This is a genomic window from Lancefieldella parvula, assembly GCF_963547875.1.
Lineage (GTDB): Bacteria > Actinomycetota > Coriobacteriia > Coriobacteriales > Atopobiaceae > Lancefieldella > Lancefieldella parvula_D.
Genome location: NZ_CAUUSI010000007.1, coordinates 1 through 57,671 on the forward strand (window position 1 = coordinate 1; position 57,671 = coordinate 57,671).

General features: G+C 46.8%; 48 protein-coding genes, 6 tRNA genes and 1 pseudogene (1 of these 55 running past the window's edge). 34 read left to right on the top strand and 21 right to left on the bottom strand.

The window, feature by feature from the left end:
* The 6 genes and pseudogenes from RWJ96_RS03915 to RWJ96_RS03940 all read right to left on the bottom strand — a co-directional run.
* Positions 1 to 478 (bottom strand): annotated as a pseudogene (locus tag RWJ96_RS03915) (Tat pathway signal protein); the annotation flags it as partial.
* A 3-nt stretch (positions 479 to 481) separates the two neighbouring features.
* Positions 482 to 1,828 (bottom strand): adenylosuccinate lyase, encoded by a 1,347-nt coding sequence (purB, locus tag RWJ96_RS03920; protein ID WP_314006687.1) that lies wholly within the window; start codon positions 1,826 to 1,828, stop codon positions 482 to 484.
* 68 nt (positions 1,829 to 1,896) lie between these two features.
* A tRNA-Lys gene (locus tag RWJ96_RS03925) sits at positions 1,897 to 1,972 on the bottom strand.
* 48 nt (positions 1,973 to 2,020) lie between these two features.
* Positions 2,021 to 3,298 carry an aminopeptidase gene (locus RWJ96_RS03930; protein ID WP_314019063.1) on the bottom strand — a complete coding sequence of 426 codons (1,278 nt, stop codon included), beginning with the start codon at positions 3,296 to 3,298 and terminating at the stop codon, positions 2,021 to 2,023.
* Positions 3,299 to 3,464: 166 nt separating this feature from the next.
* Positions 3,465 to 3,539 (bottom strand) — tRNA-Gly (locus RWJ96_RS03935).
* Between the two features lie 471 nt (positions 3,540 to 4,010).
* Positions 4,011 to 4,412 carry a transcriptional repressor gene (locus RWJ96_RS03940; RefSeq protein WP_314019064.1) on the bottom strand — a complete coding sequence of 134 codons (402 nt, stop codon included), beginning with the start codon at positions 4,410 to 4,412 and terminating at the stop codon, positions 4,011 to 4,013.
* Positions 4,413 to 4,559: 147 nt separating this feature from the next.
* Here RWJ96_RS03940 and RWJ96_RS03945 point away from each other — a divergent pair, with 147 nt between their 5' ends.
* On the top strand, positions 4,560 to 6,815 hold the full coding sequence (locus RWJ96_RS03945) for a SpaA isopeptide-forming pilin-related protein (protein WP_314019065.1): 2,256 nt from the start codon (positions 4,560 to 4,562) through the stop codon (positions 6,813 to 6,815).
* Between the two features lie 86 nt (positions 6,816 to 6,901).
* Here the strand turns inward: RWJ96_RS03945 and RWJ96_RS03950 are convergent, their stop codons facing one another.
* Positions 6,902 to 8,827, bottom strand: a complete 1,926-nt coding sequence (locus tag RWJ96_RS03950; protein WP_314019066.1) for a M28 family peptidase — start codon at positions 8,825 to 8,827, stop codon at positions 6,902 to 6,904.
* Between the two features lie 189 nt (positions 8,828 to 9,016).
* Between RWJ96_RS03950 and RWJ96_RS03955 the strand changes: the two genes are divergently transcribed.
* Both RWJ96_RS03955 and RWJ96_RS03960 read left to right on the top strand, forming a co-directional pair.
* Positions 9,017 to 9,997 (top strand): WYL domain-containing protein, encoded by a 981-nt coding sequence (locus tag RWJ96_RS03955; protein ID WP_314019067.1) that lies wholly within the window; start codon positions 9,017 to 9,019, stop codon positions 9,995 to 9,997.
* Positions 9,987 to 10,973, top strand: a complete 987-nt coding sequence (locus RWJ96_RS03960; protein ID WP_314019068.1) for a WYL domain-containing protein — start codon at positions 9,987 to 9,989, stop codon at positions 10,971 to 10,973. The genes RWJ96_RS03955 and RWJ96_RS03960 overlap by 11 nt, the downstream gene beginning before the upstream one ends.
* A 24-nt stretch (positions 10,974 to 10,997) precedes the next feature.
* Here the strand turns inward: RWJ96_RS03960 and RWJ96_RS03965 are convergent, their stop codons facing one another.
* Together RWJ96_RS03965 and RWJ96_RS03970 are read right to left on the bottom strand one after the other, a co-directional pair.
* On the bottom strand, positions 10,998 to 14,015 hold the full coding sequence (locus RWJ96_RS03965; protein ID WP_314019069.1) for a helicase C-terminal domain-containing protein: 3,018 nt from the start codon (positions 14,013 to 14,015) through the stop codon (positions 10,998 to 11,000).
* 11 nt (positions 14,016 to 14,026) lie between these two features.
* Positions 14,027 to 14,986: a D-alanine--D-alanine ligase gene (locus tag RWJ96_RS03970; protein WP_314019070.1), complete on the bottom strand. Its 960-nt coding sequence runs from the start codon at positions 14,984 to 14,986 to the stop codon at positions 14,027 to 14,029.
* Between the two features lie 99 nt (positions 14,987 to 15,085).
* Between RWJ96_RS03970 and rlmN the strand changes: the two genes are divergently transcribed.
* Positions 15,086 to 16,204, top strand: coding sequence for a 23S rRNA (adenine(2503)-C(2))-methyltransferase RlmN (rlmN, locus tag RWJ96_RS03975; protein ID WP_314019071.1), 1,119 nt, complete (start codon positions 15,086 to 15,088; stop codon positions 16,202 to 16,204).
* Positions 16,205 to 16,287: 83 nt separating this feature from the next.
* Here rlmN and RWJ96_RS03980 read toward each other — a convergent pair whose 3' ends face one another.
* The 9 genes from RWJ96_RS03980 to rpmH all read right to left on the bottom strand — a co-directional run bounded on the left by RWJ96_RS03980 (position 16,288) and on the right by rpmH (position 21,260).
* The gene (locus tag RWJ96_RS03980) at positions 16,288 to 16,527 is read right to left on the bottom strand and encodes a hypothetical protein (protein ID WP_314019072.1); all 240 of its coding nucleotides are present in this window, start codon (positions 16,525 to 16,527) and stop codon (positions 16,288 to 16,290) included.
* Positions 16,527 to 17,387 (bottom strand): ParB/RepB/Spo0J family partition protein, encoded by an 861-nt coding sequence (locus RWJ96_RS03985; protein WP_314019073.1) that lies wholly within the window; start codon positions 17,385 to 17,387, stop codon positions 16,527 to 16,529. Before RWJ96_RS03985 ends, RWJ96_RS03980 begins: the two co-directional genes overlap by 1 nt.
* Positions 17,380 to 18,180 carry an AAA family ATPase gene (locus tag RWJ96_RS03990; RefSeq protein WP_314006696.1) on the bottom strand — a complete coding sequence of 267 codons (801 nt, stop codon included), beginning with the start codon at positions 18,178 to 18,180 and terminating at the stop codon, positions 17,380 to 17,382. The genes RWJ96_RS03985 and RWJ96_RS03990 overlap by 8 nt, the downstream gene beginning before the upstream one ends.
* Before the next feature lie 63 nt (positions 18,181 to 18,243).
* Positions 18,244 to 19,002 carry a 16S rRNA (guanine(527)-N(7))-methyltransferase RsmG gene (rsmG, locus tag RWJ96_RS03995; RefSeq protein ID WP_314019074.1) on the bottom strand — a complete coding sequence of 253 codons (759 nt, stop codon included), beginning with the start codon at positions 19,000 to 19,002 and terminating at the stop codon, positions 18,244 to 18,246.
* Between the two features lie 103 nt (positions 19,003 to 19,105).
* Positions 19,106 to 19,690: a R3H domain-containing nucleic acid-binding protein gene (locus RWJ96_RS04000; protein WP_314019075.1), complete on the bottom strand. Its 585-nt coding sequence runs from the start codon at positions 19,688 to 19,690 to the stop codon at positions 19,106 to 19,108.
* Positions 19,691 to 19,778: 88 nt separating this feature from the next.
* Entirely contained in the window at positions 19,779 to 20,537 is a 759-nt protein-coding gene (locus RWJ96_RS04005) for a YidC/Oxa1 family membrane protein insertase (RefSeq protein WP_035427133.1), read from the bottom strand.
* A 20-nt stretch (positions 20,538 to 20,557) separates the two neighbouring features.
* Positions 20,558 to 20,794, bottom strand: a complete 237-nt coding sequence (gene yidD / locus RWJ96_RS04010; protein WP_314019077.1) for a membrane protein insertion efficiency factor YidD — start codon at positions 20,792 to 20,794, stop codon at positions 20,558 to 20,560.
* Positions 20,791 to 21,114 carry a ribonuclease P protein component gene (rnpA, locus tag RWJ96_RS04015; RefSeq protein ID WP_035431391.1) on the bottom strand — a complete coding sequence of 108 codons (324 nt, stop codon included), beginning with the start codon at positions 21,112 to 21,114 and terminating at the stop codon, positions 20,791 to 20,793. The genes yidD and rnpA overlap by 4 nt, the downstream gene beginning before the upstream one ends.
* A gap of 11 nt (positions 21,115 to 21,125) precedes the next feature.
* A complete protein-coding gene (gene rpmH / locus RWJ96_RS04020; protein WP_003148884.1) occupies positions 21,126 to 21,260 on the bottom strand; it encodes a 50S ribosomal protein L34 in 135 nt (44 codons plus the stop codon).
* Between the two features lie 363 nt (positions 21,261 to 21,623).
* On the opposite strand from rpmH, the gene RWJ96_RS04025 reads away from it, so the two are divergent.
* The 7 genes from RWJ96_RS04025 (at position 21,624) to gyrA (ending at position 32,011) form a co-directional block, all read left to right on the top strand.
* Positions 21,624 to 22,502 carry an ATP-binding protein gene (locus RWJ96_RS04025; RefSeq protein ID WP_314019079.1) on the top strand — a complete coding sequence of 293 codons (879 nt, stop codon included), beginning with the start codon at positions 21,624 to 21,626 and terminating at the stop codon, positions 22,500 to 22,502.
* 83 nt (positions 22,503 to 22,585) lie between these two features.
* On the top strand, positions 22,586 to 24,115 hold the full coding sequence (dnaA, locus tag RWJ96_RS04030) for a chromosomal replication initiator protein DnaA (RefSeq protein ID WP_314019080.1): 1,530 nt from the start codon (positions 22,586 to 22,588) through the stop codon (positions 24,113 to 24,115).
* A gap of 233 nt (positions 24,116 to 24,348) precedes the next feature.
* On the top strand, positions 24,349 to 25,449 hold the full coding sequence (gene dnaN, locus RWJ96_RS04035; protein ID WP_314019082.1) for a DNA polymerase III subunit beta: 1,101 nt from the start codon (positions 24,349 to 24,351) through the stop codon (positions 25,447 to 25,449).
* Between the two features lie 15 nt (positions 25,450 to 25,464).
* Positions 25,465 to 26,556, top strand: a complete 1,092-nt coding sequence (gene recF / locus RWJ96_RS04040; RefSeq protein WP_314019083.1) for a DNA replication/repair protein RecF — start codon at positions 25,465 to 25,467, stop codon at positions 26,554 to 26,556.
* Complete coding sequence (locus tag RWJ96_RS04045) at positions 26,549 to 27,082, top strand: hypothetical protein (RefSeq protein ID WP_314019084.1); 534 nt, start codon at positions 26,549 to 26,551, stop codon at positions 27,080 to 27,082. Before recF ends, RWJ96_RS04045 begins: the two co-directional genes overlap by 8 nt.
* 160 nt (positions 27,083 to 27,242) lie before the next feature.
* On the top strand, positions 27,243 to 29,186 hold the full coding sequence (gene gyrB, locus RWJ96_RS04050; protein WP_313994662.1) for a DNA topoisomerase (ATP-hydrolyzing) subunit B: 1,944 nt from the start codon (positions 27,243 to 27,245) through the stop codon (positions 29,184 to 29,186).
* A gap of 62 nt (positions 29,187 to 29,248) precedes the next feature.
* Positions 29,249 to 32,011: a DNA gyrase subunit A gene (gene gyrA / locus RWJ96_RS04055; protein WP_314019127.1), complete on the top strand. Its 2,763-nt coding sequence runs from the start codon at positions 29,249 to 29,251 to the stop codon at positions 32,009 to 32,011.
* A 145-nt stretch (positions 32,012 to 32,156) separates the two neighbouring features.
* On the opposite strand, the gene RWJ96_RS04060 is transcribed toward gyrA, so the two are convergent.
* The gene (locus RWJ96_RS04060) at positions 32,157 to 32,663 is read right to left on the bottom strand and encodes a bifunctional nuclease family protein (protein WP_314019085.1); all 507 of its coding nucleotides are present in this window, start codon (positions 32,661 to 32,663) and stop codon (positions 32,157 to 32,159) included.
* 153 nt (positions 32,664 to 32,816) lie between these two features.
* Here RWJ96_RS04060 and RWJ96_RS04065 point away from each other — a divergent pair.
* From RWJ96_RS04065 to RWJ96_RS04085, 5 genes are all read left to right on the top strand, one after another.
* Positions 32,817 to 32,893, top strand: a tRNA-Ile gene (locus RWJ96_RS04065).
* 88 nt (positions 32,894 to 32,981) lie between these two features.
* Positions 32,982 to 33,057: transfer RNA gene (locus tag RWJ96_RS04070), tRNA-Ala, on the top strand.
* 233 nt (positions 33,058 to 33,290) lie between these two features.
* The gene (locus tag RWJ96_RS04075; protein WP_314019086.1) at positions 33,291 to 34,430 is read left to right on the top strand and encodes an ABC transporter substrate-binding protein; all 1,140 of its coding nucleotides are present in this window, start codon (positions 33,291 to 33,293) and stop codon (positions 34,428 to 34,430) included.
* A gap of 139 nt (positions 34,431 to 34,569) precedes the next feature.
* On the top strand, positions 34,570 to 36,279 hold the full coding sequence (locus RWJ96_RS04080) for an iron ABC transporter permease (protein WP_314019088.1): 1,710 nt from the start codon (positions 34,570 to 34,572) through the stop codon (positions 36,277 to 36,279).
* A gap of 3 nt (positions 36,280 to 36,282) precedes the next feature.
* Entirely contained in the window at positions 36,283 to 37,362 is a 1,080-nt protein-coding gene (locus RWJ96_RS04085) for an ABC transporter ATP-binding protein (RefSeq protein ID WP_314019090.1), read from the top strand.
* Positions 37,363 to 37,423: 61 nt separating this feature from the next.
* Here RWJ96_RS04085 and RWJ96_RS04090 read toward each other — a convergent pair whose 3' ends face one another.
* A complete protein-coding gene (locus RWJ96_RS04090) occupies positions 37,424 to 38,422 on the bottom strand; it encodes a LacI family DNA-binding transcriptional regulator (protein WP_314019091.1) in 999 nt (332 codons plus the stop codon).
* Between the two features lie 252 nt (positions 38,423 to 38,674).
* Here RWJ96_RS04090 and RWJ96_RS04095 point away from each other — a divergent pair, with 252 nt between their 5' ends.
* The 5 genes from RWJ96_RS04095 to typA all read left to right on the top strand — a co-directional run bounded on the left by RWJ96_RS04095 (position 38,675) and on the right by typA (position 44,114).
* Positions 38,675 to 38,995 carry a PTS fructose transporter subunit IIB gene (locus tag RWJ96_RS04095; RefSeq protein ID WP_035427112.1) on the top strand — a complete coding sequence of 107 codons (321 nt, stop codon included), beginning with the start codon at positions 38,675 to 38,677 and terminating at the stop codon, positions 38,993 to 38,995.
* Positions 38,996 to 39,039: 44 nt separating this feature from the next.
* On the top strand, positions 39,040 to 40,110 hold the full coding sequence (locus RWJ96_RS04100; RefSeq protein WP_314019094.1) for a PTS fructose transporter subunit IIC: 1,071 nt from the start codon (positions 39,040 to 39,042) through the stop codon (positions 40,108 to 40,110).
* 129 nt (positions 40,111 to 40,239) lie between these two features.
* On the top strand, positions 40,240 to 41,520 hold the full coding sequence (locus RWJ96_RS04105) for a class II D-tagatose-bisphosphate aldolase non-catalytic subunit (RefSeq protein WP_314019096.1): 1,281 nt from the start codon (positions 40,240 to 40,242) through the stop codon (positions 41,518 to 41,520).
* 169 nt (positions 41,521 to 41,689) lie between these two features.
* Complete coding sequence (locus RWJ96_RS04110; RefSeq protein WP_314019098.1) at positions 41,690 to 42,148, top strand: hypothetical protein; 459 nt, start codon at positions 41,690 to 41,692, stop codon at positions 42,146 to 42,148.
* Between the two features lie 127 nt (positions 42,149 to 42,275).
* A complete protein-coding gene (typA, locus tag RWJ96_RS04115) occupies positions 42,276 to 44,114 on the top strand; it encodes a translational GTPase TypA (protein WP_035436650.1) in 1,839 nt (612 codons plus the stop codon).
* A 504-nt stretch (positions 44,115 to 44,618) separates the two neighbouring features.
* On the opposite strand, the gene RWJ96_RS04120 is transcribed toward typA, so the two are convergent.
* Positions 44,619 to 45,362: a TRIC cation channel family protein gene (locus RWJ96_RS04120; RefSeq protein ID WP_314019100.1), complete on the bottom strand. Its 744-nt coding sequence runs from the start codon at positions 45,360 to 45,362 to the stop codon at positions 44,619 to 44,621.
* Positions 45,363 to 45,488: 126 nt separating this feature from the next.
* Here RWJ96_RS04120 and RWJ96_RS04125 point away from each other — a divergent pair.
* The 13 genes from RWJ96_RS04125 to RWJ96_RS04185 form a co-directional block, all read left to right on the top strand.
* Positions 45,489 to 45,579 (top strand) — tRNA-Ser (locus RWJ96_RS04125).
* A gap of 38 nt (positions 45,580 to 45,617) precedes the next feature.
* A tRNA-Ser gene (locus RWJ96_RS04130) sits at positions 45,618 to 45,708 on the top strand.
* A 119-nt stretch (positions 45,709 to 45,827) separates the two neighbouring features.
* On the top strand, positions 45,828 to 47,213 hold the full coding sequence (locus RWJ96_RS04135) for a DUF4013 domain-containing protein (protein ID WP_314019102.1): 1,386 nt from the start codon (positions 45,828 to 45,830) through the stop codon (positions 47,211 to 47,213).
* 307 nt (positions 47,214 to 47,520) lie between these two features.
* On the top strand, positions 47,521 to 47,814 hold the full coding sequence (rpsF, locus tag RWJ96_RS04140; RefSeq protein ID WP_035427103.1) for a 30S ribosomal protein S6: 294 nt from the start codon (positions 47,521 to 47,523) through the stop codon (positions 47,812 to 47,814).
* Between the two features lie 52 nt (positions 47,815 to 47,866).
* The gene (locus RWJ96_RS04145) at positions 47,867 to 48,319 is read left to right on the top strand and encodes a single-stranded DNA-binding protein (protein ID WP_035427101.1); all 453 of its coding nucleotides are present in this window, start codon (positions 47,867 to 47,869) and stop codon (positions 48,317 to 48,319) included.
* Between the two features lie 48 nt (positions 48,320 to 48,367).
* A complete protein-coding gene (rpsR, locus tag RWJ96_RS04150) occupies positions 48,368 to 48,640 on the top strand; it encodes a 30S ribosomal protein S18 (protein ID WP_012808120.1) in 273 nt (90 codons plus the stop codon).
* A gap of 32 nt (positions 48,641 to 48,672) precedes the next feature.
* The gene (locus RWJ96_RS04155) at positions 48,673 to 49,731 is read left to right on the top strand and encodes a DUF2232 domain-containing protein (protein WP_314019104.1); all 1,059 of its coding nucleotides are present in this window, start codon (positions 48,673 to 48,675) and stop codon (positions 49,729 to 49,731) included.
* 32 nt (positions 49,732 to 49,763) lie between these two features.
* The gene (rplI, locus tag RWJ96_RS04160; RefSeq protein ID WP_035427096.1) at positions 49,764 to 50,288 is read left to right on the top strand and encodes a 50S ribosomal protein L9; all 525 of its coding nucleotides are present in this window, start codon (positions 49,764 to 49,766) and stop codon (positions 50,286 to 50,288) included.
* 500 nt (positions 50,289 to 50,788) lie between these two features.
* Entirely contained in the window at positions 50,789 to 52,228 is a 1,440-nt protein-coding gene (dnaB, locus tag RWJ96_RS04165; protein WP_314019107.1) for a replicative DNA helicase, read from the top strand.
* Positions 52,229 to 52,369: 141 nt separating this feature from the next.
* On the top strand, positions 52,370 to 53,650 hold the full coding sequence (locus RWJ96_RS04170) for an adenylosuccinate synthase (protein WP_035427091.1): 1,281 nt from the start codon (positions 52,370 to 52,372) through the stop codon (positions 53,648 to 53,650).
* A gap of 3 nt (positions 53,651 to 53,653) precedes the next feature.
* Positions 53,654 to 55,768, top strand: a complete 2,115-nt coding sequence (gene purD, locus RWJ96_RS04175; RefSeq protein ID WP_314019108.1) for a phosphoribosylamine--glycine ligase — start codon at positions 53,654 to 53,656, stop codon at positions 55,766 to 55,768.
* A gap of 14 nt (positions 55,769 to 55,782) precedes the next feature.
* A complete protein-coding gene (locus RWJ96_RS04180) occupies positions 55,783 to 56,628 on the top strand; it encodes an NUDIX domain-containing protein (RefSeq protein ID WP_035427089.1) in 846 nt (281 codons plus the stop codon).
* Between the two features lie 6 nt (positions 56,629 to 56,634).
* Positions 56,635 to 57,671: the 5' portion of an ABC transporter ATP-binding protein gene (locus tag RWJ96_RS04185; protein WP_314019109.1), read on the top strand. 826 nt of this gene lie beyond the right edge of the window; 1,037 of the gene's 1,863 nt are visible here — the first part of the coding sequence; its start codon is at positions 56,635 to 56,637; its stop codon lies off the right edge, out of view.

Consider the following 57,671-nt stretch of genomic DNA (forward strand, 5'->3'; position numbering starts at 1 on the left):
CAGAAAATGGTGCGGCGAGAAGTTCCCAATCAAAGGTTGTGGTATCCACCTCGACCCATGCGTACACAGAGTCAGAGCAGCGGACGTCGTAAATAACGGCGGTAGTATTGTTCATCTGAGCTGTAGGAACAACGTCAACTACCTGGCCAGACGTCAGCGAGAGAGCAGAGCCCTTTACCATAGGCGTAGCAGATGCGCCAGCCGTGGTGACGGGAATCCAATTTCCATCGGCTGGATGCAGCACGCTTCCCAGAGGGAGCGTCCAGGTCTGGCTTGGCTGAGCAGCATATTCCGTAGAGCTATAGGAGTCCAGCACATTTGTGCCAGAGGACTCGTCAAGTACCAGCGGTTTTCCTGCATCTCCCGAGCCTTCTTGATGAGAGCAGCCTGCCGCGATGCTAATTGCACCCGCAACTACGACACCAGCCGCTCCCGTCTTAAAGAAGTTTCGGCGAGAAATGTTCCCAAACAGTGACACGATTTAGTCCAATTCAAGATGCTCAAGACGGTCAAACAAAACGTTTGAACGGGTAAGGAATGCGCGAGGATCAAAGATTTTCTCAAGCTCCTCATGGCTCAGCGTACAGGCTGGATCTGCCTCAAGAAGCTCCTGGTAGGATGGTCCTTCCTTGCACTGCTGAATATCTGCCCAGACCTTCATAGCGTTAGACTGGACAATCTTGTATGCTTCTTCACGAGTAATACCAGTATTGACCAGGGCAAGAAGAACCTTTGACGAGAAAAGCATGCCACGGGTCTTATTGAGGTTGGCCATCATCTGCTCTGGATACAGGACCATGCCATCAAGCAGGAACTCAAGCTTTGACAGCATGTGGTCAAGAGCAATAAAGCTGTCTGCCTGGGCAACGCGCTCAGCGGAAGAGTGGCTGATATCGCGCTCGTGCCAAAGAGCAACGTTATCAAAAGCAACCTGTGCGTTTGCCTTAACTACGCGGGACAAACCACAGATCTTCTCGGCAGTAATGGGGTTGCGCTTGTGAGGCATAGCGGAAGAGCCCTTCTGGCCCTTGCGGAATGGCTCCTCAGCCTCGAGGGTATCGGTCTTCTGCAGCGCACGCATCTCAGTTGCAATACGCTCGCAGGTAGCAGCAACGGTTGCCAGAACGCCAGCAAGGTACGCGTGGTGGTCGCGAGAAATTACCTGGGTTGAAAGTGGATCGTGGACAAGACCGAGTTTCTCGCAAACATACTCCTCTACAAAAGGATCAATGGAAGAGTAAGTTCCAACAGCACCAGAAATAGCACCATAGGCAACGTTTTTACGAGCATCCTTCAAGCGGTCAAGGTCGCGCTTAAACTCCCAAGCCCAGCTACCAAATTTCATGCCAAAAGTCATAGGCTCAGCATGAATGCCATGAGTACGACCAACGCACAGAGTATCGCGCTCCTCAAACGCGCGACGCTTGCAGATAGCAGCGCAGCGACGAACCGCAGCAATAAGCAGGTCACATGCCTGAGTGAGCTGATAGCAAAGGGCGGTATCGCCCAGGTCTGTTGAGGTCATACCGTAGTGGACCCAACGACTAGGCTTGAGCTCACCCTCTGGAACCTTAGCGTCAATGTAGGAGCCCATGTTGGTCAGGAAGGCAATGACATCGTGGTTGGTAACGGCCTCAATCTCGTCTACCTCAGCGCGGTTAAACGCAGCGTGCTCTCGAATCCAAGCTGCCTCTTCGCGAGAAATGCCAATAACACCAAGCTCAGCCTGTGCTTCGCACGCAAGGACTTCAATTTCCTGCCAAACGGCGTACTTGTTCTCCAAAGAAAAGATGTGGCCCATTTCTTTGCCGGTGTAGCGATCTACCACGATGAGACTCCTTCTGCTCGTAAAAGAAAAGGTCGAGTACCACTATGGTACCCGACCTTTGAATTACCTGGTGGGCCGTTAGGGGTTCGAACCCTAGACCTTGGGATTAAAAGTCCCCTGCTCTACCAACTGAGCTAACGGCCCATTATCGGGCGTGGCAATTTTACCACGCAACTAGGATAGTGTAGCAGTTTACTCCCATGCCCATTGTCCATTTACGAAAATTGGTGTTTCTTTTCCATCGGCAGAAATTCCCCAAATGTTCAAATCGTCTGCACCAATCATAAAATCAACGTGTGTAGTGCTCTGATTAACGCCGTGGGCCAAAAGCTCTTCTGGACTCATTTCAAGGCCGCCCTTCAGGCACTCTGGGAAGCCCATTCCAAGTGCTAAATGGCAGCTAGCATTCTCGTCATACAGGGTATCGTAGAACAGAATGCCGCTCTGGCGAATAGGCGTGTTCTTAGAGATAAGAGCACATTCTCCCAGGTACTTACCGCCCTTTTGAGAAACAATAGAAGTCAGAACGTCTTTGCCCTGCTCAGCGCCGTAGTCAACAACCTCGCCGTCTTTGAAGGTAAACCAGAAATTTTTAACAATCTGGCCGGCATGAATCAGAGGCAACGCAGAGTGAACAGTGCCGTTTACCTTGCGATAGTTTGGCGTGGTAAAGACTTCCTCAGTAGGAATGTTAGGGAAGAACAACGTTCCATCCTGAGTCTTTCCAGCGCCGCCCTCCCAAAGATGCCCTGGGTTCATACCAATAGTCAGATCAGTTCCATTTGAAGACTCATAACGAAGCTCTTCAAACTGGTGAGAATTCATGAAGCGCTTGGTCTTCTCAAATGTTGCATTGTGGGTCTCCCAAGCACTCTGAGGATCTTCTCCACTTGCATGAGCAACGTCCAAAATTGCAATCCAAAGCCTGTAGATTGCCTCAGCTTCAGAGAGCTCTGGGAAAATTACCTTTGCCCATTCAGCTGCAGGAACACCAGCGATACACCAAACGTTTTTACCAAAGTCCATACCGTTTCTAAAGACGTCGCACTCTAAGTTTCTTGCGCGAGAAACAGCAGCTGGCTTTTCTGGATCAATTCCCTTTAGACCATTTGGATCATCAGACGAGAGGAACAAAAATGCTGCACCCTGCTCTGCAAGGGAGTTAAGCTGCTCAATCTTCCAGCTTGGAGTTTTAGAAAGACGAGCTAGATCTACGTTTTCGTACATGATTCTTGAGGACTCTTGATCGCCCCAAATAACCGTGACAAATTCTGCGCCAGCCGCATAAGCTGCTCGCTGAACCCTACGGGCAAAATCAGCAATCTCAATCGAAGCATTAATTACCAGCTGACTTCCCTCAGAAATTGCGCATCCCTTCTTTACAAGAAGCTCTGCGTATTTATCAATCTGATCAGACAGCGCATCAAGGGCAATCTTTACCTCTTGATCTGTCATAGGAATTTGTGCCATGTTGTTCCCTTCAACCATCAGTCCGCGTAATTCGAGTACTTAAGCACGCTCTATCAAAGATATATCCAAAATATTTCCGCTCAACTTCTACCCGAACAACCTTCTTCACAACGCCAAATTTCAATCTTGTCCATAAAAAGAGCCCCGAAGGGCTCTTGTATGTCTTTGGAGCGGGCAACGGGATTCGAACCCGCGGATGATGGCTTGGGAAGCCATTGCCTTACCACTTGGCGATGCCCGCAATTGTGTAGATTTTATCACAGTATTTTTTGCCTTTTGATTGCTTGCTCGGCAACTAGATAAAAGTTTGATGAGTTGTTTTCTGCCTAGCTGCGCATATACAACAAATATGCGCCTACACAAATTTTCTTTGTCAGAAATTGGACAAACGCTGGTCAGAATAGGCGCAAAGTCACTCTTTAGCATGCTCTCCAACGAAAGGAGCGCTATGCAAAAGTACTTCTGGCGAGAGACCCCCGCACACCACTATCCCACCTCTTATAGACGCCTGCTCTCCACCCGACAACTCCGCCTTCCTCGGGCAAAGCTACTTGGCGGAGACCCCGTCATGCCAAGCAGCTTCCCTTCTGTAGGACATGCGGGTCTGCGGGCACGTCTAGCAGACAGGTTTTCTCGCAAACCTGAGGCCCCTCCATAAAGAAAAAGACCGGTGAAGCACCGGTCCTAAAGAAAGCTGTTTTGTTGCAACACATTAGTTAACGCTGTGATGGAGCGCTGGGTTCTTAGCTAGGCACTCGTTGCAAATACCCGTAAAGCACAGAGCGTAAGAGTCAACCTCGCCGCAAGAATCCTTGGTGAGGCTGGTAAGGTCCCTCAGAACTGGTCCGTCGACATCAAAGACACGGCCACACTCATGACACTGGAAGTGTGCATGCTCGGTTGTTGTCGGATCAAAACGAGAGATATTATCGCCGGTATTAACAACCTGGAGCTCGCCTGCATCAACAAGCTGCATAAGGTTACGGTAAACAGTTCCAAGAGAGATGTTTGGTAACTCCTCTCTTACTGCTGCATACACACTATCTGCTGTTGGATGGTCATGGCGACCTTCCATATAAGTACGAATTGCCTCACGTTGCTTGCTGTAACGCACGATAACCTCATTAATTAGTAAGTGTTACTGATTACTGAATACGTTAACACTAATTGTCTATATGTTGCAACAAAAGCTCACATTTATGCATTACCAATTATCTCTATATACGCAATCTACCTCTGATTTTTCAGTTTGGAGGCACGCATGTTTATCACAAAATCCTCAAAACCTAAGAAGGAAACAGCTGCACGAAGACAAACTCCTTCTTCTGTCTTTCACTTCTGGTTTATCCCTCTGTTACTTGGAGCCCTTCTTCTCAGCCATTTTTTCCTAAAGCCTGCTCATAGGCTTGCTTTTGCACAAGAACCCTCATTTACCGTTGCACAAAGAGAAGATTTTCCTGGTGGACAGCAAATTCCCATGTGGACTGCTAGCGATGGTACCTATCTCTACTGTGGAGACGAATTTAACCACTATGGTGCATGGCCAGGAGCAACGGGAAGCGTAATTGACCCGCAGTCTTATACAAAACTCACCTCAGCCAACGGCACTCGCGGTGGAACGTATACAAATGAACAGCTTCGAGCTATTGATTACATCATCTATCACGGAGCTACTGCATCCCGAGAAAAGGATGTGTATGGATATACGGGCTGGAAGGCGCGAGCCATCACGCAGTTTGCGCTTTGGGCGGTTATGCGCGGAGAAGCTCATGCTCTTGCGGTAAGTGTTCCTCAGGCAGAACTTCATCAGCCTATTGAGCAGTTCTATTCCGATGCTATGAACTATGCTCAAACCAACGGCGGCAGTCCAGAAAACGGAGTTGCCAGGCTCTTTGTGCCCACAGGAGACAAACAGGTTCTGTTTTTCTTTGGACAGCAATCTGGCTCACTCAAAATTACCAAAAGTTCCTTATTGCCTGATGTCACCTCTAATAACGAGCACTACGCCCTAGAAGGCGCTATCTACGGAGTATATTCCGACGAAAGTTGTACCAATCTTCTTGGCAGTCTCACCCTTGATAAATCTGGGTCTGCAACACTCAATGAACTTCCTGTTGGAACGGTGTATGTAAAAGAAACCGCTGCACCAAAGGGCTTTCTTCTTGACCAATCGGTTCATGCTGTAAAAATAACAAACCAGGAAGAGAGCACTCTCACGGTTACCGATACTCCTATTGGAGAATTTGATCTACGCATTTCAAAACAAGACTTTGACCACAGCACTAGCCTCGACGAAGACGCTCGTTCTGAGCAGCAAAGCGCTTCTCCCCAAGGAAATGCAACGCTACAGGGTGCGCTTTTTAAAGTGACCTATAGTGGCTCTGCTGAAACAACACTAAGAACATGGGTTTTCTCGACCGACGAACAGGGTTTTGCCTCGTTTGACGCAGACCATAAAGTTTCTGGAGATGACCTCTTTACTCTTGGCGAGAAACCCTGGCTTCCTCTGGGGTATTACCAAATCGAAGAAATTCAAGCTCCAGAGGGTTATAAACTCCCAGGACTTTCTCTTCAAACCTGGAAGCTATCAAACCAAAACGGCAATCTTATCTGGACAAATCTTTCTAGCGGAAAAGAGAATTCCTCATCTGAACACTCCTTTACCTTTAAAGATGAGGTAATAAGAGGAAATCTTAAGGTTAAGAAAATCGCGCATACTTCTCTAAGTTCGACCGATGGCTATTCTGAAGCGGATGAAATGCCAAGTCTGAAGGGCGCCAAAATTGAGCTAACTAATAGCTCTGCTCAACCCATCTTCTACCAGGGAAAATGGATTGCTCCTCACGAAGTTGTCACCACAGTAGACACAAACGAGCTTGGAGAGGCTGCCGTTGAAGGTCTTCCCTTTGGCTCCTATTCACTTAAAGAGATTACGGCTCCAGCAGGATACTCTCTTAACAAAGAATGGAACCCAACGGTTACCCTTACTTCTGAAGAGACCGTAGAAGCGCCCGAGCTCATTGATGAAAGAATTTCTTTACAAACGATGCTTGTGGATGCTGCTGGATCAAAAAATCCTGAATATACCGAAGTGCTCAATCTTGTTGACCACATCAAATACGAAGGGCTTACCCCAGGGGAAGAGTACGAAATTACTGGAGAACTCTATGAAACAAAGCAGCTCCAAGAAGGTACGGCGGAGCCCATCGCTCGCGGAACTGTCCGCTTCAAAGCTCCTACCTCATCGGGAGAAGCTGCGGTTCCTTTTTCTGTAAGGACTGCCTCACTTGAAGGTAAAGAAGTTACCGCCTACGAAACCATCTCAAAAGATGGTGAGAAAGTTGCTTCGCACACCGATAGTCACTCTAAAGCACAAACTATTCGTGTGACGCCTAAGCCCCATCTTCCGGGCACGGCAGACAATGCCTACGCAGTTCCTCTTTTGCTTGCTCTGGCAGGATCGGTACTTATTGGATGCACTCATGTATTTACAGCAAAAATAAGACGTCCTCTTTAGTTGTGTAATCTTGTCTTGCTGCTCAAACAAAGAAAGGGCAGAACTCTCTGCCCTTTCTTAAAAATTTGTACTAGTTTCTTGTTCGTTTATGAGCGTCTAATAAGCTCAGTAACAAGAGCTGCAGCATCAGCACACTGACCAGCATTAACGTTCTCGCGAACATCGGCAGCGGTGCGGCTAAGCGCAGGAAGTCCATCTTCGTTTAAGCCCATCAAGGTAACAGAACGAACTGAATTCTGCATTGCAGGAGTTGCATCAGTGGTGTCCCAGTCAAATGCACGCTGCTCAACATCAATATGAAGATCAGCTGCAATAGTAGAAAGGAGTCGAGTCATTCTGCGATCAGCGCGGCGGACGTTGCCAATTCCCTCATTCTTAAGAATGGAAAGCGTACCAGCACCAACACAATCAAGGTTAATGAGAAAAGCTCCGCGAATATCAGTTCTGTGCTTTGCGAGGAACTCCCTCATGCCTGCGTGGTCAAAATCAGACGCTCCAAGTGCAACAAACCAAATATCGTGTGCAATGAGCTCGTCATCAGAAAGTGAAAGAACAGCATTACGAAGATCATCCTCAGAGACAACAGATGCATCCTCAGAGTCAGTATCTTCACGATTCTCTGCAGATGGAGCTGCTCCGCCCTTCCAATCATCTGATGGTCCGTCGTTACGACCAAAGAGTCTAAAGGAGCGACGCTTTGCCTCAGGAGTCTTTGCGTCCTGTGCCTCTGTGAGACCCTCATCAGCCGAAATGGTGTCGAATGGGCTCTCTGCATCTTCTGCCTCTGGAGAAGGCGCAGATGTTGGAGCTGGAACATAGTGAGGAGTTGGCTCGGAAGATGGAGCTAGAGGATCAACGGCGTCGCCAGAAGGATCAGGAAGATCAAAGAGGGACGCACGACGAGCAAAGTCGTTCTTAGCATGGAGCTCATGTGTTGCTTCAGGCTGTACCTGCGTTGCATCTGCATCAGCGGATTCATGAACCTGCTTCATAGTTGCATTGAGCTCATCGTCAACAGAATCATACGCAACGGTGTTGTCAGCAGAAGCATCCTCAGTCCGCTCTTCTTCTGTTGTTGCATTTACAGCCTCTGCAACATCCTCGAGAGATGCAGTCTGGCTTGCGCCAGTAGTGTCATAAGCAACGTAGCTTACTTCGCAATCCTCAGGAAGAATGCCCAGTGAATTAAGGACTTCCTCGCCGTGGCGGACGCCTTCCACCTCATCAGGCTCTGGGATAAGTGCAGCTGCATCTCCTGCAAAATGATGAACAACCTCGGGTCGATGACCAGTAGGACGGACATTCTCGAGAATACCAAGAAGTGCTGCAACTGAAGACTTGTTGTTGTTTGCGCCAATAGTGCAAGGTGCAAAACGCTCTGCAATAGTTGCGACAGAAAGAGCAACAAGTGGAAGAGCTGCAAGAATACCAACAATCCAGAAAAGGACACGAACTGGATCAGGAAGGAAACGAAGAATCTGAACAAACGTAGCAACAAACACGGCAGCTACACACCAACGAGCATACCTCTGTGCAAGCGGTACGTACTTTGCTACAGGGGACTCAACAAGGAAGTTTGTATGTGGAGAGTCATAGTGAGCAACAATTACGATTGGACGATTGCCTTTTGCGACAAGCTCACCAGTGGCCTCGTGTTTAGCAACAACGTTCTGGCTCCTAATAGAAGATCCAAATGAACCCAGAATGTCATTACCAAAATACTTGAGACACGTAAGTGCGCCAAAACCAGCGACAAGCAGAACGCCAAAAGCAATGAGTGCTGCATTACCAGTGCCTGCAAAAATAACGCCAATGAAGAGGAGGATTAGATAGATTGAGTAGCCAAGACTCTTAATAGACTTAGCGTCAAATTCTTCAATGGTTGCCTCAAGCCCGTGAAGTTTCATTTCTTCAGCAATGGTTTGAGCAGCCTGAAGCTCCTCTTGGCTACCGGCAGGAGCAATATCAATCTGCTCGTCTAGATAGTCAACATAGTCATGTGTGATGGCCATACTACGTCCTTCGTTGGCATGTCTTCTGACAGGTTTCATATATACGTCATTAGTATACGTCTTATATCGAAATATAGCGGTTAAAGTGTATTTTTACGTCCAAATTTAGAAATTCTGCACTAAATATCAAAAACTTTCGTATATGTTTAGAGAGATTTGAGTTCAACTAGCAAAAAGCGGGAGGTGGATATGGCTCCAAACAATCAAACTCTAGGTAATAATGAACTTGGTGCCTGGAGGATTTTCTCGCTATTTATGCTGCTAATTCAAAAGGGACCTCTACCCTCGGCAGAAATATATGCAGCGATTTACTCAGATTTATCTACCGATTCTGCTTTAAGAACTTTTTCAAGAGATCGCACTGTTTTGAAACAGCTTGGATTTGCAATTACAGAGGTAAAAACGGGAAAAGAAAAGTCATTCTATCTTTCGGACTCGAATTTCTTTAATTCCTCGTACGACTTAAGCCCTGAAGATGCCAATCAGCTGCTTGTAATCTGCAGTGCAATTCTCACTGACGCAACGTTTGTATACCAAGAGGAATTGAGAAACGCGCTCTCTAAAATTGTGGGTAACTTTTATTCCTTGGACTCAGGTAAGTCAGACAGCCAAAAACTCAGCGCTTCTTCCCAAAACAAAGTCTTTCCTGTTCTATACGAATCACTCAGCTCTAAACAACTGGTAAACATCACCTACACAAACTCACAGGACCTAGTTAAGCAAAAACATCTGGGCGTGCTGGACTTCTTTGTTTCACAGGGACTTCTATACTTTGTGGCCCAAGATTTTTCATTCGGTACTGAGAGCGCTTCCATCAAAACTTTTCGCGTTGACCGTGTTTTAGATGCCGCGATTCTTAAAAATGAGTCCTTCTCCATACCAGAAGAGTTTGATTCAAAAGACTATAAACTCCTTGATTTCCAGCTCGGATTGCAAGCAGACACGCTTACCGCGTTTGTCCCCAAAAATATACTCGCTGCTTTTGAACATTTCTCGCAAGGTCAAGGGGATGTTGAGCTCCTCTCTAATGGCGCTTTGTGGACCGTTACTTACGCTCATGAAGACACCGCTTTATCTTGGATTCTTGCTCATGGATTAATTCCAAGGTCTCCGGAGTCTCTTCTCGCAAAGTGGAAAGAGTCTTTAAGCGAGGTTGCCAATGGCTGTTAAAAACACCTCTTTTGGAAGAAAAAACATATCGTCAGCTGTCTATAAGCTCATACTGCTTGCTTCTGCATTGAGGGAGTCTTTTGACGCAGTTGAGCTCAGCGCGGTTCAGTCGCGATTTGGCATCTCCTCTGAAGAGGCTGCTATTCTGATGGAGCTTTTGCAGCTCACGGACGAGAATGGCTATCTTCCCCTCCCACTCACGGGAGACCAAGATACTCTGACACTTGTTGGAGAGTCTCCCTTTACTGCTCGCAGGCTTGTCTTAACGGATGAAGAAACCTTGGCACTTAAAGAGGCTTTTACCGCACTTGCTTTGCCCCAAGAAAGTGTATTTTGGAGCCTCTTGAAGCCTCCATATACAAAAAGCTTTTCACCGGACGGGTCTTCGGTCTCTCTTGTATCCAAAAGTCACTTTAAAGAAGTAGATGCGTTCCTCACCTGCTCAAATGCAATTGTAGAATCTCAAGTCATTTCATTCGACTATCGCTCTGAGGCGTCTATTGCAGAAGCTCGCGATGATAGAGATGCTGTAATTAGCCAGAGAGAGGTTCTTCCTTATAAGCTGTCATACGGAGAAAATGGGTGGCTTGTTGAGGGGGTTGATTTAAACCTAGAGCAGCAAAGGGTCTTTAGGGTCAATCGAATGAGCCACATTGAAACGCAGTTTGCTTCATTTGAGCACAGAAAGCTTGCGGAACGCGTGCAAGATTCTGCTATGCAAGAAAAGTCTCAGCTGGTAGAGCTTACCTTCTTTGATAAAAACGCTCTTACGCACTATTCGTGGCCGGGACTTAAAACAGTTGGAAGCCAGCGCAATGCTGTAGAAATTAAAGCAACTATCCCCTACTACGGCGGAACATGGCTGCTACAGCGGTTGCTTGCCCTTAAGGGAAAAGTAACAACCAAAGACAAGGCCGTGATACACGCAATGCGCACTTACGCTGCGTCTTTGCTTGCTGCAGAAGAGCAGCTCTAAGCCAATCAGGTGATTGCAGCCCTGCTACGCGTCGTGTTCTTCTCGCCACTTGGCAATTTGCTCGGAGATGTCCTTTGTGCAAACACGCTGGTAGTTCTTGTTAGGCAGCGATTTTAAGAACGAGCTGCCATATCGCTTGGACACCAGTCTGGAATCGGCAAGCACCAAAACGCCCTTGTCATCAGCGCTTCTAATAAGACGGCCAGCGGCCTGCTTTGTTGCAATTACCGCCTCTGGCAGAGAATAACGCCACCACGCACGATCTTCTCGCGCTTCACGCTCTTTGACCAGCGGTTCATTAGGGCTTGCAAACGGAAGCTTAGGAATTACTACGCACCTAAGCGTGTCCCCCGCAGCATCAAAGCCTTCCCAGAACGATTTAAGAGCAAACAGCGAGAGGTTCTTTTCGGCTAGGAACTTTTCACGGACACGACGCGCAGAAGAAGATCGCTCCTGGCAGGCAAGATTAAGGCCTTGCTCACTCAAGCGTGGCTCCAACGCTTCATAGAGTCGCTCCATATCGCGTCTGTTGGTAAAGAGCGTCAGCACTGAGCCGCCCATCTGAACATGAATGTCGTATAGCAGCTTTTCCAGAGCGTCTAGGTAACCTGGATCAGTTGGTGCAGGCATGTCCTCGGCCACAAAGACAGCCATATGGTTCTCGTAGTCAAAGCTTGACTCTAAGTGCAGACTCTTGTGTTCAAAGGCGCCTCTATCCAGGCCAACAGCGTGCTCAAAATGCGAGAAATCATCTCCAACGGCAATAGTTGCCGAGGTAAACACAACAGAGTGCGTCTCAGGAAGCCACTTCTCTGCCAGCTCTGCTCCGATATCAAGCTTCTCAGCCACAAGAGCCTCAGAGCCAATATCACGCTTCAGTCGAGTCAACTTTGCTGAATAGACGTAACTCTTGTCCGTTCCCTCGCAGATGAGCTTCAGAGACTCCAGAAGGGTGCTCAAGAACACCCCCGCCTCACTCAAGTTGCTTGCAAGGTTTGGAGCTGATGCAATGAGCGCCTCGGTGGTTTTTCCTATACGAAGCGTCGCTTCTTCAAGAGCAGAAAGAGCAACGGAAGCGGTCTCCAAGACCTCTTTCCATTCCTCTGTCTCTCTTACCTCATCGTTAATCCAAAGCTGAAGGGAGTTATAGCCACCATCACTTTTAGCCAACGGAGCCAACTCATGCACGGTAGCCATAAGGTTGCCCATTGCGGCCATGGCTCGCTGAACTGCGGCGGCAGAGCGCGTGAGAAGACCGGTGAGCAGCGTAGAGTCCTCAAGATTAGCGGCACCTACCATAGCAGCATGAATGGCTCCGGACTTAATTCCGCCAAGCAGCTCAAAGCCGTTTCTCATCTCTTTGGCAGAAATTTCTACTGCCCACTGATGGCGAGCCTCAGCCTCAAAGCCATGAGCCTCGTCAATCACCCAATGTCTGATAGGTGGCAGAATTTTTCCATCAGCAGCAACGTTTCTAAGCAACAGAGAGTGATTGGTTACCACAACATCCGAAGATCCCGCACGTTTACGAGCTCCATGAACAAAGCACTCATGAGGGTAATACGGGCACTTAGAGCGCAGGCACTCCGCTGCTTTGATAGTTACCATCTCTCGTGGAACCGAGCGCCAGCGAATCCCCAACGCATCCAAATCGCCATCAGCCGACTGGCACGCGTAGGCATAAATCACCGCAATTGCGGTCAGCATGTCAGACGCAACACTGCTGCTCGAGCGCCCTTCCTGATCAAGCAGCGTCAGTGGAAGTTCCTCAAGGGCAGCCCTGTCAACGCGATGCAGGCACGGATAGTGCTCGTATCCTTTTAAGCTGCAGAAACTCAATCCATTTGGCAACGCTCGTGCAAGAGCCGGAAGGTCATGAGCAACTAGCTGGTCAGTCAAGGCGTTTGTCTTTGTAGCAATGCCTACGGTAACGTCATTTTTCTGCGCAAACAATACTTCAGGCAACAGATATGCAATTGACTTTCCAATACCAGTTCCGGCTTCAAGCTCTCTATGCGATGAAGTCACCAACGCATTTCTAACTTCGACAGACATGCTTACTTGCTCGCTACGCGTCTCAAACTTGTCATACATCTGCGAAACAACGCCTGGCTTAGCAAATGCCCGGTGAATCTCATCTTTAGAAATTGGTAGCATAGCGGGCGTTTCAGGGTCATCCGCATCCCTTCTCGCCTTTGCTTTTATGTCGGCAACAAGCTGGCTGCGAATATCCTTGAGCGAGAAAAACGTGCCTGAGATCTCTGCATCTGCAAGTTCGGCACCTGTTGCATCTTTCTTTGCGACACCACGCTGAACTGCTTCTTCTTCCTTCATTTGCGACAAATACGAGAAGATTGGCCTAAACGTCCACTCCACTCCGTCGTGCATTGACGCCAGTTTGGCGAGAAGACCGCGGGGCAGATTCATAAGTCCCAAAAGCAAGATGCGCCACATGCCACAAAGAGCATCTACGTCGTCACTTGCGCGGTGCGTAACCTTCATGGTGCCAAACGCTTCTGCCATGCTGGAAAGCTTGTGTGAAGAAAGTCGAGGTAGCGCTATACGTGAGAGCGACAGCGTGTCAATCCAGGTGTCGGAGACAGAATCTCCGCCGGGCACTCGTTCAATAAACGTACGGTCAAAGGTGGCGTTGTGAGCCAAAACCGGAAGACCGCCGACAAATTCTGCAAGTGCAGCAACGGCTTCCTTTGCGCTTGGCGCTCCCTTAACGTCTTCATCGGTGATTGAAGTGAGGGCCGTAATCTCTTCTGGAATTGGACACCCTGGGTCAACAAAAGTCTGAAAGCGCTCCACAATCTCTCTGCCACTCAATCTAGCAGCAGAAATCTCAATAAGGGAGCATTTCTTAAAGGACAGACCTGTTGTCTCGGTATCCAAAACAACAATGTCGTCCTCTAAGACATCAAACGACTCATGCTCCGCCCTCTCTGCAAGTTCTAAATACTTCTTGCAAACCGCAGAAGGGGTACCTGGAAGAATGAGTTCTTCTAGTTTTTGTGTAGCGCTTTTAGTGCTGGTCATAACCTACAAATCTACTGGCGATCCTCAAGTGCAAACTCAATAAAGCGAGTGCAGAGCTCAGGGAAATCAATGCCGCCGGTACGTGCAGAATCAGGCAGCAAAGAACGGGCAGTCATACCAGGAATGGTATTTGTCTCCAGTACCACTGGGACGCCGTCCTTCGTAACAATAAAGTCACTACGAGAAACGCCGCGGCAACCAAGTGCATTGTGAGCCTTGATAGCTAGCTCCTGAGCACGTGCATACACTGCAGGCTCAAGACGAGCTGGAATCACATGGTGCAGGGATGCTGGCTCATATTTTGTCTTAATGCTGTAGAACTCATCGCCCGTAACAATCTCAACGATTGGCAGAGCAGTTGGATTCTCGTTACCAATAACAGGAACGGTAATCTCCGTTCCCTCAATGCTCTCCTCGATTAGGATGCGCTCGCCCTGCTCACCTGCAAGTTCAAGTGCAGCGGGAAGTTCTTCTCGCGAAGTAACGCGCGTAACGCCGTAGCTGGAGCCGTTGCCAGAAGGCTTTACAAACATAGGGAGTCCGAGGTCCTCAATAAGCTTGTCTACCTGTTCATCTGTGAAGACGGTACCTGCAGCAACGTCAATTCCTTTAGGAGTTGGAACGCCTGCCTCCCTATACATGAGCTTCGACAGCTCTTTTTCAGTTCCCATAGCAGACGCAAGGACGCCAGAAAACGTGTAAGGAATGTGCAGAATCTCGAGAAGACCTTGGATGCAGCCATCCTCACCAAAACGACCGTGCATAGCAACGTACACGACATCATAACCGCCCTGAGCAAGGGTAACTACAAAGTCTTTTTCTGCAACATCAAGCAGGTCAACACTGGTAAAGCCAGCTTCTTTGAGTGCTGCTGCACACTGCTTGCCAGACTCCATTGCAATCTCATGCTCGTCTGACCAGCCACCTGAAACAACTGCTACATGAAGCTTTTTTAGCTCTTCACGTGTCATTTCCGCTCCTTCAGATAAGTCTCCCATAGGGTAAACTCTAGTAAACGTATTTCTTCTAAGATACCGCAGATAGCTTAGAAGAGTTGGAGAAGGGCAAAAATGCAATCAAATAATACTCTTGACGGCACAAACACCACGGCTGACGGCGCAGACATCTCCGCGCTTGATTCTCGCCCACAGAAGGCTGCCGCCAAATCTGACCTCAGAAGCCTTTCATCAGAACAAATCCTTGAGCTTGTGACTTCTCTTGGACAGCCAAAATTCCGTGCAAAGCAGATTGAGGAGTGGATCTGGTCTAAGGGCGCTACCTCTTTTGATCAGATGAGTAATCTTCCAAAAACGCTGCGAGAAGAACTATCTAACCAGGTAACGCTTGCTGGTGCTGAACAAATTGTTCGCCAGGTCTCTGAGGATGGAAGTCGTAAATACCTGCTTCGCTACCCTGATGGCACTTCTGTCGAGTGCGTTGGTATGCCAACTGGCAATAAGCTTTCGGTCTGTGCTTCTACACAGGCTGGCTGCGCCATGAGCTGTGCTTTCTGTGCAACAGGCGCCGCTGATCTCACGCGTTCTCTTTCTGCGAGCGAGATTTACGAGCAGGTTATGCACGTCCGCGACGATTTTGACGCGCGCGTTACTAGCGTTGTTCTTATGGGCCAGGGCGAGCCCTTCATGAACTACGACGCTACTCTTGCGGCTATGAGACGTCTCAACTCCCCTGACGGAGCCGGCATTGGTGCGCGCCATATTACAGTATCTACCTGCGGTGTTATACCTATGATTAAGCGTTTTGCTTCTGAACCAGAGCAATTTACACTTGCTGTCTCGCTTCACTCCGCGGTACAAAAGACGCGAGACGCCCTCATGCCAGGAGTTCGTAAATACTCACTGATTCACCTGTACGACATTATGGGTGAGTATGTCGATAAGACCGGTCGTCGTCCAACGTATGAATATGCGCTGATCAAAGGCGTTAACGATTCCGACAATGAGCTTGGAGCCTTGAGAGACTTCTGTCGAGGAACACTTTGTCACGTCAACATCATTCAGCTTAATGAGATTGAGGGTTCTAAGTTCCATCCAACATCCCCTGCCCGCGCACAGGAGTTTGTAAACAGCCTCAACTCTGTCGGCGTTGAAGCAACTATTCGTCTTTCTCGTGGATCTGACATTGATGCAGCTTGCGGACAGCTCTTCCAAAAGAGAAATGCACGTTAAGGGCAGCATATCCTACACAATACAGGTAAAGAAGGGACCCTCTCGAGTCCCTTCTTTTTTAATTCATATATAGAACACTTGTTCTAGTTAATTGCTTTTAGCCATTCTTTTTCTACTCTCGCTTGATGAGAGAGAATGTTTTTTGAAGTTTTTCTATCAACGCCACCTGAATAATCATCGAGAATTGCATCAAGTGCCCTTCTCGACCTTCTCATTGCGTGAAGAAAACTCCTTTGCGCTTCTTTAGTCAACAAGGCGTGCTTAGCGAGAAAAGCTATTCCGAGCAGTGAAACTGTAGATATAATTGCAAATTTTATCTTCATTATGCTTCTTTACCGTTTGATAGTTTTTCAACTAAAGCAGCAAGCTCATCCTCATCATTAAATTCGATTTCAATTTTATTCTTGCCGCGAACATTACGCACTTTGACTGGAGTATCCAAAGCAATTCTTAATTGCCTTGCCGCACGCTTATATGCCTGTGGAGTTGGTTGCCTCTTTGGTTTCTCCACATTAGTGACAGAAAATAGTGGAGCGAGGTTTTCTGTCTGGCGGACAGACAAGTTTTCTTCAATTACTTTCTGAGCAAGTTTAATTCTTCCTTCTTTACCACTAACGGAAAGAATTGCACGAGCGTGTCCAGCGCTAATACGTCCTTCTACCATCAAAGTCTGCACCTCTGTTGGAAGATCAAGAAGGCGTAGCGTATTTGTGATTGCAGATCTTGATTTTGAGAGAACCTTAGCCAAATCGTCTTGGGTTAAGTTCTCCTGTTTAATTAGCTGCTTATAACCTTGTGCTTCTTCGATTGGGCTTAAGTCAGATCTTTGCAGATTCTCAATCAGAGCCAGCTTGAATACTTCCTCGTCAGAAATTGCTTTGATTACAACAGGTACTTCCTCTAATTTTGCTAGTTTTGCAGCCTGGAAACGTCTCTCACCAGCGACAATTTCGTAGTGGTCGCCCTTCTCGCGAACAAGAAGTGGCTGGAGAATACCGTTTTGCTTAATAGAATCACTGAGTTCAGTGAGCTCAGCTTCGTCAAAACGCTTGCGAGGCTGGTCTTTATTTGGCTTAATCTTCTTCAAAGGCAGCGTGGTAGTTTCTTTTTTATTACCAACCTCTGCATCTACCTCGCTAAAGAGCGAATTAAGGCCTTTACCAAGTCCTGATTTTTTAACCACGACGATTCACTTCCTTTGCAAGTTTGTTATATGCAAGTGCGCCCATACTTATTCGTGCATACATGGTTACTGGCAAACCATGACTCGGTGCCTCAGCAATTTTGACGTTTCTTGGAATAAGTGTCTTGAATACCTTGTTACCAAAGTAGTTAGATACTTCATTAACTACCTGCTTAGATAGGGAAGTTCTGCTATCAAACATAGTCATTACTACACCAAAGATTTCAAGATCTGGATTAAGTTGTTTCTGCACCATCTTCATTGATTCAACAATCTTAGTAACGCCTTCTAGTGCATAATACTCGCACTGAATTGGGATAAGTATGCTATTTGCAGCAACTAAGGCGTTAATTGTTAGAAGTCCTAATGATGGTGGGCAATCAATCAAAATATAGTCAAAATACTCTTTAACCTGGTCGATTGCTCTTTTTAAAATGTTTTCTCTTGAGTCAACGGAGACTAGTTCAATTTCAGCACCGGCAAGTTGAATGGTTGCTGGCGCAATAGTTACGTATTTCTGAACTGTTTGCTGCAATACCTCTTCGATTGGCGTTTCATTGAGAATTACGTCATAAATATCAGCTTCAAGTTCCTCTTTATCAATTCCAAAACCACTTGTCGCATTTCCTTGTGGATCAAAATCGATAATGAGAACTTTCTTCTTTGTTTCACCTAATGCAGCCGCAAGATTAATTACGGTAGTTGATTTTCCAACTCCGCCTTTTTGATTAATTACTGCCAGAACTTTAGGATCTCTATCTTGAAATCCCCTCGAAAGGTCTTTGTAGCTCATTTATCCTCCGTTTGACCAAGTTTATTTAATAATACAGAATGTTTCACGTGAAACATTCCACAATTACCCTCTTCTTGCAACAAACGGATTTGATTTAGCCGTTCCGGTTTTTCTTGGTAATTTAATTTTGCTCTTTGTAATTTTTTTGTATAAAAGAATTTCTCGATGGCCAAGATTGTTTGGTAACTCAAATGTTTCACGTGAAACATTATCGTATCCAAAAATTTTGGCTGCTTGAGAGGCGTCCTGAAGCTCTATCTCATCAACATTGGCCTTCATTACTATAAGAGTGCCTTGAGGGGCTAAGAAAGGCTCTGCGTACTCCAAAAGAATATTTGTCTTTGCAACAGCTCTAAAAGTCACAAAATCAAACTTCTGTTTATAACTATTTGGAATTTCTTCTGCACGAAGCTTCTCAGCCCTAACTCTTTCATTTAGAGCAATCTCATCAATCATTGACTGAACAGCATTGATCTTTTTTCCAATAGAGTCGACCAACAACGTTTTATTTTCACTCATGATTGCAAGAGGCAGTCCAGGAAAACCTCCTCCGGTACCAATATCGATATAGTTGTGAGTACCAGATAAAAACTCATTACACACTTTGAGTGGTAACAGAGAATCAAGAATATGGAGTACTAGCGCGTCATCAACTGAAGTAATTCTTGTGAGGTTCAGATTCTTATTTATCTCAATTAGTAGTTCAATATGTTTCAGAAGCTGTCTTCTTTGGTGCTCTGTTGAATCGATTCCATAGTTAAGGAGAAGTTCCTTCAGTACATTCTCTTTTGAATTATATAAGGACTTATTTGATTCAAACATTGCTTCTCCTGTGACAAAACTTCTTGTAACAAGAAGAATTGTCACAAAAAAAGAGGAAGGCGTAAACCTTCCTCATCAAATTACTAAAGCTTGTTAGAGGTTCTTAGCTATTGATAGCGGTTACCACAACACGACGATATGGATCATCGCCCTCAGAGTGTGTAGTAACCTCAAGGTTGTCCCTCAGTGCGATATGAATGATGCGACGCTCATAGCCACTCATTGGAGCAAGAGAGACCTTACCAATCTTCTTTGCACGAGCAGCAGCAGAGAGTGCCATCTCCTGAAGCTTATTACGGCGGCGGCTCTTGTAGCTTTCAACATCAACAGATACTGGATAGTGGAAGTGAAGCTTAGCGCTCATAAGAGAAGAGAGAACCATCTGAAGAGCCTCAAGCGTATTACCATGACGACCAATGAGAATTGCAAAATCGCCGCCGGTTACGTCAAGAATAAGTTCTCCATCTTCACCGTCATACTCATCAATTGCACAGCTATTCTCACCAAAGAAGGAGAGGAGCTCTCTTAGATAAAAGACAGCAGTATCAGCGATCTTATTCATCTCAGCATCAGTAAGCTGAATTCCAGCTTCAAAGTGCTCTCGAATTGAAGCAAACTCGTCTTGTGAATCAACGACAGGAGACTCATTAAGAGCGTTTGGCTCAGAAACGAAAGTCTCATCCTCCATGTCGTCCTCCAGTCAATATAAAAAGTTTAACTATTAATCTACGGTAACAAATTTTGTAAACAAAAGTTATTTTGTTTAAGACCAGATACTAAGCCTTTTTGTGAGGGCGTGGCTTCTTTTCTTTTCTCACCACGTCAACTTCGATTGGCTTGTTAGCCATCTGAGCCTCAGCCTTAAGCTTCTCTTTTTCCATAATGCGCTTGGTAATAAGCTGCTGCTGGGCAAGCTGCCAAATACCAGAAGTTACGTAGTAGAGAAGAACAGCTGCTGGCACAGTCCAACCAAACCAGAGCATCATGAGGGTCATCATGCCACCCATCATGTATTGCTGAGTACGCTGCTCACCGGAACTTGTACGAGCGTTTACTGCCATGGAAAGGAAGGTAGTAAGACCAAATAGAAGAACAAAAATTATGTAAGGGATAGCAGCAACAAGGCCATCAACAGCAAAAATGTCAGACGTTGCTCGTGCGATAGAAGGAAGAATGTTGTAGAAACGAGAGTCTACTGGAACCATCTTTGCAACGGTAAAGAGTGCAATAAAGATAGGGGACTGCAGAAGCAAAGGAAGACAACCACCAAGTGGGTTGAAGTTAATCTCTGCGTAAAGCTTACGCATTTCTTCGTTCTGTCTTACTGGATCATCAGCATAGCGCTCCTGGATTTCTTTGAGCTTTGGCTGAACAACGCTCATACGAGCCATAGAGGCCGTCTGCTTGTTGGTCATTGGAACCAGGATAATACGGATAATGATGGTAAGCAGGATAACTGCCATACCCCAGTCTCCCGAGAATGATTGAAGTCCCGCTAAGACTGTGTATAGAAAGTTAACAATCCAATCCCACATATTTCCTCCGGTGCGTTCCTTTACGGAACGGGATCGTATCCTCCCTTATGAAAAGGGTGACAGCGAGCAATACGCTTAAGAGCAAGCCAACTTCCCTTTTTAACACCGTGCTTTTGTATAGCTTGAACTGCATATTCAGAGCAAGTAGGCCGATAAATACAGTGCGGCTTAAAAAGGGGAGAGATGTTTCTTTGATAGAAACGAATAGCACCTAGGAACAAGTTTGCGAGAAAAGAGCCTTGTCTTTGCTCGCTCATTTGACCCCTGTCTTTCTTAACAGAGCATCCAAAGAAACACTTATATCAGCAGGATTAGTGCTGTGTGTATCTTTAGTCGCAAAGAGAATAATGCCGTATCCCTCAACAGGTAAACCGCTCTTTCGAGCTGCTTCGCGCAGGACGCGTTTACACCTGTTTCTAAATACGGCGTTACCTAATCTTTTTGGAGCTACAAAGGCTACCTCGGAAGGATGTGCCTCAGTGGATGGTGCTACTCGTATACGAAGAACAGAACTTTGAGCCCTCTTCCCCGCAGAGAAGACCCTTTCAAACTCTGAACGAGATTTAATGGTCTTCACAGAAACATTCCTTAGACGGTGAGGCGCTTACGGCCCTTAAGGCGGCGACGAGCGAGAACGGCACGACCATTCTTAGTTGCCATACGTGCACGGAAACCGTGGGTAGTTGCGCGCTTGCGCTTATTTGGCTGGTAGGTACGCTTCATAGCTATTTCCTCCCGAACGGGTACAGTATCGATTAAAAAGCCTACAGATTGTACTCGCGTTTATGGGTACCTGTCAAATTTTCTACGCAAATACCTCAACTTTTTCTCTTTTTTATTTAAAAAACCTAACGAGAAAACCTTTCATTTTGAAAATTTCACTTGTGATAAGCGAAGAAATTTGTTGAAAGGAATATTTCTGCAAGCTGAAATATATCCGTTAAATGCTACTATCATTCAGTACGTCTTTCACAAAGATATAAAGTTATCTACAGATGTTTAACACTTGTTGAAAACTTTCATTCATCGTGAAAGAAAACGAAAAGTTTTCTTCATTTGTTTAACAATTGTTGAAAAGGAGGTGTCATGGCAAGAGATTTTTTTCCTTTTGTTGAGGAAAACACAAACCAGAATGAAAAAGATGCTGGTTCTGATAATTCTCTCACCGTCCGTTATGCTGCACGTATTGCAGTGTATGACGATAAAGCCGCAGCACCTCGCGTTGTTCTCGTAGAACCAAAAGACGTTCGATCTTATCTTGATGAAATTGCAGCTACCGTTAACCAGCTTGCTCACGAGCAGGGAGGAAATATTCCTTTTATGGTTATGCGTGAGATTGTGGAAAATTTCATTCACGCTCGATTTGTAGCACCTACAATTTCAATCATGGATAACGGAAATACCATTAGGTTTTCAGACCAGGGACCTGGTATTAAAGAGAAAAATCGAGCTCTTGAGTTTGGTACTTCTTCTGCAACAGAAGAGATGAAATCGTTTATTAGAGGCGTTGGTTTTGGGCTTCCTTATGCTCAACAATACATGGTTGAAAAGGGTGGAAGTCTTACCCTCGAAGACAATATCTCTGGCGGAACCATTGTTACCTTGTCAACACGCCGCTCTAAAGATGCTCATATTCAGACACTTCCAACTCAAGAAGAAGCTGAAGAATTACCTGTAAATCAGAACCAACAAACAGTTTCACATGCTCCACAAGCAGTATCTCATCAGATAGCTGCACAGCCAGCTACACAGCTTCCTAATCTGTTACTTACAGATCGAGCAAAACAAGTTCTTCAATATCTCTCTGAACATGAATGGGTTGGAGCAACAGAGTTAACAAGTACCTATGGACTTTCAACACCAACGTGGTCAAGAGAATTAAAATCGCTGGTAAACATAGGAATAATTGGAAAAGTTGGGCAGAAATATAAGCTCACTACTATTGGAGAAACTCTCCTTTCATAGAGTTTCTCAACATTATTCGCTGAAAGTTATCAACATTCCTCTATACTAGGTGTCCCAATTTTCAACATTTTGATTGGACACGTATGGATGCATCAATTGATTCAGACGCAGTAGCTCTGTGGCAAGACGCAATTGACCTCTTGGTTGAAGAGAATCAGCCAGAGGCTTTTATCGCTATGTTGAGAACCTGCACTCCAATTAAAGTTGAAGATAACGCACTGTGTGCTGAAACATCAATGCGCTTGGCATATAACCGTATCCTTAAAAATCTTCCGATTGTTGAGAGATGTCTTTCGGCAGCAGCTTTTGAAGACATTATTTTGAGTCTTACTCTTACAAAGTCTTCTACTCCTGTTACCACTACTTCCACAATGACTCCTCAAGAGTTCAATGCTTGGAAGCAAAAAACTGCGCCTATAAAAGCAGTTGTTCCAGAGCAGATTCAAGATTTTGAATCCCAGGAACAAAGCCTTGAAGAATTAAAACAGCAGACCTTAAAGCGTCGTAAGAGTAATCCTCTTTATGAAGAGACATCTTTCAATTCAAACCTCACGTTTGATCGCTTTGTTGTTGGTGATGAGAATGAGCTTGCACATCAGCATGCATTAAATGTTGCAAATGACGCAAAAGGTAAGGCAAACCCACTGTTTATTTACGGTGCAAGCGGCCTTGGAAAAACTCACCTTCTACGTGCGGTTCAAAACTATATCAACTCTGAAGATATCGAACGTGTTTGTGTTTACAAAGATGCAGATGCCTTTGTTGATGACTACGTAAATGCAGTTCGTAAAAATGCGTCAGGAAACGCCGCAACAGAGCTTAGTAATAACTACCAAAACATTGATGTTCTTATCATCGATGATGTCCAAAAACTTGCTGGTAAAGCAGGTACTATTAACTTCTTCTTCAATATTTTTAACTCTCTTATTGATAGAGGTAAGCAGATTATTCTTGCCGCAGATAGAACACCTGCTCAGCTTGGTATGGGATCTGACGGCTTTGATGATCGTATTACTTCTCGCATGAGTGGTGGCATCGTTATTGGTATTGAGTCTCCAAGCTACGAGATGAAACTCAATCTTATTCATGTCTTCTGCGACCGCGCATTTAAAGAAAGAAATTCTTCTCTTTCTGCAGACGATTTGCCAGAGGACATCCGTCGTTACATGGCTGACAAGGCTGGTCAAAGTATTAGAACGCTTGAGGGCTTCTGTAATCGCTGTGTAACTGGTCAGATTAAGGCAAAAGAATCTGGCACAAATATTAAGCAAGAAGAAATCGATAAGATTGCAGACACGCTCTGGCGCCGCGTTTCAAAGACCGTAAATATCGAGAAGGTCCAAGAAGTTGTAGAAAATATCTATGGCATTAGTCATCGAGATATTGTTGGTAACAAGAGAAATAAAGAGATTGCAGAACCTCGTCACGTTGCAATTTATCTTGCTCACGACCTTTGCCAATACACACTGGTAAATATTGGTAAGCATTTTGGTGGAAGAAAACACGCAACTATTTTGCACAGCATTGAGGTAATAGAAGAGAGAATCAAAGAAGACAAAAGTTTCTATGATCAAATTTCTCAACTCAAGAAGACTATCCTTGAACAAAGTTAGTGTTTAAAACCTGTTAGTAAGGTGTTAATTGATGAAGAGAAGTAATGGTTTGTTGTTGAGAGTTTAAGAGGGGGAGTTTTACTTTGTTTATGAATGTCAAAAATAAGCAAACAAATCTGACCTCTAGAAACATATTTCTACCTCTAGAAATGTAAAGCTTTCTTCTTTTCAACATAGCTTATTATTACTACGATATTTTTATTCTTATCTAAGAAATAATAGAAAGGGTCGTCATGAAATTTACCGTAAGTCAATCCGCTCTCCAGACGGCACTTGATATTGTTTCTAAAGGCATTGGTTCTAATACAACACTTCCTATTCTCTCTGGCATTTACCTTAAAGCATTCAATGGCATGCTTGAGCTACAATCCAGCGACTTAACTATTTCTATTAAGCATCAAATTGCAGCAAACGTAGAAGAAGAAGGAGAAACAGTTGTTTCTGGAAAGGTTATCCAGAACATTGTTAAAAATCTTCCTGACGCTGCAATTACTTTTGAAGGTGGAGAGCGTACGCTTTCTGTAACATGCCAGCGTTCTTCTTTTAGACTTAATACTCTTTCTGCTCACGACTGGGCTCAATTCCCAGAGTTTGATCTTGAGAAAACTTGTGAGCTCCCAAGCCAGCTTCTATCAACTATGGTTGATAAGGTGTATCGCATAACTTCTAAGGAAGCTTCTCGTCCTATTCTTCAGGGAATTTCTCTTACTGTTGAGGACAACACTATTCGTCTTGTTGCTACTGACTCATTCCGTCTTGCCGTTTGTGATTCCAACACAGATACTCCAGCAGGTGAGTCTTTTACTGCAATTATCTCTGGTGAAGTGTTCCATGACGTTCTTTCCATGCGTAGCATGACTGAGAAGGTTTTGATTGGTACTACAGATAACCAGGTAGTCTTCCAGTTTGGAAATACCACTCACATTTCTCGTAAGATTGAAGGTCACTTCCCAGACTATAAGCAGCTACTTCCTACGTCTTGCACTGCGTCAGTTGATATCAACGTTGAAGATTTTTCTGCAGCCCTGAAGCGCGTCTCTGTTATTGCACTAGCAAATCCTTCAGTTCGTTTTGATGTTGACGCCGACGGTAAAGAAGTTAAGCTCTCTGCATCCTCACCAGATCAGGGTGAGTCTTCCGAGCATATTGAAGCTCAGATTGAGGGAGATTCCCTTTCAATTGCTTTGAATTATCACTATGTCTTTGATTGTGTAAATGCTGCTCCTTCTAAGGATCTTCTGCGTCTTGAGCTACAAGGTCCTTCTCAGCCAGCTATTTTCAAATCAAACGGCAAGGTTAACTACTTGTATCTTCTGATGCCTGTTCGCCTCTAATTTGATAGGGGTTGTGTGGGACTTAAAGTTGAACATGTTTCGCTGTATAACTTTCGTTGTTTTTCTTCGAAAGAGATAGATTTATCTGCACAAACTACTATTTTTGTAGGAAAGAACGCTGCAGGTAAGACGAATACTGTTGAAGCATTACAACTCCTTACTGCTGGATATTCTTTTAGAAAACCAACACCTTCACAGCTCCTTCTCACAGGTACTTCTGAGGCAAAGATAGAGATTTCTCTTACAGGAGATGGAAGAAAGCTAGAAAATACCTGCACCATTACAGAACGCCGTCGTCAATTTTCAAAGAATGGCAAGAAATGTCAGGCTGCAGACATTTCTGGAACACTGATGTCGGTACTTTTTAATCCCGATGACCTTTCAATGATTAAAGGTGGCGCATCGTATCGCCGAGAAGAATTTGATGACTTTGGCCGCCAGGCAAATAAAAGCTACTTCAAGGTTTTCTCGGCATATACCAAGACAGTTGAACAAAGAAATAAGCTGCTTAAATCTGATTGGCCAGATGAAAACTTGCTTGATGCTTGGGATCTTTCACTTGCAAGAGGAGGGGCTACGCTTCTTCATGCACGAATCCATTTGTTTGATCGCTTAGCAAAGAAGACATGTGAGATTTACCGGGAACTCTCTGGTGGAGAACACCTAGAAATGAACTATATTTCTTCAATTGGAGAGGTATCTCTTGAAGCTTCTAGAGAAGAAATTACTGATCAATTCTTGAAGGCATTAAGCGCAGCTCGCACGGATGATATTCGTCGTCAGCAAAGTACAAAGGGACCTCATCGAGACGACGTTGAGTTTTTAATTGAGGGTAAAGACGCTAGAAATTTTGGTTCTCAAGGTCAAATTAGAACTGTCGTTTTAGCACTTAAGATGGCAGAAGTTCTCCTTTCAGAAGAAATACTTGGCGAGAAACCCTTGCTGCTTTTAGATGATGTTATGAGCGAGCTTGATGAAGACCGCAGAAAAGCCATCATGGAATTTGCATTCCATGACATTCAAACGGTAATTACCACTACAAACCTTGGGTATTTCTCTGAAGAGGTTTTAGAAAAAGCGCAGATAGTTAGGTTTAGCGATGAATAATCAACAAGAAACACCTGCGCGCGGTGGCAATGAAAATGCAAAAGATTTAATGAGTTCTCTGCTTGGAACCTTCAGAGATTCTAAGAGCATGTCAAAAAATCGTCGTGCCTATCTTGCGTGGGTTGAAGCAAATGGTGAAAGAGAGACAGAACATACAACCGGCGTATTTGTTAGAGAAGTTGCTGGTAGAGAGTACCCTGTACTTACAGTCTATGTAGATAATCGTATGTGTATGATTGATTTTCTTGCACAGAGAGAAATTTATAGAGCCAGGCTCTCAGAGCAAGGTCTGGAGTTCTCAGACCTTGAATTTAAGCTGGACAAATACAACAGACATGCTGGTAAAGAAGATGACTCATCAGAAAAGCAAGCACAGGGCCAAAAAGAAGAGAAAAAAGATCTTCCAGAACTCACCGCGGAAGAAAAATCACAAATTTCTGAGTTAGTTTCTGACCTTTCTGAGCCACTTAAGTCAACGGCTTATAAAGCGATTGAAGCAAGTTTTAGACAAAAAAAGAGTCTTTAGTCTAATCTGTCACTAATCTGTCCTTAAATCTGTTTACAGAGCCTCTCAGATATAAAATATTACTGTTCAAACAATGAAATTTCTCTGTGCCGAGTTGATTTTGGCTATTTCATAGTAAAATAGTCATATCATTCCGCTCACAATTGAAGAGAGGACTTACGTGGCAAAAGAAAATAAGTATGACGGTACAGAGATTAAGATTCTTGAAGGCCTTGAGGCTGTTCGTAAGCGTCCAGGTATGTATATTGGTACAACTTCAGCTTCTGGTCTGCATCACCTTGTTTGGGAGATCGTAGATAACTCAGTCGATGAGGCAATGGCTGGTTATTGCTCCAAAATTAAGGTAACCGTTCATCCAGATAACTCTATTTCTGTTGAAGATAATGGTCGTGGTATTCCTGTAGACCTTCATCCCCAGAAAAAGATCCCAACTCTTGAGGTTGTTCTTACTATCCTTCATGCAGGTGGTAAGTTTGATAACAACGCTTATAAAGTCTCCGGCGGTCTTCACGGCGTTGGCGTTTCTGTTGTAAATGCTCTTTCAAAGAAGCTTGTTGCGCAGGTTAAGCGTGATGGAAAAATCTACGAGATGGTCTTTGAGCGCGGTAAAACCGTTCAGAAGATGAAGGAAATTGGTACTTCAAAATCTAACGGTACTACCATTACTTTCTGGCCAGATGACATGATCTTTGAGACCACCACATATAACTTTGACACACTTCGTGACCGTCTCCAGGAAACCGCATTCCTTAACAAGAACCTTAAAATTACTCTTGTTGATGAGCGTGAACTTACTCCTCGTCAGGTTGATTTCCAGTATGCGGGCGGCATCATTGATTTTGTTAAGTACCTTAATGACGAGAAAACCGTTTTACCAGGACTTTCTCGCCCTATCTATATTGAAGGTAAGTCAGACCCTGACGCTCCCATGTCTCAGATGGGCGAGGTAGAGGTTGCTATTCAGTGGAATACTGACTTCAGTGACAGAACTCTTTCTTTTGCAAACGACATTTTCACTGAGGAAGGCGGAATGCACCTCGAGGGCTTCCGTACTGCTCTTACTAAAGTAGTAAATGATTACGGCACTAGGCAGGGAATTCTTAAAGAGAAAGACCCTAAGCTTGAGGGCGGCGATATTCGCGAGGGCTTAACTGCTGTTATTTCAGTTAAGCTGCCAGATCCTCAGTTTGAAGGACAGACAAAGGCAAAGCTTGGTAGTTCTTACATGAGAACTCTTACCAACAAGATTGTTACTCAGGGTCTCTCAGAGTACCTGGAAGAGCATCCAAATCAGGCAAAAGAGATTCTCAAGAAAGCATCTCAAGCTGCAAAAGGCCGTCTTGCTGCTCGTAAAGCTCGTGAAGCAACACGCCGTAAGGGACTTCTTGAGTCAGCTGCTCTTCCTGGAAAGCTTGCAGACTGCTCCGTTCGCGATGCAGAGATGACTGAGCTCTTCATCGTCGAGGGTGACTCCGCAGGTGGTTCTGCAAAGATGGCACGTGATCGTTCTATTCAGGCAGTCCTTCCACTTCGCGGAAAGATTTTGAACGTTGAGCGCGTACAGGCTCACCGTGCACTTTCTTCTGACACCATTACTTCGCTGATTACCGCTATTGGTACTGGTGTTGGAGATGAATTTAATATTGAGAAGGCCCGTTATCACAAGATTGTTATCATGACCGATGCTGATGTTGACGGCTCTCACATTAGAATTCTTCTGCTTACCTTCTTCTATCGTTACATGAAGCCAATGATTGACGCAGGTTATATCTACGTTGCTCAGCCTCCTCTGTATCAGATTAAGCCAAAGGGTAAAAAGAACGGTAAATACATCTATACCGATGAAGAACTTGCTCTAGAGACAAAGAAGTTTGAGGACAACACTAAGTTCACCATTCAGCGTTATAAGGGTCTTGGTGAGATGGACCCAGAGCAGCTTTGGGCAACCACTATGGAGCCAAAGAACCGCATTCTTCTTAAGGTAACCATCGATGATGCTCTTGCAGCTGATCGCGCAGTCTCTGACCTTATGGGCAACCAGGTTGAGAAGCGTAAAGACTTCATCCAAACACACGCAAAAGACGTCCGCTTCCTGGACATTTAATGGTTTCTCGCTAAATCATTAGACAGAAAATGAAAGGGTAACTTGTGGCAGACGATAAAAATATGAACGATGATCTTTTTGGTGCAGACGAGGATCAAGACCTTGATGCACAAAACGATATGGATGAAGAATACGAAGATGATGAGGTAGAAGAAGACTCTGACGAGTTTGACCCAGAGACTGGGGAAAATTTAATAACGGGAGAAACTTCACACATTATCTCTGATGAGGCTGGTACTCGTCTTGACCTCTCAGACATTCACGGTGGCACGCTTAAGCCAACCGATTTGTCCTCAGAGATGAAGACTTCCTTCCTCGAGTATTCCATGTCTGTTATTGTTGCTCGTGCACTTCCAGATGTTCGAGACGGCCTTAAGCCTGTTCACCGCCGTATTCTGTACGCAATGAGCGAGGCAGGCATTACGCCAAACCGTCCACATAAGAAGTCTGCATGGGCAGTCGGTGAAGTCATGGGTAAGTACCACCCACACGGCGACTTTGCTATTTATGACTCCATGGTCCGTATGTCTCAGGATTTCTCGATGAGACTTCCTCTGATTGATGGTCACGGAAACTTTGGCTCTATCGACGGCGATCCACCAGCAGCAATGCGTTATACCGAGGCACGTCTTACCAGAAGTGCTATGGAGATGCTGGCGGAGCTTAACAAGAATACCGTTGATCTTCAGGCAAACTATGATGAGTCTCTGACAGAGCCAGCTGTTCTTCCTGCTCGTTTCCCAAATCTTTTGGTTAACGGTTCTTCAGGTATTGCAGTTGGTATGGCCACCAACATTCCTCCTCACAACCTTGGTGAGGTTACTAACGCTGTCTGCATGATGATTGAGAACCCTGACGTTACCACTGAGGAGCTCATGACCGTTCTACCTGGTCCTGACTTCCCAACAGGCGGCATCATCATGGGCACTCAGGGCATCAAGGATGCCTATGAGACTGGTCGCGGTTCTATTACGGTCCGCGCAAAGGTTCACGTTGAGCAGGTCAAGAGCGGTCGCCAGCGCCTTGTTGTTACCGAGATTCCTTACCAGGTTAACAAAGGTCTTCTTCAGGAGAAGATTGCTCAGGCAGTCAACGAGAAGAAAATTGAAGGCATCTCCGACATGCGCGACGAGTCAAATCGTAAGGGTATGCGCATCGTCTTGGATCTCAAGCGTGATGCTGTTCCACAGGTTGTTCTGAATAACCTGTACAAGAAGACTCAGCTTCAGTCCAACTTTGGCATCATTGACCTGGCCTTGGTTGACGGTGTTCCTCGTACCCTTTCTCTTCGTGAGATTCTTCGTCACTACATTGATCACCAGATTGATGTTGTACGCCGTCGTACTGAGTTTGACCTGGACAAGGCACAGAAGCGTGTCCACATTTTGGAAGGCCTTCTGACCGCAGTTGATAACATCGATGAGATTGTCCACATCATCCGCAGCTCGCAGGATGATGCTGAGGCAAAGAAGCGCATGAACGAGCGTTTTGGCCTGGATGAGATTCAGGGCGAGGCAATCCTTCAGATGCGTCTGCGCCGCCTCACCGGTCTTGCTCGTCAGGATCTTGTCGACGAGATTTCCCAGCTCAGACTTGATATTGCCTACTACGAGGATCTTCTCGCTCATGAGGAAAAGATTCTGGCTGTTATTGCTGATGAGCTTCGTGAGATTTCCAACCGTTACGCTGACAAGCGTCGTACGCAAATCTCCGACCAGGACATTCAGAACCTGGACGTCGAGGATCTTATCGCCGAAGAGGATATGGTTGTTACCGTTACTCACGCAGGTTACGTAAAGCGCGTTCCTGTTGAGATTTATCGCTCTCAGAAGCGCGGCGGCAAGGGTGTTCAGGGCGTCTCTCTCAAAGAGAACGATTTTGTCGAGAACCTCTTTGTTGCTTCTACCCACGACTACGTGCTGTTCTTTACCAACCTTGGTAAGGTGTATCGCCTCAAGGTCCACGAGCTTCCTGTTGGTAGTAGAACTACAAAGGGCAGCGCCATCATCAATGTCATCGAGACACTTGCAGAGGGCGAGAAGGTCAAGGCAGTCATTACTACCCGCGACTTCCCAGAAGACAACTACCTGATGTTTGCTACTAAGCAGGGAATGGTCAAGAAGACAGCAATGTCTGAGTACGACCGTACCCGTAAGGACGGCCTCATTGCAATCAACCTTAAGGATGGCGACGAGCTGGTTAACGTCCGTCGTGTCCACCCAGGTGACAAGGTTGTTCTGTGCTCCTCCGACGGCAAAGCAATCCTGTTTGACGAGGCAGAGGCAAGAAGCATGGGCCGCGGTACCTCGGGCGTTCGTGGTATCACGCTCAAGGGCAATGCAACTATGCTTGGCATGGAGATTACCAACGGCAACGGTGACCTCTTTGTTATTACCGAGAAGGGCTACGGAAAGCGTACGGCAATTTCTGAGTATCCAGTTCACAAGCGTGGTGGCCAGGGCGTCTTTACCATCACAATGACGGAGAAGAAGGGTAACCTGGTTGCCTGCCGTGTTGTTGGTCCTCAGCACGAGATTATGATCATGTCCGAGGAGGGCGTTGTAATCCGCGTCAAGGCTGGCGATATCTCCAAGCTTGGCCGCTCCACTCAGGGCGTCAAGGTTATGAACCTCTCTGGTACTGACGTTGTTTCTGCAGTTGCTCGTATGGTTGCCAACAAGAAGAAGGCTCCTAAGCATGCAGAAAACCAAGGCATGCTTGATCTAATGGCAGCAGGCGCTCGTGATGCTGATGAGGCAGAGTCTGTTGACCTCGGAGATGAAGAGGAAGTACTGGACGATTCACTGCTGGATGATGACGAATAAGCATTTCAGCTATACGTAATTTGAAGAGCTCAGGAGGTAATTCTCCTGGGCTCTTTTCGTTTACCGAGAAAATCAGCACGCTAACGGTAATGATTTTTATATAAAAGATAAGCCAGTTATTTAAAAGTAAGCCATAAAGCAGGACTTATGAGAAATCCTCAGGAGAGACATCCTCAATAAACTGGCGGAACTCCTCAAGCTCTTGGGCCTGAACGTCCTTCTCGACATCAGTAAAATCTGGAGCAGCAGCAATTTCCAGAACGCTCTCGTCTGCAAAGATGGGAGCGTTTGTTCTTACTGCCAGCGCAATTGCGTCGGATGGGCGAGCGTCCACATAAATATGCTCTCCCTCTTTGGAGATGAGCTCAATTTGCGAGAAGAACGTGGTGCCGTGGACGCCAACAATACGCACGCTTTTAATATCTGCGTCCAGAGAATCAAGAACGGAGCGAAGAAGGTCATGCGTGAGCGGTCTCTGGGTAGACTCTTGATCTATGCCAAGGCTGATAGCAGATGCCTCAATGTTGCCAATCTTGATGGGGAGACTTAAAGAAGAAATGCCACGAGGATCATGAAGACGCAGGACAATAACGGAAGAGATTGGTCCTCCTCCGACAACAACCGTCTGTATGTCCATGCGCTTTAGTGACACAAATACTCCAAATAGCACGCTATTTATCAATCTTTGGGCAGATAGTCTACGACTCTCTGTTCTGCTTTCATACCCAATTTCAAGAAACTTTAAAACAAAACAAAAAAAGTGTTGACCTACGAGAAGTATGGAGGTATTATTTTTCCCTGCGTTGGGCCTGTAGCTCAGTTGGTCAGAGCGTCCGGCTGATAACCGGGAGGTCACAAGTTCAAACCTTGTCAGGCCCACCACTTTATGTGACAATAGTCACCCCAACGTTAGCCGAGTCGCCGTTGGGGTGATTATTAAAACCTTCTGGGCCCAACCAGAAGTCAGTACGGGGAATTAGCTCAGCTGGGAGAGCGCGGGCTTTGCAAGCCTGAGGTCAGGGGTTCGATCCCCCTATTCTCCACCAAATGTTCAAGGCCAGGGATTTTGTCCCTGGCCTTTTTGCTAGTTATTTTTCAAAATAGCACTCATAAAAGACGCAAAAGACGCGGTTGCGCCATAAAACATACCGATGACCGCTATTTTTACCCACTTATCGAATAGTTACATATTTTTACAACAAACATGAGTAGGATTTACACAGGAGTATGTTCTTTTCGTTGGCACTGTGGAAAACCACAAGGAGAGAAAAGAGTTCTTATGTCAAATCTTACGCGTCGTAACTTTTTTGGTGTAAGTGCAGTTGTAGCAGGTTTGGGTATCACCGCCTGTAAAAAGTCTGATTCAGATGCTGGTGAGAAGAAAGAATCTGACACCAACTCTACAGACGCGGTTGGAGCACCAGAAGAGCTGGTAAAGGCAGCAAAAGAAGAGGGTAAGCTGATTGTTTACGGCTCTTGTGAGGAAGAGTATCTAAACGCAGTTTGCGCCAATTTTAAGAGTCTGTATGGCATTGATGTTCAGGCACAGCGCCTGTCAACTGGCGAGGTTGCTGCAAAGATTGAGGAAGAGAACGGCCATCCATCAGCAGACGTTTGGTTTGGTGGCACAACCGATCCTTACAATGTCACCTCCTCAAAGGGTCTTCTTGAGCAGTACGAACCAAAGAATGCATCTCACCTCATTTCCGATAAGTTCAAGAGCACAAATAAGGACTGGTACGGAATTTATAAGGGTATTTTGGGAATTCTGTACGATAAGGAAGAGCTACAGCGTCTTAAGCTCGACGTGCCTCAGGACTACAAGGATCTTATCGATCCTAAATATAAGGGTCTTATCTGGTCTTCTAACTACAACACCGCTGGTACTGCAAAGCTGATCATCAACACCGTTATTCAGAAGTACGGTCATGATCAGGGTATTCAGTATCTTGTTGACCTTGATAAGAACATTGCTCAGTACACCAAGAGTGGCTCTGGTCCTTCCAAGGCTATTGGAGCCGGTGAGTGCACCATCGGAATTGGTATGCTCCACGATGGTATTTATCAGATTGTTGACCAAGAGCATGAGAATGTTGGTCTTCAAATTCCAAGCTCTGGCGCATCATACGAGGTTGGTGCAACCGCAATCTTCAAGGGCGCTGCACATCCAAACGCAGCTAAGCTCTGGATTGAGTATGCATTGTCTCCAGCTTGCGTCGATCTTGCTCAGAAGAACGGCTCTTACCAGTTCCTGGTAATTGACGACGCAAAGCAGCCTGAGATTGCAACTGAGTACGGTCTTGATCCAAATAACGTTATGGACTACAACTTCGAAGATGCTAAGAAAAACACCGAGCAGTATGTCAAGGACGTTATGCAGGCACTTGGTGGCGGAGACAGCCGCTTTAAGACCGAGTAAACACCACGCGGATAAGCAACTAAACAATGCTGTTGCTCAAGATCTGAGTGGCAGATTATACTGGGTAGGCAGAGATCTGCCTACCCAGTTCCACATAGAGCTTTGCGTATAGGTTTAGTGTTTCAGAGTTAGGACCAGCATGGCAAAATCCCAGAGCGCTCAACTTGAGCGAAAAAAGCTCCTTGGCGATCCAATTTTGATAACGACCATTGTCGTTCTTATCGCCTTCTTAACCCTTTTTATTCTGTATCCTCTTGCCATTCTTATGGTTGACTCTGTAGTCTCCGATAACGGAGTTACCTTTGATGTCTTTACTCGCGTCTTGGCCATGCCTTCCTTTAGCCATGCAATTACCAACACCCTTAGGGTTGGATTTGCAGTAGGCATTTTATCAGCGCTTATTGGTCTTCTTTTTGCGTATGTTGAAGTGTACGTAAAGCTTCGTACAAAGTTTATGACAGGCCTTTTCCGCGTTGTTTCCATGCTTCCTGTTGTTTCTCCACCATTTGTTCTCTCGCTTTCCATGATTATGATGTTTGGCAAGAAAGGCCTGATTACTCGCGGTCTTTTGGGAATTTTTGACAACAACATCTATGGCTTCTGGGGCATTTTTATTGTCCAGACTATGTCGTTCTTCCCTGTGTGCTACATGATGCTTAAGGGCCTGCTTAAAAACATTGACCCATCCCTTGAAGAGGCAGCACGTGACATGGGTGCAAGCCGCTGGAAAGTATTTACCAGCGTTACACTTCCTCTTATTTTGCCTGGTTTAGGCAACGCTTTTCTCGTCTCATTTATTGAGTCAATTGCAGACTTTGCTAACCCAATGATTATTGGTGGCTCCTACGATACCTTAGCAACAACTATCTACCTGCAGATTACAGGTGCGTACGACAAGCAAGGCGCAGCTGCAATGGCTGTTGTTCTTCTTTCCATTACGCTGCTTATGTTTGTTGTTCAGAAGTTTGTGTTGGAAGCAAAGAGTACATCTACACTTTCGGGCAAAGCAACGCGAGCTAGGATGCTTATTACAGACAATTCTGTTCGCATCCCACTTACCATTCTTTGCGCACTAGTCGCACTCTTTGTTATTGGCATGTACCTCTGCGTTCCTTATGGTTCGTTTGTTCGTTCCTGGGGCTCTAACTACGAATTAACAACAAAGTGGTTTGAACAGGTATTTACCAAGTACCACGGTCTGCAGGCGTTTAGCGACTCGTTTATGCTCTCGCTCATTGCGGCACCAATTACCGCTTTGCTTTCGATGATCATTTCTTATCTGGTAGTAAAGCGCCGCTTCCGTGGTCGTGGTTTTATCGAGGCTGTATCCATGCTTGCCATGGCAGTTCCTGGTACGGTTTTGGGTGTTGGTTATATTCGCGGTTTCTCAAGTGGTGTTATGCACACAGGATTTTTGCAGGGCCTGTATGGCACGGGACTTATCCTGATTATTGTCTTTGTCGTGCGTTCGCTTCCTACAGGAACACGTTCGGGCATTTCGGCGCTTCGACAGATTGATAAATCAATTGAAGAGTCCGCATACGACATGGGCGCCGACAGCTTTACGGTGTTTATGACCGTTACACTGCCACTGATTAAAGATTCGTTCTTGTCTGGCTTGGTAACGGCGTTTGTCCGCTCCATCACCGCAATTTCTGCAGTTATTCTCTTGGTTACGCCAGAATTCCTGCTTATTACCGTTCAGATTAATGAGTTTGCTGGTAAGGGTTCATATGGTATGGCCTGCGCTTTTGCAACAATTCTGATTGTTATTACCTATGGCTCGGTATTGCTTATGAATTGGGCCATCAAACACTTTGGCACCAGCCGAGCACTCAAGGAGGAGTAACACATGGCTACAGAGAAAAAAGGCGTTCGCCTTGAGCACATTTCCAAGATTTATCAGGATCAGAAGACTGGAAAAGACTTCTACGCAGTTCAAGACGCTAACATCACTATTGCTCCTGGCGAGTTTGTAACGCTGCTTGGCCCTTCTGGCTGCGGAAAGACCACTATTCTGCGCATGATTGCTGGTTTTGAGAGCCCTGATGAGGGAAAGATTTTCCTTGGCGATGAGCAGATTGATGAGCTTACTCCAAACAAGCGCGATACCGCTATGGTGTTCCAGAGCTATGCATTGCTTCCTCACTACAACATCTTTGACAATGTTGCCTATGGCCTCAAGCTCCGCAAAATGGACAAGGCAGTAATTCGCGAGAAGGTCCTTCATATCCTTGGTCTTGTTGGACTTGAGGGCATGGAAGAGCGTATGACCAACCAGCTTTCTGGCGGTCAGCAGCAGCGTGTTGCTTTGGCACGCGCTCTGGTTATTGAGCCAAGCGTTCTTCTCTTCGACGAGCCTCTTTCAAACCTTGACGCTAAGCTGCGCGTTGACATGCGTAACGAGATTCGTCGTATCCAGCAGGAGGCCGGCATTACCGCCATCTACGTCACACATGACCAGTCAGAGGCAATGGCGCTTTCAGACAACATCATCATTATGAAAAAGGGTGTTGTGGATCAGGTTGGCGATCCTCAGACGGTTTACTATCACCCAGCAGACGAGTTTGTTGCAGACTTTATTGGTGAGTCAAACTTCCTACATGCAACCATTGCAGACAAGCTTGATTCTGAGACTGCACTTTGCCGCTTTGAAGGCCATGAGTTTGAGGCCAGCGGATGCTCTCACCTGGATAAGGGCAAAGAGTGCTGCATTGTTCTTCGTCCAGAGTCCGCACGCCTTGCTGATGAGGGAACGCTTGCCTGCGAGGTAGTGCTTTCTCGCTTCATGGGCCACTACCAGAACTACCACGTTATGGTTGGAGACACGCTCATTAAGATTACGGACTTCAACCCTCGTACCCACAAGATTTATAACGTTGGTGACCACGCCTTTGTTGACTTCACCAGAGATGAGGTCCACGTTCTGTAAGTATTTTGGTTAAAGCAGTAACGTATGGCGAGAAGATCAGTTGGTCTTCTCGCCATTTTTGTTAGATGGTTGATTTGAGCCAATTAAGCTTGCACGTGAGCAGTTTGTGGTCGGGCTCAAGCGAGGGGTCTTTGATTCTTTTAAGGAGCATTTTGCACGCGGCATATCCCTCTTCATAGACGGGTTCAACAATAGTTGAGATGCTTTTAGCAGGTAAATCGGTCCAATCAGTGTTATTGAACCCTAACAGTCCAACTTGCTCTGGAATGACCTTTTCATAGGCATGCAAGGCGCTATAGACACTCTTGAGCGCCCACTGATTTGGCACAAACACCAGCGTTTTCTTTGACGGAAGAATGTGGTTGTTAAGCCATTGCGTGATTTCAGGGATAGACAACGTGCTTTGCTCTATGGTGAGACGCTCATAAGGTTTACTTGAGGCCTCTAAAGCATCAGTGAAGCCAGATTCTCGTTCAATTCTGGTTCGACCTTTTGGCTCTCCACCAATGATTAAAAAGTTCTCGTACCCACGCTCGACGCAGTGCGTTGCGGCTGAATAAACTCCGTCGTAGAGGTTACTTTTTATCCAGGAAGTATTAAGGGTGATGAGGTCGCAGTCAAAATAGACAACTGGTTTTCCAACTTTAGCAATGCGCCTGTCTATCGCTTTAAATTGATTGGTGGGCTGGATGAGCAGTCCATCTGCCCCAATTGAGAGCATCTTCTCGACCCAGTCGGCTTCAAGCGTGGGGTCAAAGCGAGAATTACAAATAATTGTCTGATATCCAGCTTCAAGAGCTGCATCTTCAATACCGTTAGTCATTTGGGCAGCCCAGGCATTAGTGTTGTCCAATATGAGAACAGCAATAATTCCAGAGCTCTTTTTGACCATGGCTTGAGCCTGGGCACTTGGAATATATCCCGTATTTTCAATTGCTTTTTTGATACGTTGCTTAGTTGCTTCAGACATCTTTTCAAAGTGTCCATTAAGGTAATTTGAAACGGTGGCAATGGAAACATTTGCTAATTTTGCAAGGTCAATGATAGTGGTCTTAGACATTGGCACTCATTTCACCGAAATTCTTACAATGTACTTGCAAAATACCAACGTTAGTGAGTGTGCTGGATTCTACGTTGGTTAAACGTTTAACAAAATTCATCATAACACAAGGTAGATTAGACGTTTACCGAAATCTTCTTTCAAAAAAGATTGAAACAATGCAAAGTATGAGTTGGAAACGTACGTCGTCAAAAGACGTGCTCGTGCGCCCCGCTTAGGGGCTCACAACTTACTTTGCGAGAGGACATAACCATGAACGTCGTTGCTGTATGCGCTTGCACGGTTGGAATTGCTCACACCTGGATGGCAAAAGAGGCCATTGAGAAAGAGTGTGAGCGTCGCGGCTATGAATTCAAGGTAGAGGCTCAAGGCGGTTATGGCATTGAGAACGAGCTTGAACAGGACGAAGTTGACGCTGCTGATGTTGTTCTTCTCGCCATTGCAATTGGCATCGAAGGCGACGAGCGTTTTGACGAGAAACGCGATGAAGGTCGTGTTCTTACGCTGGACCCATCGCTGGCTATTGCAGATCCAGCAAAGGTTATTGATCAGGTAGTTGCGCTGGCTGAGTAGCAAGCGCATAAGTGATAACGCAAGGAAGAAGAGAGGAGAAACCCATGGCAGAGGAAAAGAGTCCCTCAGTTTTGGGCAAGGTCGGTAAAGACCTTCTAAAGGCGTTTAACACTGGTGTTTCGTACTTTATTCCTATTGTCGTAGTTGGCGGAGTCTTCTTGGCATTCTCGCTTGCTACGGGAACTGCAGGAAAAGACGGTATCGAAGTCACCAATCCTTTGATGCAGAGCCTTAACCTTATTGGTATGGCTGGCATCAAGATGATGATTCCTGTCCTTGCTGCTTACATTGCCTATTCTTTGGGCGGAAAGCCTGCTCTGGCACCTGGTTTTGTCCTTGGTTACCTGGCAAGCAATCCTGTTCCTGTAGGTGAGGTTCAGGTTTCTACCGGCTTCTTGGGTGCAATGGTCCTTGGCGTTGCTGCTGGATACCTTGTCCAGTGGATGAAGAGCTGGAAGGTCAATAACACCATCCGTACCATCATGCCAATTCTGATCATCCCAAGCTTGTCTTCGCTGGCTCTTGGCATGCTTTACATCTATGTTTTAGCAGCTCCACTTGGCGCCTTCATGGACTGGCTGACCAGCCTGCTTTCAAGCCTTCAGGGTGGCTCTGCAGTTGTACTCGGCATTGTAATTGGCCTTATGACCGCATTTGATATGGGTGGCCCAGTTAACAAGACTGCTTCTACCTTCACCATGGCTCTTATGACCGCAGGTGTTTATGGTCCTAACGGCGCATTCCGTGTTGCAGTTGCTATTCCTCCACTGGTCTGCGGTGTTGCATCTCTTATTGCTCGCAGCAAGTTTGACGACACTGATAGGCAGATGGGTATCTCCGCAGTCTTCATGGGACTCATTGGTATTACCGAGGGCGCAATTCCATTTGCTGTTAAGGATCTTGCACACACCCTTCCTGCAATCATGATTGGTTCTGCAGTTGGTGCTGGTCTTGCTGCTTGGCACGGTATTGAGTGCTTTGTTCCTCACGGTGGCATGATTGTTGCTGCAGCTACAAACAACATTGCCCTCTACACCCTTGATATGGCAATTGGCGTTGCAGTTGGCGTTGCAATCCTTGTTCTCACCAAGCCAAAGCTTGAGGACAACAAGTAATACAGAGCGAGAAACGCATGTACTTTTTGGTTTTAGACCTTAAAAATTGAAGTTAAAAGGAGAGGGGCGTAGGGATTCAACCCCCACGCCCTTCTTATTACCAAGAAACGCTCTTGGGAAGGGGTAATTATGGAAAAGCTACCAATCAAAAAGGCTGTTGAAGGGTTGCTTAAGCTTCAAGACACAGGAAGGTCCGCCACACTGTTAGGAATCGGACCAATGTCACCCAACCTGCTCCAGGCAGCTTTTGAACTTGGTAGAGATTGCGATTTTCCTCTGATGTTTATTGCATCTAGAAACCAGGTAGACCTTGATGAACTTGGTGGAGGATACGTAAATTCTTGGGATCAGAAGCGTTTCTCGGAAGATATTGCTGAAGCAGCTCAGAAGGTTGGCTTTGACGGACTGTATTACCTCTGTCGCGACCACGGTGGTCCTTGGCAGCGCGACGAGGAGCGTAACGCTCACCTTCCAGAAGATGAGGCTATGGAGCTTGCCAAGAAGTCTTATCTTGCCGACATGCTTAACGGTTTTGACCTGCTGATGATTGACCCAACTAAGGATCCTTTTGAGATTGGCAAGGTTATTCCGCTTGATGTGGTTCTTCGCCGTACAGTTGATTTGATTGAGTGGTGCGAGAAGGAACGTGTTTCTCGCGGTCTTCCTGAGATTGGCTATGAGGTTGGTACCGAGGAAACAAATGGTGGCTTGACCTCTACCGACAAGTATCACACCTTCATTGAGCAGCTTAAGAGTGAGCTGACCGCCAAGGGACTGCCTATGCCAACCTTTATTGTTGGACAGACAGGAACACTTACGCGCCTTACTGAGCAGGTTGGTCACTACGATTTTGAGGCTGCCATTAGCCTTGCTGAGATGGCCAAGAGCTACGGCGTTGGTCTTAAGGAGCACAATGCAGACTACCTTGATGACGTGACGCTGCTTGAGCACACTCCTGCAAATGTAACCGCTTCAAACGTAGCTCCACAGTACGGAACAGAGGAGACTCGCGCATATTTGAAGCTTTGCGATGTAGAGGATCTTCTGGTTAAAGAAGGTCTCCTGAAGGCAGATGAGGTTTCCGGCTTGAGAAACACCCTGTTGGTCAAGGCAATTGAGACTGAGCGCTGGCGTAAGTGGATGGTGGGTGACCAGGTCAATCTGACTGTTGAGCAGATTCTTGCTGATCACAAACTGTCGCTGGATATTCTTGATATTTCTGGTCATTATGCATTCAATAACGACGAGGTCAAAGCCGCAACTGAGCACCTGTACAAGAACCTTGCTGAGTTCAATATTGATGGACAGCGCTTTGTGGTTGACCACATCAAACGTCCTCTTCGTCAGTATGTTGAGTGCTACAGACTTGAGGGAGTTACAACGCGCATCCGTGAGGCACTGGCAGAGTAAGTGCTCGTGCTTTCAGACACGGTATTTTGCCGTTATAACGCCTTTGCTGTCCAATTTTGGACAGATAGCTGACAAACCTAAGAGGTCGAAGGCTTTTTGCTTTCGACCTCTTTTCTTGTGCGATGTATCATAGAGAACAATAGTTACAAAAACGACGCTAAGGAGCGGCATGGCCGAAAACAACGAGCGCAAAGATGGAGTTTCTCCCCAGCTTGATATGCTCTCAACTGAGCTGCTTGGAGATGCGTTTGACCTGCTTGCAGATGGCCAATCACTCAACGTTTTGCTTGTAGTTGAGGACGCGTCAGGCACGGTTGCAAGCTATGAGTTCTTCGATGACGGCCCAGAGGAGCTGCTTGAGGGCGCCCATAAACGCGTGCTTGACCTGGCAAAACAGAAGCGCGATAAAGAAGCGGGACTCGAAGAACCTGTTCGCTATGCGCTTGTGTATGAGGGAGCCATTCAAGTGCTCAAAGAGGGCGGTTACGAAGATGCCGTGCTTCTTGAGTTTGGCGAGAAGGGCTATAAGAGTTTCTCGGCATATTCTTTAGTTCACGGAAAAGGCCAAGGCGACCAGTTTGTGTGGTCTGATCCTGCTCCAGCAGGGGAGCTTGAGCCACTTCTGTAATGAAAAAGCTGCGTTCATTGAAATTTCTGGGCGCTCTAGGCACGTAATTGCACTAAAGTTCTAAAGCTGATAAAAATTGGACCTGAAGTAGCAAGTCCAAACACATACCTTCGAGAGATAGAGACTTATGCGTCAAGACAACATCAGAAATATTGCTATCATCGCCCACGTTGACCACGGTAAAACCACCATGGTTGACCAGATGCTTAAGGCAACCGATGCATTCCGCGAGAACCAGCAGGTTCAAGAGAGAATCTTGGACTCCAACGATCAGGAGCGCGAGCGCGGAATTACCATTCTGGCAAAGAATATCTCTATTGAGTACAAGGGCGTTAAGATCAACGTTATTGATACCCCCGGCCACGCTGACTTCGGCGGCGAGGTAGAGCGTGTTTTGAAGATGGCTGACGGTGCGCTTCTCTTGGTTGACGCAGCCGAGGGCCCTATGCCACAGACTCGCTTTGTTCTGCGCCACGCTATCGACGCGGGCCTTTCTATCATGATGGTTGTCAACAAGATTGACCGTGATGGCGCTCGTCCAGAGGCTGTTGTCAACGATTCTCTTGATCTGATGATGGACCTTGGTGCAACTGATGAGCAGCTTGAGTTCACCATGGAGCACGTTATCTTTGCTTCTGGCGTTAACGGTTACGCTCGCCTTGATCCAAATGATGACAACGACAATATGTTCCCTCTTCTTGACATGATTATCGACGGCCTTCCAGCTCCAGATGTTGATATTGACGGACCTCTTGCTATGCAGTGCGTCACCATCGATCACTCCGATTACCTGGGCCGCATTGGTATTGGCCGTGTCTATTCCGGAACTGTTCATACTGGCGACAAGATTCTTGTTGTCAAAAATGATGGTTCCCGCGCCATGAGCCAGGTCAAGCAGCTGTTCACCTTTGACTACCTTGGCCGTAAGGAGTGCAGCGAGGTTGACGCAGGTGATATTGCGGCAATCGTTGGCGTTGATAACACTGATATTGGTGACGTCTACACTGACCCAGAGAACCCTGTTGAACTGGATCCAATTGAGATTGATCCACCAACTCTTTCCATTATTTTTGAGCCTTCTACCTCGCCACTTGTTGGCCGTGAGGGAGACATTGTTGGTGGCCGTCAGCTTAAAGAGCGTCTGATGACAGAGCGCGAGAATAACGTCACCATGCGCATCGAGGAACTTCCTGATAAGACGGGTATTGAGGTTTCTGGTCGTGGTATTTTGCACCTCTCCGTTCTTATGGAGAGCATGCGCCGCGAAGGCTTTGAATTCCAGGTTGGTCGTCCTCGTGTTCTGTTCAAGAAGGACGCTCAGGGCCACACGCTTGAGCCTATTGAGCAGGCTGTTGTTGAGTGCAACCCAGAGTATGCTGGCAAGGTTATTGAGGTCTTTGGTAACGTTGGCGGCACCATGTCCATCATGGATACCGGTGAGACTCAGACTCACCTTGAGTTCAAGATTCCAACCCGCGGCATCATGGGCCTCAAGACGCGCGTCATGAACGTCACCCACGGCGACGCTGTCTTCTACCACACCTTCCTTGAGTACGGTCCTTTTGCAGGTGATATTGGTAGCCGCCAGAACGGCGCCATGATTTCCATGTCCACCGAGAAGGCTGTTGCTTACGCACTTGGTACGCTTCAGGAGCGCGGCCAACTCTTTGTTTCTCCAGGCGTTGAGTGCTACGAGGGTATGCTGGTTGGTGAGCGTTCAAGACCAGGCGACATGGTTGTTAACATTGCGCGCACCAAATCTTTGGGCAACCAGAGGTCTTCAACTGCAGATATTTCAGTTCAGTTGACTCCTCCACGCCTGTTTACGCTGGAAGAGGCTCTGGAGTACATCATGGACGACGAGCTTGTTGAGATTACGCCACAAAACATCCGCATGCGTAAGCGTATTCTTTCCGAGACTGAGCGCCGTAAGTGGGCAGTCCGTAACGGTATGGTCAAGAAGTAACAGCGTCGTTTACAGATAACCAATCTGGCGAGAAGAACTTGCGGCTGCAAGGGTTTCTCGCCAGTTTTGTTTTAGGTAGTTCACATGCGGGTGATTATGATTCTGCAGCGTGTTAACGCCGGCTTTTAGGCCTAGCGCACAAAATAGCGCAGCTTTGATAAGTTTTGCTAAAGAATTGACATGTTCCTAATCAAGATAGCCAGGCAGTTAGACGGTCGCACTACCTGATATGCATCTTTATGCATAAACTTTATCCAATATGCTTAAACATGAATAGAGAAATATAAGAAATTTAACTATCGGGAAATTCTGTATCTACGGAACACACCTAAGTCGGATAATCTGCTCAGATGAGGGCATTTTACACATCTAATGACGATAATCTGCATGATTGAGGTATTTTCTGCGTCATGTATACGTCTTTTTAACAGATTATCCGACTTAGGTGTGTTTTGAACTGACTCCCATTTCTCGTGTCCAAGAAATGGGAGTCAGTTCAGAATGCTACTTTGATGGGGTGTTCTGCTCAGGTTGCTTACCCGGCTTCTGAGCTTTGTGACGAAGCTTGTTAACACTGCGCATTACGTGCGGCGTAAGGTCAACGTCGGCCGGAGAAAGTACGTTGTACTTGAGCGACCAACGCCTCAGGCAAACGGTAACTGCAACGCAGACAACGGCTGCCCAGATTTTGGTGACTCCAGCGTAGGAAACAAGTGCCCAATATGAGGTGGCGCCAGCAACTGCGCAAAACGCGTAGAGATTGCTTCGTTGGAAAATACGAGGTATATCGCCAAGAAATACGTCGCGAAGCATGCCGCCGCCAACGCCCGTAATGCTTCCCATCAAAACAACCGAGAAGGGAAGCAAGTGATATACCAGGGCTTTATCGGTACCAACAACAGCAAAGAGGCCAACGGAAATAATGTCGGTCCACTCGAGCATGCGTGGGAATCTATCAAGCGGTTCGGGGAACATAAAGAGCAGCATGGCAGTTAGCACCGCCGCCGGAATGGCGTAGGGCGAGTTGAGCATGTAGACGCCGCCTTCTTGCATCATGACGTCCCTGATAAGTCCGCCGCCCAGACCGCCCAAAAGTCCAAGACCCACAAAGCCCACAAGGTCCAAGTGACGATCTCTTGCAACCAAGATTCCCGAGATTGCACCAATAATTACTGTTAGAAGGTCTAGCCAGTAGGGGATGCTCACAGAAATTGCATCTGTGCCATATGGCGAGAAAAACGGTGGCATCCATACCTCCTACTGGTGTTTTTGTTTTTATTAGTATGACAATACTACACAAGTATTAAAAATACACAGAACTTCTCGCCCTATATTGGTAAGAAATCCGCTATACTGTCCCGTGCGGTTTTATATGGAGAGTTGTCCGAGTGGCCGAAGGAGCACGATTGGAAATCGTGTAGGCGTCTAAAGCGTCTCCAGGGTTCAAATCCCTGACTCTCCGCCAGAATTTTCACGGCGCCTACGGGCGCCGTTTCACCCTTCGGAGGGGTGGCAGAGTGGTTGAATGCGGCGGTCTCGAAAACCGTTTACCCCTTCTAGGGGTACGAGGGTTCGAATCCCTCCTCCTCCGCCATTTAACATTTTCATTTGATTAATTGTTACCAATAAAGATATATTTATTTTTCGATTTTATATAGAATGTTTAGGCTTTGTAATTCGATGTCATCTTTTTTGACACGAGGGGAGAGTTAAATGGCTGTTTCAGCAGATGAGTTGAATGGCTACAGGCGCGATCGCTACTTTGCACGCTCCTGGGCACTTCTGACTTTGGAAAAGGGTTGGTGGAAGCCTGTCCTTATTATGGCTCTGTTTGGTCTTATTCCAGTTGTCGGAATTCTTGCACTTGTTGGCTATGCACTTGAGACTGCACGCGTAACTGCATGGGGCATCAACGCTGGTCCAAAGCAGAAAGACCTTAAGTTTGGTACCTATATTGTTACCGGCTTCAAGGCAGTTGTTATTGCACTTGCATTTGGTCTGGCATACAGCATTGCAACGGGAATTCTTTCTTTCATTCCAGTTATCAATCTGATTCTTATCCCAGTCTTTATTGTTGCAGCATTTGTTTATCCACTGTGCATCAATGTTATTCAGGTTCGCGCATCAGTTTATGGTCGCATCTCTGCAGGTTTTGCTTTTAAGAACATCTTTGAGATGATCAAGCATGACATGGGCGGTCTGTTCCGTATCTTTGGTATGGGCATTGTGCTTGGCATTGCTACCTCACTTATTATGGGCATCATCGGCGGTAGCGCTGCAATTAGCATGATTGTTAACATTGGCACTCAGGCTTTAACCATTGCAAGAACTCAGAACGTTACCGACCAGAGCCAGGTGGGTCTTATCATGCTTGCCCTGCTTGCACGTGGCGTCATTCAGATGGGACCAATTTTCCTGATTATTGGCTATATTGGTAACGTTGTTGGTCTTATCGTTATGCTTCTTATGCAGAACGCAATCGCTCTTTGGATGCGTCAGTTCAATGTTCCTGCATGGGGACAGAGCAACGATCCACTGCCACCATTCATTAACGATCCTCGTGATGGCGCAGCTGCTACGTATGCAGCTCCAGCACCAGTTGCTCCTACTGCACCAGCAGCAACCGCTGCCCCTGCAGCAGCGCCTGTTGCTGTTCCTGTTGCAGCACCAGTAGCACCTGCAGCACCTGCAGCTCCTGCAGCTCCAGCAGCTCCTGCTGCCCCAGTTGCTGCTCCAGCTCCAGTTGCACCTGCAGCCCCAGTTGCTGCTCCAGCTGAGCCTGTTGCAGCCCCAGCAGCACCTGCAGCTCCCGTTGCTCCAACAGCTCCAGTTGCACCTGCAGCTCCAGTTGCTCCTGCAGCACCTGCTGCACCCGCGGCTCCTGCTGCTCCAGCTGCGCCAGTTGCACCTGTTGCACCAGCAGCACCAGTGGCTCCTGTAGCTCCTGAGGCACCTGTTGCTCCTGCAGCTCCAGAGCCTGCACCAGCTTCAACTGTTGTTGTTGAGCCAATTATCCCAACAGCTCCAGAGGCTCCTGAGGCACCAGCTGCTCCAGCAGATGCACCAACTCAGAATCCTGAGGGACCTGCAGCTCAGTAATGTAGAGCGCATATAAACGAAACGGCCATCATGCAGATTGTGTGATGGCCGTTTTTCTTATTTAATCCCATGTTATTTGAGTTATGCGTTTGACCATACCTTAGAAAGATTCGCGTCAAATCTTTGCAAGATTAAAGACAATTTGGTGACAAATTGCCAATTTAAGCTATATATGTGGACTGCATGTGAGAAAGTTTGTGGGCTAGTTTCGTATTTAAGCATTTATGTGGTATGATGCTTGGTCGAACTTTCCTGCTTCGGGTGCACCTTCACTTCCCGAAGCCATTAGCCCAGAGGAGGTGACAATATGAAGGCCTATGAACTGCTGTTTTTTGTTGACCCAGCTTCCACCGAGGAAGTCCGCGCTGGTGTAATGAAGCGTATTGACGTTGCTATCACCACTGACGGCGGAGTAGTCGACAGCGTCGAGGATTGGGGTAAGCGTAAGCTTGCTTTTGAGATCGACGATCTTACCGAGGGTGACTATACCCTCATCAATTTCCATGCAGATCCAACGCAGATTGCAGAGCTCGATCGAGTCCTGCGAATCAATGATGCTGTTAAGCGTCACATGATCGTGCGTCGAGTCGATAAGGACTAAGTCCTTGTAATGGAAAAGTGGAATTATTCCACGATGAGAGGTAGTGAGATTTATGAGTATTAACAGGGTTAACATTTCGGGCAACCTGACCCGTGACCCGGAGCTTCGCTCCACAGCAGGCGGTACCCAGATTCTATCCTTCGGCGTTGCGGTTAACGATCGTCGCAGGAACCAGCAGACTGGTGAGTGGGAAGATGTTCCTAACTTCGTAGACTGCGTAGTATTTGGCCAGCGTGCTGAAGCACTTTCCCGCTTCCTCTCCAAGGGTTCGAAGGTTGCTATTGAAGGCAAGCTTCGTTTCAGCTCCTGGGAGACGAAGGAAGGACAGCGTCGCAGCAAGCTTGAGGTTGTTGTCGATGAGGTCGAGTTCCTTTCTAGGAATCAGCAGGGTGGAGCCCCTATGTCACAGGGCGCACCATCTTATGCAGCTCCAACTCCACAGGCACCCGCTCCCGTTCCGGCTCCGCCAGACGAGGAGTTCTACGATGCTGATATTCCGTTTTAAACGTCAGACAGCAACACAGACGTTACTGTCATCTGAAAGGTAAAAGACATGGCTCAGCAGAAACAAGATTTCCAGCGCCAGCCGCGTCGCAAGTATTGCCAGTTCTGCAAGGAGGAGACTGAGTTCATCGATTACAAAGACACTCAGCTTCTTCGTAAGTACATGACCGACCGTGGCAAGATTAAGCCTCGTCGCGTCACTGGCACCTGCACGCAGCACCAGCACGACATTGCACTTGCTATCAAGCGCGCACGCGAGATGGCACTTCTGCCCTACACTGTCCCTGTGGTTTCCAGCCGCGGTGGCCGTAGTCGCGGATAACCTATCTGTTCTTTAGGTAGAGTTGGTTAGCAATGGATAGACCGGATTCAAATATTCCTCAGGCACCTGAAGGGTATTCTCGCCCAGAGAGTAGCTCGCAGAATGTTGCCGGTCCAAGCAACCAAAACGGAGGTAAACCGCGTCCGTTTGAGGCTCCAACATACAAGCAAGGATTTGTACTTTGCGTTGTTGGTGGAGTAATTACCGGGCTTCTTTCTTTTATTGGAGCCGCTTTGGTTGCGTATGGCATGGTAATTGCTGTCTATTGCAAAAAAGGGCACGGATGGTTTGGTCCTGCTATTACTTCAGTACTTGTTACGGGTGTAGCAGCTTATTTGCTCTCGGGACCAACGGAGGCGGCTACTTCAGTTACCGCTTGTGCACTTGCTCTTGGAGTTGGCTACGCTTTTGCAACAGAGAAACTCACCGTTGGCGTTGGGTCTCTTCTTGTAGGAGCAACGGCTTTGGCACTTCTGGGATATGACGCGTTTTTTGCCGCAATGGCAGGAACAACTCTTCCCGAGCTTGCTCAGAACGTATTTAATCAATACGCCTCGCAGGTCTCAGGTGCTTCTCCAGAGATCCAAGAAGGTCTTTCAACGGCAAAGGCACTCTTTATGCTCTTTTGGCCAACCAGCTATACCGGTATGGCGCTTTTATATTTTGTAATTGCGCGTTTTGGAGCTCGAACAGTGTATAAAGCACTGACAAGAGACCCACAGAAATTGCCACAGTTCCAGCTGATGGACGTTCCATTTTGGATATGTGCTCTTACCGTGGCCAACTTGTTTGTGTATGCACTTTCAAGCACCATTTTGTCTGCACAAGACATACTTCAGCTTATTACGTTGAATGTGTTTATGGCTCTTAGAGTTGTGTTTGCTCTTCAGGGCCTTGCAGTGCTCACATGGTTTGTGCGCGAGAAGCACTTCTCGCCAGCACTTTCTCTGTCACTGTTTGTATTGGCAGGCATGTTAGAAGTTCAGTTAGGCGTTATGGCTCTCGTAGGACTTATTGACGCCTGGGCAAACTTCCGAAAGCTCAATCGCTCAGGAAGCCAGGATTCAGAGTCCACGATAAACAACAACTAGTCGATACCATCGACTCATCAAAGGAGTTTCCCATGAAAGTTATTCTCTTGGGCGAGCTTCGCGGTAAGGGCGGCGAAGGCGACATCGTAGAGGTCGCACAGGGTTACGCGGAGAACTTCCTGTTCCCCAACAAGATTGCCCAGCCTGCTACACCGGGTAACATCAAGCAGCTTGAGGAGCGTCGTCACAATATCGCTAAGCGCGAAGAGCAGCGTATTGCTGACGCAAATGCTACCAAGGCAGCTCTTGATGGCAAGCTCGTAACTGTTGACGCTCGCATTGGCGAGGAGGGCCAGCTCTTTGGCTCCGTCACCACCGCTCAGATTGCTGACGCAATCGAGGCACAGCTCAACGTCACCGTTGATCGTAAGCGCATTGCTCGTAGCGCTGCTATCAAGACCGCTGGTCGCCACAATGTCACCATTGAGCTTTACCGTGACATCACCGCTACCGTCGTTGTTCTTGTTGGCGAGGACGATGCTGCTCCTGCAGAGGAAGAGACCGAGGAGGTTGCCGCTGAGGCAACCGTCGAGGTTGAGGTTGAGTCCGCAGAGTAGTTTTATGCATGCATAGAACACTGTTCTCCTGCATTTTTTGGTGGTTTATACAATTTCTGCAGTTTTCTACAGATTTGTAAGCTTTTATAAAAAGCTCAGCCATCTGAAAAGAATGGAATGTTTGTTCGAACCACCCCTTTGTGAAACATAACAAAGGGGTGGTTTTTTTATGTGTAGACGGAGCGGTATATTTTCTTGTGCTCTACCTGCGGTTATTCAAAATGTTATGTAAAACATATTCACTTAACCTGCGGAATTGTAATTTGATTTGTATAACCGCAGATAAGCAATTGTGTAGAAAATACTACGTGTCGAAAAAAGTCCAAAAAATGTTGAAAACGTTGAAAACTCAAGGAAATCCCGCTCAGGGTATGCGAGTTTTGGAAAATCGTGTTGAAGACTTAACTTTTCGAATTTTGCAAGCCAAAATGACTCTTTATTTTTTTGAAAAGTACACTACTATTCAGATTCATTCCCAAAAAACATGATTGGAAAAGACGATGGCACAAGACTCGTTTGAGATGAATCCTACGCAATTGACGGCCCTAGAGAACGCCTCTATGCCACAAGATTCTGATGCCGAGTTTTCCATTCTTTCTGCAATGATTCTTTCGGAAGAAATCAGAGGAGAGTGCCTCATTAGGCTTTCTTCCGAGGATTTCTATATTCCATCCAATCAAATTATTTTTGATGCAATTAAGTCCCTGTTTGACAATAACAAGCCAGTTGACGTCATTTCGCTTGCAGACCACCTTAAGAGTAACGGCAAGTTTGAGCGCGCTGGAGGAGCTGTCCGTTTAGCAGAGCTTGGAAACAACCCACTTGCTATGGTTGGTTGGGAAAACCACGCTGTTATGCTGCACCGTGATACTACGCTCAGAAAGATGATTAGTGCTTCTGCAAAGATTTCTGCGCTTGCCTACAACGCTCCAGAAGATACAAAAGAAGTAGTTGACCAGGCAGAAAAGCTCATTTTTGATGTAACCAACAGAGATGTTCAGCAGTCTGAGCAGGGCATTGAAGACATCATGACTGATCTCTTTGAAGAGCTTCAGCAAAATGCTGGCAAAGATGCTTCAGAGCTGGGTGTCCAAACCGGATTTGCAACCCTAGATAACCTCTTCCAAGGTCTTCGTCCTGGTCAGATGGTTGTTATCGGCGCTCGTCCTGGTGTTGGTAAGACTTCTTTTGCTCTCAGCATGGCTTATAACGCTGCGGTTTCCGGAGCAACTGTTGCGCTTTTCTCGCTTGAGATGAGCAAGATTGAGATTGCGCAGAGGCTGTTGGCTTCTGAATCAAAGGTTGATTTGCAGACCATCCGTTCTTCCAACATCAGAAATGAGCAGTGGCCCACCCTTCTGGAGGCAGCAGAGCGCATTTCTCGCCTTAAAATCATCGTTGACGATACTCCAGGCACAACAGTCACAGAAATCCGCGCAAAAGCCCGCAGAATGCTTAATAAGGCCGAGAAAGGCGTCATTATCATCGACTACCTCCAGCTGCTGTCTCCTCCAGCCGAGAAGGGCCGTGCAGACAGTCGTGCAACTGAGGTTTCTGAGATGTCTCGTGGCATTAAGATTATGGCCAAAGACCTCAAGGCGCCTGTTATTGCACTTTCTCAGCTCAATCGTACGCTTGAGAACAGAAACGGCAAGCGTCCACAGCTTTCTGACCTGCGTGAGTCCGGCGCAATCGAGCAGGATGCAGATATTGTTTTGCTGCTTGACCGCTCACTGAGCGATGAAGAAGCCGCACGAGATGACCGTCCTGATAAAGACGTTACTAACATCATTGTTGCAAAGAACCGTGCAGGTGCTCTGAGGGATGTTCCTGTTATGTTTATGCCAACATCTACTAAGTTTGTTGAGATCTACCAGGGAAATAATTACTCAGAAAGTGAAGCCGCACAGTACGCTGCGATGGCAAACCCTACACATTAATCGTTTCTTATGTGTGACAAAACCTCTGCGCTTCTGTGCTTTTGCGAGTGGTATTAGATATACTTATGAAGCAACCCCTAAAGAGGTTGCAACCGTCATGTAATGGTCGTGTTTGTAGATAGCTGCGATAGGGGAGAACTTATGCCAGCTTCCGTACTTGTTGGTGCTCAGTGGGGAGACGAGGGTAAGGGTAAAGTTACCGACCTCATTTCCGGAGATTTTGACGTTGTTTGCCGTTACGCAGGTGGTGCAAATGCGGGCCACACGGTAATTGCTGGAGACACAAAGCTTGCGCTTCACCAGGTTCCATCTGGCGTTATGTACGAGAACACCTATCCAGTTATTGGTAATGGCTGCATTGTTGACCCAGAGGTTCTTCTCGGCGAGATTGACATGCTGGAGAGTAAGGGTATTTCCTGCGATCTTCTTAAGATTTCCGGCAACGCTCACATTGTTATGCCTTATCACAAAGATCTTGATGGCGTGCACGAGAAAAAGCTGGGTAAGAACCTTATTGGTACCACCAAGCGCGGTGTCGGTCCAACATATATGGACAAGATGAATCGCACTGGCCTGCGTATTCAGGACATGCTTGACGAGAAGATCTTCCGCAAGAAGCTTGAAGCTGCACTTGAGTACACCAATCCAATCTTGAGCCTTGTGTATGGCCTTCCAACCTATACCGTTGACCAAATTTGCGAGACCTATCTGCCTTATGCAGATCGCATTCGTCCTTACATTGTTGAGTCTTCTCTCTTCCTCAACGAAGAGCTTGAGGCTGGTAAGAACATTCTCTTCGAGGGTGCTCAGGCAACCATGCTTGATATTGACCACGGCACCTATCCATTTGTTACCTCTTCTAGCTGCACTGCTGGTGGCGCAGTAACTGGTTCTGGCGTTGGTCCAACCAACATTGACCGCGTCCTGGGCATTGCAAAGGCATACCTCACGCGCGTTGGCTCTGGTCCATTCCCAACAGAGCTCTTTGACGAGACGGGCGATCTTCTCGGCGAAGTTGGCCATGAGTACGGCGTTACTACTGGCCGTAAGCGCCGTTGCGGTTGGTATGACGCAGTAGTTGTTAACTACGCGGCTCGCATTAATGGCCTCACTGATCTGGCAATCACCAAGCTTGACGTTCTTGGCTGCCTGGATGAGATTAAGGTATGCGTTGCTTATGAGTGCGACGGCAAGATTTACAAGACCGTCCCAGAGCACCAGAGCGTCTTCTATCACGCAAAGCCTGTGTATGAGACTCTTCCTGGTTGGAAGTGCGACATCTCTAACGTTCGTAACTTCTACCAGCTACCTCGTGAGGCTAAGGACTACATTGACTTCCTGGAGCAACTTGCTGGTGTACGCGTTTCTATCATCACCGTTGGTCCAGATCGTGAGCAGACAATCGACCGCTACTGGAGGTAACCCGTGGCGTCTTCGGACTGCTCAACTTTTGCAATAGTTTGCGATAACCCCTGTGGGCTTGAAGCTTCCCAGCTTGAAGCCCTGGGGGTTTCTGTAATACCTGGAGCTCTGAGTTCAGATGCTGACCAGGTAGGCGAGTTTTACCGAGGTATATTTGAGTCAGGAGTTCAAAAGATTCTCTCGCTTCATGTGTATGCAGATTTTTCTGACTCGCTTCTTACGGCAAAAAAGGCTTGTCAGAACAATCCTGACATCTCAAGCTCAATTTTCCTGGTAGATAGCGGAAATATGCCCACTGCTATGGGGATCATGCTTGAGCGCTTAAGTGCGGCAAGAAAGTCTGGAGCTTCATTTGAAGCTGCTTGCGCGTATGCACAAGAGCTGGCTGAGGTAGTTGCCACAATGTACATTGCAATGAACAAGGTCGTCCTTCATAAAAGCAAGGACAAGCGCCCCAGGCTTTCGTTGCGACTCCGCCTTGAGCGTTTGCATAGGCGCATTTCAAACGACATGTATTTGTATCGTTTGGTTGGCGGAAAATGTACAGAGGTTGCTCGCTCTTCAGATTTTACCGATCTAGCAGCAAGAATTTCTCGCCTTATGAGCGCGTGTTTTGTAAAGCGCGGCGAGCTCAAATATGTAGTAATTTCAAGTGGCGAGAAACGCATAGAAAAGCATCTCAAAAAGCCGCTTAAAACCAACGAATATGATGCAGAATGTATTGCAGAAAGACTTGCTTCTCCTGAGTTTAAAAAACATCTTGGAGAAGGCGCTGTTGGCGTTGCTTGTATCCCAAAGGCGTTGTATCAGAAGGCTGGAGTACTTATGAATGACACCGTTGATATTTTGTTGCTCGGCGCAGGTGGTCGTGAGCACGCTCTCTTAACTAAGCTACAAGAATCGCCTCGTGCAGGAAAAATTTACGTTGCTCCAGGTAATGGCGGCATGGCTGCTCAGGCAGAGATTGCTCCTATTGATCAAAACAATCCTGATGAGGTTGTCTCGTTTGCCAAAGAAAAGGGCATTGGCCTGGTAGTTATTGGCCCTGAGGCACCTCTTGTTGTGGGTGTAGCAGACGCTGTTCGTCAGGCCGGTATTGCATGCTTTGGTCCTAACCAGAATGCAGCCCAGATGGAAGGCTCAAAGGCGTTTGCTAAGGGCGTTATGGAGCGAGCAAACGTTCCAACTGCTGCATGGAAGTCTTTTACCGATCAGGCGTCTTGCGAGGCGTATGTTAACCAGATTGGCGCTCCTGTAGTTGTTAAAGCAGACGGTCTTGCCGCAGGTAAGGGCGTTATCGTTGCGACTGAGCTTGAGCAGGCTCTTGAGGGCGTTCGCGAGTGCTTCTCCGGCCATTTTGGTGATGCGGGAGCAACCGTTGTTGTCGAGGAGTTCCTCGAGGGACCAGAGTGCTCGCTGCTTGCGTTGACTGATGGAACGTACGTTGTTCCGCTGGCAACAGCACAGGATCACAAGCGCGCTTACGACGACGATAAGGGTCCCAACACTGGTGGCATGGGCGTCTATTCTCCTGTTCCTTTTGTGACTGACGAAGAGCTTTCTCAGATGATTGCCATTGAGCAGCGCGTTGTTGACCAGCTCAAAAAAGAGGGCATTAACTATTCCGGCTGCCTTTACGGCGGATTTATGCTGACCAAAGACGGTCCTAAGGTTCTTGAGTTCAACGCTCGCTTTGGAGATCCAGAGACTCAGGTAGTTCTGCCTCGCCTTGAGGGAGATTTGGTTTCAATTTTGATGGCTTGTGACAACAGCACCCTCCGTCATCAGCAGGTTTCCTGGTCTGATACAGTCGCTGTTTCTGTTGTTCTGGCAAGCGCTGGATATCCCGGCTCTTACGAGAAGGGCAAGGAGATTACCGGCATCGAGGCTGCTCAGCAGCTTGAAGGCGTCTCTGTCTATCACGCAGGAACTGCTCGGACCGAAGATGGAAAGATTGTTACCGCCGGTGGTCGCGTGCTCAACGTCACCGCGCTTGCTCCAACTTTTGAGGAGGCTCGCGCCCGCGCATACGAGGCCTGTGATCTGATCAACTTTGAAGGTAAGCAGCTCAGGCACGATATTGGACTCAAAGCTCTTCAAGGTCGTCCAGAAAAATAGTTAGGTTAGCGCTTATGGCAAATCAAAATGACGAGAAAACCAACGTACAGGATGGTGCTTGGACCAGCGATCAAAGCAGTTCTCAGTTTAGTGATGTGTTTGATGATATGCAGTCTGCTGAGCCAGAGATTCTTGATGCTGACATGCAGGTAACTCCAGAGGTGTTTGATTCTGCTCGCAATGATTTGCACTCGGCAGTTGATTCGCTTACCTACGACGGTGAGCGTGTTGCTGTGGGCGATGCTGCCTACCATCATTCTGGGGAGCCACAAAAGCGCAGCTTTGTTGCAGGTACAGAGGATGCGCGTGATGCCTCTCTAGAAGAGAAGCCACTTTCTGAAGATACCGTTTGGGTTGGTCGCATTTTTGACGTGAATCGTCTGCGTGTCTCTCTTCCTGATGGACGCACTGCTCTTCGTGATGTTGTGCGTCATCCCGGTGCTGTAGCTATTGTTGCATTGACTGATGAGGGTAGAATTTGCCTGGTTCGTCAGTACCGAACTGCGCTTGGTCGCGTAACAGTTGAGCTACCTGCAGGAAAACTTGATCCAGGCGAGGATCCTCTTGATTGCGCTCACCGTGAGTTGCTGGAAGAAACCGGAATGAAGGCGGGAAAGATGGCTTTTCTCACCACTACCGCCACTTCCGACGGATTTACCGACGAGCTTATTCACCTTTATATGGCAACTGAGTTGACCTTTGAGGGATCAGACCCAGATGCCGACGAATTTATTAACGTGGATCTTGTTCCACTATCTGAGCTGGTAGACGCTGTTCTCGATGGCAAAATCGAGGACGCAAAGACTATCATTGGAGCTCTTATCTGCGATTCAATTTCACACCGATTGCCTATGGAGTAATTACGCATGCTTGATCGTTCTTCTCGCCCTGTACCTGGCAGTTCTTTGAACCAGACCTCTCGTAGAAATGCTTTTGGTAACAACACCTCTGGCAAAAACGTTTCTGGCAAACACCGCAAATCGCTGTTTGCCAGTTTTCTTTCTTATTACGCCCCGCAAAAGCATCTGTTTATTCTGGACACTATCTGCGCCATCATTTTGGCTTGTATCGAGCTCGCGTTCCCCCAGATTTTGCGCTCGCTCACCAAGGGGCTATTTGTGCAGGGCAAAGATGCCATTCTCGGCAGCTTGATATTCATTGCTATTGGCCTTGTGGTTATGTACTTTGTCCACTTTCTGTGTCGCTACTTTGTCATTAGCTGGGGACACATCATGGGCGCGCGTATGGAAAGCAAGATGCGAGAAGACCTGTTTGACGCCTACGAGCGCATGAGTTTCTCGTATTATGATCGCCACAAGACGGGTGACCTGATGAGTCGCCTGGTATCTGACTTGTTCGACATTTCTGAGACGGCGCACCACGGTCCCGAGTATCTGATTATTGGCTTGCTTGAGATTGCTGGCTCTTTTGTTATTCTGACGTTTATCAATGTGCCTCTTACGCTGGTGCTTGCTGGAATTGCCGCCGCGTTAGTGGTGTTCAATTTCTTTGCCAACATGCACATGCGCGGTATTTTTAAAGAGAATCGTATGCGTATTTCCGACGTAAATACCCAGCTAGAAGACTCACTTTCTGGTATTCGCGTGGTTAAGGGCTTTGCGGCAGAAGATCACGAACGTAAGAAATTTAGGGCAAGCAACTCGGCGTATCTGGATTCTAAGTCTAATATGTATCAGGCAATGGGCGGGTATCAGGCTGCTATTTCTGGCATGATGGGCATTCTGAACACTGTTGTGTTGGTTTTGGGCGGCTGGATGATTGCTCAGGGGCAAATGCAAGCTATTGACCTGGCAACTTATGCGCTGTATATCTCGCTGTTTACCACGCCAATCATGAACATTCTGAACTTTACCGAGACATTCCAGAAGGGTCTTGCCGGCTT

Excerpts from the sequence above, each read along its gene's own strand:
- RWJ96_RS03930 (WP_314019063.1), bottom strand. The coding sequence starts at position 3,298 with ATGGCACAAATTCCTATGACAGATCAAGAGGTAAAGATTGCCCTTGAT.
- RWJ96_RS03945 (WP_314019065.1), top strand. The coding sequence starts at position 4,560 with ATGTTTATCACAAAATCCTCAAAACCTAAGAAGGAAACAGCTGCACGA.
- RWJ96_RS03950 (WP_314019066.1), bottom strand. The coding sequence starts at position 8,827 with ATGGCCATCACACATGACTATGTTGACTATCTAGACGAGCAGATTGAT.
- RWJ96_RS03955 (WP_314019067.1), top strand. The coding sequence starts at position 9,017 with ATGGCTCCAAACAATCAAACTCTAGGTAATAATGAACTTGGTGCCTGG.
- RWJ96_RS03960 (WP_314019068.1), top strand. The coding sequence starts at position 9,987 with ATGGCTGTTAAAAACACCTCTTTTGGAAGAAAAAACATATCGTCAGCT.
- RWJ96_RS03965 (WP_314019069.1), bottom strand. The coding sequence starts at position 14,015 with ATGACCAGCACTAAAAGCGCTACACAAAAACTAGAAGAACTCATTCTT.
- RWJ96_RS03970 (WP_314019070.1), bottom strand. The coding sequence starts at position 14,986 with ATGACACGTGAAGAGCTAAAAAAGCTTCATGTAGCAGTTGTTTCAGGT.
- rlmN (WP_314019071.1), top strand. The coding sequence starts at position 15,086 with ATGCAATCAAATAATACTCTTGACGGCACAAACACCACGGCTGACGGC.
- RWJ96_RS03980 (WP_314019072.1), bottom strand. The coding sequence starts at position 16,527 with ATGAAGATAAAATTTGCAATTATATCTACAGTTTCACTGCTCGGAATA.
- RWJ96_RS03990 (WP_314006696.1), bottom strand. The coding sequence starts at position 18,180 with ATGAGCTACAAAGACCTTTCGAGGGGATTTCAAGATAGAGATCCTAAA.
- rsmG (WP_314019074.1), bottom strand. The coding sequence starts at position 19,002 with ATGTTTGAATCAAATAAGTCCTTATATAATTCAAAAGAGAATGTACTG.
- RWJ96_RS04000 (WP_314019075.1), bottom strand. The coding sequence starts at position 19,690 with ATGGAGGATGAGACTTTCGTTTCTGAGCCAAACGCTCTTAATGAGTCT.
- RWJ96_RS04005 (WP_035427133.1), bottom strand. The coding sequence starts at position 20,537 with ATGTGGGATTGGATTGTTAACTTTCTATACACAGTCTTAGCGGGACTT.
- yidD (WP_314019077.1), bottom strand. The coding sequence starts at position 20,794 with ATGAGCGAGCAAAGACAAGGCTCTTTTCTCGCAAACTTGTTCCTAGGT.
- rpmH (WP_003148884.1), bottom strand. The coding sequence starts at position 21,260 with ATGAAGCGTACCTACCAGCCAAATAAGCGCAAGCGCGCAACTACCCAC.
- RWJ96_RS04025 (WP_314019079.1), top strand. The coding sequence starts at position 21,624 with ATGGCAAGAGATTTTTTTCCTTTTGTTGAGGAAAACACAAACCAGAAT.
- dnaA (WP_314019080.1), top strand. The coding sequence starts at position 22,586 with ATGGATGCATCAATTGATTCAGACGCAGTAGCTCTGTGGCAAGACGCA.
- dnaN (WP_314019082.1), top strand. The coding sequence starts at position 24,349 with ATGAAATTTACCGTAAGTCAATCCGCTCTCCAGACGGCACTTGATATT.
- RWJ96_RS04045 (WP_314019084.1), top strand. The coding sequence starts at position 26,549 with ATGAATAATCAACAAGAAACACCTGCGCGCGGTGGCAATGAAAATGCA.
- gyrA (WP_314019127.1), top strand. The coding sequence starts at position 29,249 with ATGAACGATGATCTTTTTGGTGCAGACGAGGATCAAGACCTTGATGCA.
- RWJ96_RS04075 (WP_314019086.1), top strand. The coding sequence starts at position 33,291 with ATGTCAAATCTTACGCGTCGTAACTTTTTTGGTGTAAGTGCAGTTGTA.
- RWJ96_RS04080 (WP_314019088.1), top strand. The coding sequence starts at position 34,570 with ATGGCAAAATCCCAGAGCGCTCAACTTGAGCGAAAAAAGCTCCTTGGC.
- RWJ96_RS04085 (WP_314019090.1), top strand. The coding sequence starts at position 36,283 with ATGGCTACAGAGAAAAAAGGCGTTCGCCTTGAGCACATTTCCAAGATT.
- RWJ96_RS04090 (WP_314019091.1), bottom strand. The coding sequence starts at position 38,422 with ATGTCTAAGACCACTATCATTGACCTTGCAAAATTAGCAAATGTTTCC.
- RWJ96_RS04095 (WP_035427112.1), top strand. The coding sequence starts at position 38,675 with ATGAACGTCGTTGCTGTATGCGCTTGCACGGTTGGAATTGCTCACACC.
- RWJ96_RS04100 (WP_314019094.1), top strand. The coding sequence starts at position 39,040 with ATGGCAGAGGAAAAGAGTCCCTCAGTTTTGGGCAAGGTCGGTAAAGAC.
- RWJ96_RS04105 (WP_314019096.1), top strand. The coding sequence starts at position 40,240 with ATGGAAAAGCTACCAATCAAAAAGGCTGTTGAAGGGTTGCTTAAGCTT.
- RWJ96_RS04110 (WP_314019098.1), top strand. The coding sequence starts at position 41,690 with ATGGCCGAAAACAACGAGCGCAAAGATGGAGTTTCTCCCCAGCTTGAT.
- typA (WP_035436650.1), top strand. The coding sequence starts at position 42,276 with ATGCGTCAAGACAACATCAGAAATATTGCTATCATCGCCCACGTTGAC.
- RWJ96_RS04120 (WP_314019100.1), bottom strand. The coding sequence starts at position 45,362 with ATGCCACCGTTTTTCTCGCCATATGGCACAGATGCAATTTCTGTGAGC.
- RWJ96_RS04135 (WP_314019102.1), top strand. The coding sequence starts at position 45,828 with ATGGCTGTTTCAGCAGATGAGTTGAATGGCTACAGGCGCGATCGCTAC.
- rpsF (WP_035427103.1), top strand. The coding sequence starts at position 47,521 with ATGAAGGCCTATGAACTGCTGTTTTTTGTTGACCCAGCTTCCACCGAG.
- RWJ96_RS04145 (WP_035427101.1), top strand. The coding sequence starts at position 47,867 with ATGAGTATTAACAGGGTTAACATTTCGGGCAACCTGACCCGTGACCCG.
- rpsR (WP_012808120.1), top strand. The coding sequence starts at position 48,368 with ATGGCTCAGCAGAAACAAGATTTCCAGCGCCAGCCGCGTCGCAAGTAT.
- RWJ96_RS04155 (WP_314019104.1), top strand. The coding sequence starts at position 48,673 with ATGGATAGACCGGATTCAAATATTCCTCAGGCACCTGAAGGGTATTCT.
- rplI (WP_035427096.1), top strand. The coding sequence starts at position 49,764 with ATGAAAGTTATTCTCTTGGGCGAGCTTCGCGGTAAGGGCGGCGAAGGC.
- dnaB (WP_314019107.1), top strand. The coding sequence starts at position 50,789 with ATGGCACAAGACTCGTTTGAGATGAATCCTACGCAATTGACGGCCCTA.
- RWJ96_RS04170 (WP_035427091.1), top strand. The coding sequence starts at position 52,370 with ATGCCAGCTTCCGTACTTGTTGGTGCTCAGTGGGGAGACGAGGGTAAG.
- RWJ96_RS04180 (WP_035427089.1), top strand. The coding sequence starts at position 55,783 with ATGGCAAATCAAAATGACGAGAAAACCAACGTACAGGATGGTGCTTGG.